Genomic DNA, 52,956 nt, shown 5'->3' with positions numbered 1-52,956 from the left:
TTTTTTGCAATCCGCCTGCCGACGCCCCACACTTCCTCGACCGGCATTAGCGCCATTAAACGGCGCTGGCGCTCAACGTTCGATAAATCGACCACGCCCCCGGTCTGGGGATACTCTTTCGCTGCCCGGTTAGCCAGCTTGGCCAGCGTCTTCGTCTGGGCGATCCCGACGCCGCAGCGCAGGCGTGTGTTGCGCCAGACGGTATCTCGGATCTCCCGCCCGAAATCGCCCAGGTCACGACAGTTGCGCACGCCGGTCAGGTCACAAAAAGCCTCATCGATTGAGTAAACCTCCACGCGCGGGCATATTTCTTCGAGAGTGGTCATCACGCGCTGCGACATATCGCCATAGAGCTCGTAATTACTCGAGAACGCGAGCAACGGCTGCGGGAAAGGCGTCTCGCGCAGCTGGAACCACGGCGTGCCCATTTTTATGCCGAGCTTTTTTGCTTCGGTGGATCGGGCAATGACACAGCCGTCATTGTTGCTCAGAACCACGATGGGCCGCCCGGCCAGATCGGGGCGAAATGCGGTTTCGCAACTCGCATAGAACGAGTTCATATCAACGAGGGCGAACATTGCGGTGCATCGTGTTGATGACAGAAATGACAACGCCGGCGATGTCTAACCCGTCGGCGTCATAAATTGGGATGGGAGGGTATGCCGGATTTTCAGCCAGCAGCTGCGGCACCGGGTGCGTCACCAGTCTTTTGACGGTGAATTCCCCTCCAAGGTTGGCAACGACAATATCGTTATGCTGAGGGGTAAGGCTGAAGTCGACGAGAAGAAATGAGCCATCAAGAATACCGGCGCCGATCATGGAATCACCGGACACGCGCAGCGTGTAGGTTGAGGAAGGGTGCGGAATAAGATGCGACACCAGATCGATGCCGCTCTCGATATAGTCAGCTGCAGGACTGGGGAAGCCTGCGGAAACGAGATCCCCGTACATAGGGATATATACCGGAACATCCGGAAAAATAAGGCGTTGTAGTTGCATAATTACCTCCTTTGTAACTTACTGTGTATATATACAGTAGTTTTAATTCAGAGGCAGATCAATACAGGTTACAACTATCAATTTTCAGCGCTGAGGGTTTCCGTTACCTCCGCCTGCTTTTGATTCCAGATGCTGTTCTGGGGCATCTCCAGGCGAACGTCTATCCAGCTGTTGGTGGGAACATCCATCGGTTCACCTTTGGTTTTCACCATTTCGCCATCTTCAGTCAGCTGGTATTTGCGCCTGAAAAGACGGATCGTCAGGCCGCCGCTTTCCGTTTGTTCTGCCTCAACAACCCCCATCTCACCCATCCCTGCCGGGTCCATCGGCGGCAATAACTGCCACCCCGAAGACGCAAGCCCGGCGGAACCAGTAAGCACGTAAACTCCCACATCGAGACGCGAAATGTTAATACCTTCTGCTTCATCGTTGGCCGCTCCACAGCCGCACCACGCAAAGCCGTCTTCAGTAATGTCAGCTCGCTGAGTTTCATCCCTGCTTTTCACTATGCGCGCCACTGGCGATGCCGCTTTGAGTGTGCCGTCACTGGATTTTGTAGTATTAAGAGTGGTGTAAAACTCTGCCTGAACGGTGCTTGTGTCAGCGCTTCTACGTGCCCGGATGCCGGCTTTACCATCCCTGCTTATTAATAATTCAAGTACCTGAGTGCTCGTTCGTGAAATATAAATTCCTCCGCCCCATACGTTACTGGCCGCAGGATGCCACCATGCCGGGAGCGAAACGTCACCATTTACGGTATAAAAACCGCTACCGTTTAGATTTAGGTAAAGGGGATCGGTGTCACCTCCTCCACCTCCTAATGTTGCCACTCCTAATCCATGGTATCCCATTGTTAATACTGCGCCTGCGGTGGTGTCATTTGGCCCGGAAACAATGTTTTTTGTGGCCGCACTTCCTAAACCGAGGCTTGTGCGAGCGTCCTCTGCCTTTGTAGCACCGGTGCCTCCCTGGTTAACCGGCAGTGCGCCATTGCTTCCTTTCTGCAGTAATTTTCCAATGGCCGGGATTGTTAAGCTAACACCGTTGATGGTTACATTGACATTCTGATTGGCGCTCGTGGTGGCAAAGGCCTCCCAAGCTCCGATATTTTCATCATATTCGTTAATGAGCTGAGAAATACTCTGCGCCAGACCATCAACAGAAATACTATCGGTGACAAGAATGCCGTACTTCTGACCACTGACTGCCGGTGCTGCTGCCGGAGTAACTGTCAGGGATGTGGCGCTGTTGATTGCCGTTATCTGAACGAGCTGCAACGGATTTGATGCCACCAGCAGAGTCTGACCAAGGCGGATCTGACTGGTAGGCGCGGTGAAGTTCGTTCCCGTGCCTGTGACAGAATTACCAATGAAAGAGATTGTACCTGCGTTATAAATCATATTTTCTCCGGGCAATAAAAAACCCGCCGAAGCGGGTTATGAATGCAATGTTATGTAAGACGGATTAAACCAGCCCGAGTGCATAGCGGTAGTACTGGTCATAAATACTGCAGTCTATGTAACCGACATAGCCGCGAATAGCCCATGGCTTTACTGCATCGGCCTCCTGTCCTGAGATTATGCGGCTTGAAAACACATTCGCTATCGTCGCCTGCCACACCCCGTTTTTATATCCGGCGGCAGAACAACTGGAGTTCAGATAGCCGCCGCTTTTTGGCGATGCCGGATCAGCGGGTATAAAGACGACGGATGTCACGCCAGGTGTCACCGCCAGCGGCGTTGCCGATTCGAGATCGCCGGTCATCAGCCCCATATTGAGCGGCAGGCAGTTACTGTGCCAGACCAGCGTCCCGTCCCGGTAAACGAAAAATCCCCAGTCCGGGATGTTCACCAGATAGTTTGAGAAAACGTAAATTCGGCACCCGGTCTGGTTTATTCCGGAGGCATTGAACGAGAATGCATGATACCCACCGGAATTCACCACCGAATAAACGGATGTCGATAACCGCCCGTCGGCGTTCGGCAGCCGGTGAAACGTGACGATTTTATTGCTGACAGGGATCCGTGTCTGAATAAGCTGGCCGCCGGGCGGCACGTCTATGACGTCAACCAGACAGAACGGGACGAAATCCGGAGCCAGCTTTACCGTCTTGTTACCATAGGCGTCATATGAATACAGCGACTGGCCGAAATAGCTGCTGTCGGTACCAGTATTTGGCGTAGCCAGCACGACCAGTCGGACCGGAGTCGCCACGCTCCATGAAACGATATTCCCGGACACGGTTACCTGATACGGGTTACTGGTAGGAAGCGCGGAAACAGCCGTTTCGATTATCAGGCTGGCCTGGTAAGTACACCCGGCCGGGTAAGTTCTGCTTCCCGATCCGGAGATGTCGATAACGTCCATCACATAGTTGACCGCCATCGAGTTGATGGCATCAAAGCTGGTTCCAGCAATAAATGTCTGCATTACACTCTCTGCCCCATAACGGCTGCCAGGCGACCGTACTGGTCATACGAAATGATCCGGTTATTTGTAATAACCAGCCTGCCCTGGCCTGCTACCCCACCGTTTATCTCGATGGTCCCGTTCTTATCTATCCGCCATCCCAGGGTACCGACGACATAGTTTGATGACTGAATGTATGCGCCAATTTTCGCATTGGTGATCGTGCCGTCCTGAATGAAGGTCTCACGGATAAAGGTTTGCCCGTTCTGAATCACGAATGGCAGCGATACAACGGCACCGGCCTGCGTGGTAACAGCAAAACGGTCTGCCAGAAAAATTACCTGCGATTGCATGCCGCCGGGTGTATTTTGTACCCCTATGCCCATACCTGCAGCGTAATACTGGCCGTTAGCGGCAACGCCAACTTTGATGTTGTACATCGCGTTTAGGTTGCCGTTTACATCTGCCACCGCCTGCGCCGTCTGGTTGATGGCAGCAGTCTGCCCGTTCACCGTCACCGTCAGAGAGTTAATCTTCGTGGCGGATGCCTGGGTGAAGTCAGCCAGTGTCTCCGTCAGGTCGGTCGCGTTCGAAACATTCCCACCCGCAGACGCATCAAGCGTGATCAGCGCGCGAGCAACTGCCTGGCTCGCATCCGCAATGGTGGTGTCTATCCGGTCAATTTTTGCGACATTGCCGTTATTGGTGGCAGTCTGGGATCGGCGGGAAGTCACCTGCGCCAGGCTGTTCTGAATCACGGCAATTGATGAGTTTTTGACCCCGCCGGTCATCCCATCCATTGAAAGGCTGATTTCATCGATTTTTACTTCAGCCTTTGAAAGGCCATCGGAGTTTTGCTGGATTTGTAACGCCTGTTGCTCAAGCTGATCGGCGTTTTCCTGAATATCTGTCACCATTCCGGCAATAGTTTCATTGCTGTCTACGGCGTTCTCTATCAGATCCTTAAATACTTCCGATTCTTTCATGTCATTCAGAATGTCATCGGTGATGGCACTGACATCAATAGACGAGGTACCCATAACCCAGTCAGTCCAGTCGCCGACATTCCCGATACGGTCTACGAGTCGCGCCCGGTACCATTGCCGCACTCCTGCAGGCATGGGGCCGTGCTGGTAACTGACTGCCGGGTATGGCACCAGCGCCAGCAGCTCAGGGTTGGCTTTGTCGTCCGTCGTAGCGCGCTGCAGCTCGGTATAGGACGTGTCACCCGATCCATCCGGGAAGGACCACGTTAGATCAATCGCCCACACAACATCATCCGTTGCCAGAAGATTCTGCGGTGTGCCTGGCTTACCGGTTTTGCCGGTCAGATAAGTAGTATCAGCGTAGCCCCATGGAGAAGAAGACTCCTGGGCATTCATGGCGCGAACGCGAACGTCATAGCTACCGGTATAAATGCCCTGAATTGAAAAGCCCTGCGCACTGGTGACGGCGACGTTGATCCAGTCCCCGTTATCCTTGCGCCACTGGGCCATATAGCGAATAGCGCCACCCACCTTGTCCCAGGTGACATTCATCGTCGCAACGTTCAGCCCCTGGGCAACATGATCCACCTCTGTGATGATGATGTTTTTCGGTGCGGGAATTATGCTGATTGGGGTGACGGTGATCGGCGCCGGGTCGATGCGCACACCATCATCGATGTACCGGTATTTGTTCGGGTCGTGCTGTACGGCAGTAATGGTAAAGCCGCCGTTACTGTCATCGTTCGCACTGATGGAGGTCACACGGAAATACTGAATCGCCAGGCTGTCACTGTCGATGGCCCACACCGCACCCGCCGCCGGTGGCTGGCTGAATGCAGTATTCACGGTCACCGTTTTCTTGTCACTGCTGACAGCGCCAATGGTGCGGGTCTGCGCCGAGCCGTCAGGCAGGTTAACCACCAGCCGGTCACCTGCTGCGTAGTCAACGGCCCGGTCAAGGGTAATGTTTCGGCCACTGACCGCGCTGATGCGGCCGCCGTTCTGTTTACCGGCGCGGAACGGGTCAGCCACACCGATGATATCCGCCGGTAACGGAATGTAGCCATCAAGCCCTACCCCGAAAGAAATGGTACCGTCGCGCGCGTTCGAGAGAATAGCCCAGCGGCCCCGGCGGTGCGCCTCACTCTGTGACGTGCAGCCAATCGCCGTAAGCGACATCTGGTTTACGTTGTAACGCTCAACCAGTTTTTCGTCATACACGCCTTCTACGGTGTCGCTGTAATGGTTCTGCGGATCTGACCAGGATACCAGTGCTGATGAATAGCGGTTCTTATAACTGCCGCTGCCGTAGGTGAACAGACCGTCAATCACATTTGAGGCGTGGTAAACAAAATCCACATCGTCCTGCGGTACGTCCGCGCGCACGAATATCTGATCGTTTCCCCAGAAGGTTATTCCCCGGAACACAGCGGCCAGATCGCTCAGTACGGTATAGGCATCCTGCTGGCTCTGGATGAACACATTGCAGGTGAAGCGAGGTTCTGTGCCGCCTGCGCCATTCGACACCTTCTCATCGCAATACTGAGAAATGGCATAAAGTGCCCACTTATCAATCATGCTGGAATCGACGCGGTTACCCATGCCGTAAATTTCATCCAGCACCAGATCATAGAAAATCCAGGCCGGGTTATTGGTGTAGGCCAGCTTAAAACCGCCAGACCACGTTCCGCTATAGGTGCGGGTAACCGGATCGTAAGTGTCCGGAACGCGGATTAATTTACCCTTAGGCCTGCACGTTACTTTCGGCGCGCCGCCGGAAAACTGGCTGCTGTCGACCTCGATATAAAGCAGAGCGCTGTTCGGATAACGAAGTTTGCTGTCGATCACTTCTGCAAAAGAGAAGACCTTGAAGCCGTTCACCAGTTTCGCGGACGTGGAGTCTGCTGTGATGCGGCGCACTCTGATTGACCAGCCTGTTGTTGCCTCCGGGAGATCGATACGATGATCGCGCTGATATTCAGAGGTGGTTTTGCCGTCAAATTTACCGTCTACTACGGTGCGCCATGCTGCGCCATCGGTGGACAGGTCAATGGCGTACTGCGTGACGGTGCCGACCATATCGCCATTGTCTTTATACTTGTACTGTGCGGGCAGGCTGAGTTTGATGCGCACGGCATCAAGGGTCAGGTTGCTGAACTGGCGGGTCCATGGGACGGTGGTGGTCACCGCCACGTTAGCTGACAGCTCATTATCTACTTCAGGCAGTCCCTGAATATAAGGCTGGTCCTGTGTGCCCTTGCGGTATTCCCATTTGACGCCGGTGAAGTTATAGCTGCCGTCGTCGTTCGCCAGGGCCGTATCGTTCAGGTAAATTTTCTGCGCGGTTAGATCGCCCTGAATCTCCCCCTCAGACAGCACAACCAGCATTTTGAGTTTCGCATCCGACAGCAGATCGTCCGGTTGCTCAACCGGCGTATGCTGTTTACCGCCCCCGCCGCCCTTCCTGCCCTGAATGGTTTCGTTTTCCAGTAAACGCATATCTCACCTGTTGTTATTGCTGATCGCTGGAGAAAATTCCCGCACTGATAATGGCACCGCCAATCTCACGCTCACCGAACAGCACCGGGACCGGGTAGCCCATTGCCACGGTGTTCACCGGCGCGCCGAATGCGTAGTTGGGTTTATTGTCCGTGCTGGAAGATGCGCCGACATTGTATTTTGGTTGCGGGGTGAGCAGCTGAACCACGCCGCCAAGCATCATGCTCAGACCAAGGCCGGTTAACGCTGTCGTGGTCGCTGCGGCAGCGGCTGCGCTCATGCCAAGTGCGACAAGACTGCCGCCTGCGGTAAAGAAGGCTGCCACCAGCGCAACCGCACCGATGACAATCTGCAATACGCCGCCGCGCTTTGAACCTTCGGTGATGGCCGTAATCCGGTAGACCTCCGATCCATTGGTCATATCGAATTCATCAAGGCCGATGTTGTGCTTACCGTTGAAGAAGGCGAAGCGAATTCCATGCATATGTCCTTCTGACAGGTAGCGCTTAAAGCCCTGCACCTGGCTGCACATCGCGCGCAGCATTTCTGGCAGATCCGCCACGTCAAATTGATGTACGCGCCCGAATTTCTTCGCCATGCGCCCGTCAAGGATCAACGTTTTCAGCATTGATAATCTCCTTATGACGCACCACCCGAACGGTGCGGTCGCGGTAATATTTTCCGTATGGCACCCGGGCCGAAAGTTGCCCGGTGATATGATGCAGGATGAGGTTTTCGCCGAGGTATACCGCAGCATGATTGGTGACCTGCGCCTGTACGCGCATCATGATCATGTCGCCGGGTTGAATATCCGCCGGGTCAACTTCGAAAAAACCCTCAGCCTGCCAGTTATCGTCGTAGCGGTTTTCGCCCTGTTCCCACCATTCATACGGCACCGAGTAATTGCCCAGGTCAACGCCGTGCTCACGCTGATACCACTCACGGATAAGCGACCAGCAGTCTGCAAAGCCGAGCACCCAGCGCCGCCCGGTATAATCCCTGTCTTCTCTAGGCGAGAGCGTACAAAAATCACCGTCAGGCCATGACATGATCCCCCACTCCACGCCGGACCAGTCGCACTGGATACGATCGTGCTCGGACGGCACCAGTAGCACCACGTCCGGATGCGAGTGAACGATCATGATGATTTCGCCCTGCTCCTGCGCCGCCAGTTTGTCTTCCGGTGCCAGGGTAAATGACTCAGTCGGATTTTCTGCAATGTTGCGACACGGAATGTAGTTCTGCGCCCGTCCGGACTGCACCACGACGCCACACGCTTCATTCGGATATTCCGCTGCCACATGCTCAGCAATGGCTTTCATTAACTTTTTGCGCATGCTTATTTCCCCTGAAGGTTTGCCGCAGGGAATCCGCCAAACGATAACGGATTGCCTTCCCCGAACCTGGCCTCACAGTCAGGCAGCCGACCACCGCAGACGTCCAGCGCCGGATTGTTCGTTGGTGTGCCGTCTTTCAGGAAATACCGGTTTCCGGCGTAATCGCAGCCGTTGCCGGTTCGGTACCAGCCCCGCATGCACCAGGTGCAGACAGGCGTAATTTGCCGGGTGGGTAGTTGCAGGTTCTGAACATCGAAGGGTGAACACAGCTCGAAATCCACCTGCATCCGTGTTTCAGCGGTCTTGGCGTTGACGTAAAACAGCTGCACCCGCTCATCTGCCGGGCTGGCGTTCGGGTTGCCCGCTGCCCAGTTTGCAGCATCGAGGTATTTCGCCAGGGTGGTGTGTATTTTCACCTTTGCTTTGACCATGTCGTCGTATTCCAGACACAGCGCGGTGACGTAGTTGCCGATATTCGACACGGATAGCGTGGGCGTCGGCTGTGCGCCGGTGCTGGACAACTCCATGCCCTTTAGCTGGTACGGGTACGGATCGTACTGCTGGCCCTGCCAGATGATGGCGGGAAGATTATCAGCGGCGAATGCAGCCCAGCCTGCCGGATCAATGTTGTGCGCGTGAAAGCGCAGCACAGTATCCATGCCGAAAGCGGTACCGTCGATTTCAATTAGCCGGATAAGCTGGCCCGGCTCCAGTTGCTGGATGTCACCTGAAAAACTCATATAAGGCCCATAAAAAGGGCCGCATAAGCGGCCTGGTATCGAATGAATCGGGGAATTTACGGCGCGAAGGCCTGCTCAAACACAAACGATATTTCAACGAAACCACCATTCGGGAATGTGGGACTGACAGAATCAGCTTTGACGCGGTAAAGTTTTTTCTCCCCCCATGGATTCACCCACCAGAAAGACTTGATGACATGGCTAAGAAGAAACTCCCGCACCGGCTTCATGGATGCCAATGTCCCGCTACACGTTAAATTCCATGTTTCGGCAGCCGTGTTAATCCCGGCGCTGGCAACCTGTTTATAGCCATCCCCAAACTGTGCCTGCAGCGTGGCAACATTCGTTGAGCCACTTGCATCGGTGCGAACGCACCAGGTAAACGTATCGATTGCCATATGTCTTCCGAAATGAACCGGAATATCACGTCCGGCGATAAAGGATACCGCCTGGCGATATTTCTTTTCGCAGGCGATCAGTCAGGGTCTTCTGCACAATACCTTCAAGCTGTCTGGCGGTGCTGGCTGTGCTTGCGTTATTCACCTCGTTACCCGAATCGCCCTGGGTGATAGAGACAGGGGCATTAATGTTGAACATCGTGCCACCACCACCCACTGCGCCCAGAGCCCGGACGCCGAGCGATCCATCAGATGCACGGGTAAGTGGCATGATAGCCTCCGGCCCGGCCTCGCCCATCAGACCAGCACCTTTGGCGAACGCAAACATGGTCGGGCTGCTTACGATGCTATTACTGAACTTGCTGAGATCTGCTGAGTCATAAACGCCACCTTTAGCATTGAGCTTAATTCCCGCCGCGGCTGAGTTGTATGCTCCTGAGGGAGTCGAGCTGGCAGATGAAGCCCCGAAACTGAACAGGGAGCCAATTGAGCTAACAGCACTGGCTATTGCCATGTTAACCATTACCTGCTCAATCACCTTGAGCACACTGACACCCCAGTCTTTCCAGCTGGCCTTGTTGTCGTTAAGCATGTCGACAATATTGCTGCTGATCCCGGACATAGCGCTTTGCATGGCGCCTGCAGCCAGTGAAGCATAATTTGTGGAGTCATCGACCCAGTTAGCCAGTCCGTCACGCGCGCCGGTTACCCAGTCTGCATTAAGCCGATCAATCTGCTGGTAGTAGCCTTCATATCCTTCCAGCCGCTGTGAAAGCGCCTTTTCAAGCTCGGCGGTATAGCGATCGTATTCTGCCTGGCTTTTAATGTCCCCACTCTGGTAACGCTGCTGAAGCTCGGCCCGCTTTTCGTTGAACTCACGCTCCACATCCAGCCGTTCACGCAGGCGCTCCCGCACTTTGTCGCCCTGCCCAGCTCCGACAATATCCGCATTTAACGAGGCTGCAGAGTTAGCATTTTCTCGCTGAAGATTAGCCACATATTCAGCGACCTTCAGGTTTTCCTCATTGGCCTTCTTCACTCCATTCAGGCGATCAACTTCTGTTGCCAGAAGCTCAAGGCGCTGGCGCTGTGTGTCGTTAAGCCCGGACAGTTTGCCATCGGCGATATCAAACTGAAGCTTCTGCCGCTCGGTCACTTCGGCTGATTTTTTGCCGGTTGTGTCGATCAGCGAAATCTGGCGAAGGTAACTTTGCTCTGTAGTCTTGAAGGCGTTTTCTAGCTTTTTAGCACCAGCATCCGTAGTTTGCTTTCCATTAGTTTCGCCATTACCAAGTGCATAACCACTACTTACTGGAGCCATGAATGTTGCTGGACTAGTCGGTAGTGAAGTCTGGAAATTTTTAATATCACCCAGACGCTCACGTAATTCTTTTAGCTCTTTCTGCTTGGCTTCAGTGTCCATTCCGACGCGGTTTACGCCAGCAAGAAACCCTTGATCGTTAAGGTCTGATTCAAGGTTTTTAATTCGTCTTTCAATTTCACTGCGAGAAGCATTGGCAGCAACACGTTGACCGCCTTGAAAATTCTCCACCAGCCGCCCCAATTCTGAAGCAGCCTTACCCATCCACCCAACTAAAGACGCAATCCCACCGACCATTTCAGCTAAACCCTGCAACACTTTTGGGTCTGTGAACGTTTTCTTTAGGTCATCCAAACCGTTTTGAAGAGGTGATAAATCTACCTTTGCGAGTCCAGCAGCAATTTCCATTTTCAGGCCGCTGGCTTGCGCCTCCATATCTTGAAAAAGATTGTTCACTTTAACAAGATCATCAATTGATTCTGAAGAAGGTGCTACGCCATAATCTTTTGCTAATTGGATAAACTGCTGAAGTTTTTGATTGTTGTTATCAAATAAAGGAAGTAATTTAGAGAGGTCATTGCCAATGCTTTCTAATATTGTTGTTTTTTCAGCATTAGTCCCGATCTTGCTTAGCGCCTCCCCTATTGCTAATAATTGTTTGTCTGGCGTTATTTTTGAAAGCTTTAAAGCGGATAAGCCAAGAGCATTCAAGGCGTCAACCGCCTCTCCTGACTTATTTAAAACCGCGTCACCAATCTTATCTCCAATATCTTTGAAGATATCGGCCATCTGGTCACCTGAAACCCCGGCTTTTTCCGCAGCAAATTGCCAAGCTAATAATTCCTGAGTGGAAAGCTTCAAGGACTTAGCCCAGCGATCGGTCTCAATTACCTGATTGGACATCGTTTTTAAAAGGACAATTCCAGCAGATGCTGTTGCTACAGCTGCGCCAGCGGCAACCGTACCAACTGACAGGATAGCCGAACCCGCCGCCTTAGCATCATTTTCAATCTGCCGTCTCCACTTGGCTGAGGATCTCTCGGCTTTATCCATACCCGCTACGAATCCGCCAACCTTTGCTATTAAATCAATAGTTAGTGTTCCGAGTGATTTTCCAGCCATATAAAGCCCTAAAATGAAAAACCCGCCGGAGCGGGTAGATTTGCATTCGCATGATTAAATTATTAATTCATAGCAAAACAAATTAACATCAATTATTAACTTAGCTCATTTTCGCTATGAAATAGAAAGTAAAAACAACCCCAATCATAACCAACAATATCATCATGCATCCTGAAGGACCTTTTACCCTTAACTTAAAAGGTGCCCCGCATTTAGGGCAAACATCTGCCTTGCTTGATACCGCCTCACCACATTCCTTACATTTAATAAGCGCCATCACTCCTCCTTTCACTGATTTTGAAAGAATAACAGGGAACTGAGCGATGACAAAACTTCAACCTGGCTTATCAATTCCAGGCATTCATAGCATCTTCCAGAGAGAGGGGCGTTTCGGCTATGTGGGGCGCAAAATCACTGATACGAAATGCCGCAACGTCCTTGCCTTTGTTGACGTTAGCTAGCACCGAGGAGATCAGCGCAGCGCCCCACTCCGTCCGCATCATCGGGTTCAGGCTGCCGTATCTTTCCCGGTATTTTGCCCAGAGCTGCGACTCTTTGAAGCTGATCGCTTCCCGCGCTTCGGCGATGGTTCTTCCGCCGATGCCGTTAAGGACGAGTTCGCACCAGAACTCGTCTTCGGCGCTGAGCTGGTACTCTTTCCCAGATCGTTAACCTCCTGGATGGCCACCAGCAGAGCAATAGTCAATGCGCCGTCCAGCGCGCCGCGCTCCGGGTCTGCTTCGCCAGTAATATCCGCCGGTGTGAATACCGGCTTACCTTCTTCGTCACAGATTGATGCAGCGATGCGCCCGGCCACACCATCAAGACGCCCGTTCGCCGCCATCACATCTGTCATAGCGGTGTGGTAACCCAGCGGGCGGATATAAACAGTTGCGGTAAAATCCTGATCGCCCTGCTTCCATGTGATCTCTTTTTCTACCGGGCGGCCGGTAAACGCACCCGCCTGTTTCAGTGAATCAATACTGAGTTTCATATCTTATCCTGTTAAATGTGAAACCTGGCGGGACGCATGCCCGCCGGTTATCAGCTGCCTGCCTGTACTTTCGGGATCCATACGGCCGAGCCGGAGCGCTGGACAGAAGCGGAAGTCGAAACGACGGTATTGGCTGCAAAGTCGAAAGGAAAATCGGCAACGTACCCTTTGAACACGAACCAGGTGCGATCGTCCGGCAGAACCAGACCATCGACCGCCCCGGCGGTGCCGGATGCCGCCGCCGTCGGCGAAGATTCCCCGTCAGACCAGCCGATTGCAAATGTCAGTTCCTGGTCTTCTTCATCATCAGAAATGGACAGGTTGTAGAGCATGATGTGGCTGGCGTTTTTGGGATCGGCATTAAGCGTCAGTGATGCCTGACCCGGGGTGCGCAGTCCGCGCTTGTACGTGCGATCGTTCTTTTCAGAAAGGCAGGTGTCTTCGATCTGATCGGCAGGGTTGCTGCCAGGTGAAAAAGCGGTGATGCATTCGACTTCACTCACGGCGCCTTTAGTAAGCACAAAGAGCTGCGTGCCTTGCGTTAATACAGACATGGGTTATCTCCGGTCATAAAAAAACCGGCTCAAGGCCGGCAGGTTAAAGCGGGAATGGTTATCGCGGAACTATCCAGTCCACGTCGAACGAATAGCGATAGCGTTTTGTTTCGGGGTCTTTCTCCTGTCCGCCCCAGCGCGTGATGTGTGCGTACGGCTCTATGGCATCGCGCAGTGCAGCGGCGATGGCGATCACCTCATCCACCGTGTCGGCATAGGCATCCACCTGGAGCGTGAATGCGTCAGCATCAGGCCGTTGCGCCAGGTAGTTCTCAGGGAAGCCGGTGACGTTCTGCCAGACAGCATAAGGATAAACTGGGGCGTCGTCCTGCATGCGGAATGGATACACACGTAACGGGTCAGCGCCCAACAATGCCCTGACGCGCGGACTGGCAGCGCAAACGGCGAAAACTGGCGCGATCATGGTGGCACTCCTTTTTTCTGCGCGCGCTTGATTGCCCTGTCGAGCGCCTTTTCGTATTCAGTGGCAAAGGTGTTTATCACTTCATTAACGTTGCTTTCAGCTGCCGGGCGCATAAAAGGCTGAGCACGCATCTTTTCGGTACCGAACTCAATCAGTCTCCAATGCGGCGTCGGGGCGTTCTCGCTCAGATCGGGGTGATTTTTAAGTACGGCACCATGCTGCACGCCGATCCTAAAACCTAAATCACCGGTGCGACGGAACAGGCGACCATTCCAGCGCTGCGTCACGTTTGCGGCAATGCTGCGCCCGGTTACCGGATCATCAATACGACTGGCGTTCTCTTTGGCTTTTTCGACAATTACGTTACCTGCGCGCCGCAGCGCCGTCCGGCCACCTTTACGCCGCAGATCATCACTGATTGCATCGAGTTTGCCGAGCAGGGATTCAAGGCCAGTAATGCTGAAATCGACACCATCAGCCATCGTTAACCCCCCGCGAACACGGCAGCGTCAGGTATTCCCGGCCGCTTTTGTCGTCCTCCAGTACGCCATGAATGTTGTAGATACGCCCCCGGTGAACAATGCGGTGTTTATCTGTGACATCCTCCCGCCAGCGAATGGTGATCCGTGTAGTCACCTCACTTTGTGCGGCCTGCGCGGCCACAAAATCGCGGGCAGATAAATCAACAACACTGGCCCACAATTCGGTGACATCAGCCCAGCCACTGGTGACAGCGCCTGTGACGGGACTTTGCGTTTTCACGGGCTTCTGTAACATGACGCGCCTGTTAAGCTTTCCGGCCTGCATGCTTACCCCCTGGATTTATCGCTAAGATAAGTGCGCAGCGGCGAGTCGATCGTGGTCGTTTCAATCTCCCCTACCATTGACTGGTAAATCATCGCCGCCAGGGCCTCGTTTGACTCCGCCAGCCGTGTCATCGCTGCGGTCTGGGCCGCCATCGCTGCCAGCAGGGCGTTTACCTGTTGCTCGTTCATAGGCAATGTCTCTCCATTTTTTCAGCCACGCACGGCGGTGCTCACATCCGGCGCAGCCCATCAATGCCACCGGCGGTGGCGTAACAGCAGCGCTTCAACACCCAGCGGTGTTTCCGCCAGGTTCTGCGCCGCTGCTTCTCGGTTTGCGTACCAGTGACCAATCAGCAAAAGCATTGCCGCCCAGATCCCGGGAGTGAAAAGAACCTCACGAAGAGGTTCTTTTCCTTCCGCGGGAGTAGTCAGCCTTTCCACCAGCGCGCCGTCGCAGAAGTGCTCAACATAATCGACAGCTGCCGACGCATAGGCAGCAATCAGATCATCTTCACCATCACTGTCGACTTTCAGATGCGTCTTTATCTGCGCCATTTGCTCCGCGCTTATTTCCACCTTTGCCCCCGGTTTTGGCTTTTTCAGGCTGTTCAGGATCGGAGGTCTTCGCCTTTTCGGGTTCAACCTCTTCGGCCAGATGTAATTTCACCAGTGCTTCGCCGATTTCTTTCTTCACCACGCGGGTTTCACCCTGGGACACCGTTCGGAGGTGATAATGCGAGAACATACGAAGAGCTTTAATTTTCATGAGTTAAACGCGACCATTGCTGACCGCGCCCTGCTGTTATTCGCCGGAAGAAACCGCAATATCGCCAGTGACGATAGCTGCGGGACGGTAGTGCGCCAGCGCCAGGCGCTCTTCACAAAGGATGGTCAGCATATTTTTCACGAAGTTATCGCGATCCTGGTTGCTGATTTCGATGGTGGCATCCATGCGGTCCCAGACCTGCGAGGCCAAGCCAAATGCACCCACGGTGAATTTACCTGCAGCCTGCGCCGTGGTGGACACTACCGGCAGCCCCCAGAGGACTTTTGACGCAAAGGCCTGCGGACCACCGAGGATGTAATTGCCATTCGCATCCTTCAGCAGCGCAATGCGGTGCCAGTCCGCCGGGTTGAGGACAATGCCATCCGCTTCGAACTCGCTGAGCGACACCTGATAAATAGCGTGTGCCAGCACGTCAGCACCCGTGTCACCGGAGGCGTTCAGCGCCGTTTCGTAGTCGTTGGCGACCACGTTAAGGCCCTGAAGGTTGTCACCGGTACCGTCCCCGTTCAGCATCTGGTTTTCTTCCACCAGCGCCAGGCCATACATCATGCGGGCATTGATATAGGACTCCAGAGCCGGGGCATCGTCCATAATCTGACGGGATGCCTGGATCCAGTGGGCGATAGTCTTCACGTTCGCCATTTCTTTAGTGAAGGTGATGTTACTTTCCGGCTTGAGGTTGCCCTCCGCCACTGGCGCGGCAGCGTTGGTAAACACGTTCTCACGGACATACTCCAGCGCGTTACTGGTAATACGTCCCTGCGCCAGCAGATCACGCACAGTCAGGCGGCGCAGACCCGGCATGAGGATCCCCGGCTGCTGCTGCGGCAGAACCAGCGCACCGGCGGAGTTGGCACCAGACCCGATGGCTTTATCAAAACTGGTTACTTTCGCTTTGGTGCGCGAACCATCCCAGCTTTTCATCAGGTCTTCGGACACGCGTTGAGCAAAAGACTTCTGCGCCGTCTGATCGGGAGAGTTGCCCGCCAGCTTCTGCTCAAGATCGAACAGGCGGCTGCCGGCGGATTTCAGTTCTTCCTGGGCTGTGGTGAGATCGGCCTGGAGTTGCTTATTAATGACGCCGTGTTCATTAATGGATTTGCGCTGCTCTTCGATGAGTTCCTTCACTTCTTTCTGTGAATTCTCAATCGCTTTTTCGAGGGTGGCTAATTCAGACATGTGGTGCTCCGTTATGCGTTCCGCAGATTAGCGGCAAATGAGGTTATGCGCTGTGCAAGCGCGTCAATGTCGCCGCTACCGGACTCGCTCCGGCCTGCGGACTTAACACTGGCGAGAAACGCCTGTGCTTCTGCACGCGACAGCCCTGCTGACTCCCTCAGGAAGGCTTCCGCGTCACGAATGGTTTTGATTGTCTCAATGCTTTTCATGGCGGAGATGCCCGCCAGCTCGTTGGCGGGAAACGTGCAGACGCTTATCTCCCGCAGGTAAGAGATGTTTTTAAAAATCAGGCCCGTTGTACCAACGCTGTAATCGTCTTTCGATACAGAGAAACCGACCGACATACCCTCAACCGTGCCGTGCTGCATTGCGGCTTTCAGATCGGACGAAACACTGAGGCCTGGCGTGAGCTGCCCTTTCACATACAGGCCTTTCTCATCCTCCTGGAGTGTTTCCCATTTGCCGACCGGGATCTCGAAGGTGCGGTGATTAAAGAACATCGCCACTTTGCGGCTCTGCGTGGCAAGCGTGTTCCTGAATGCACCCGGTAAAATGATGTCGCCATCAGAGTCTGTGTTGTTAAACACGGAGGCGTAGCCTTCAAAAATGCCCTGGCTGCCATCGCCTGCGAATTTGATCTCTGCCTGGTTAAAGGACAGGGTTTTCTGGATGTCCGGCATTGAAGCCCCCATAAAAATTAAGCCCCTTCAGTGAGGGGCTTAGTATTGGTTCCAAGATCGGTAATCGGGATGTTCTGCGACTGGCGCGTCGCCACATCGCCACCGGGAAGGGGCGGCAGGTTATCCAGCCGTCGCACTTCATTAACGGTACGGATCCCCGTATTAACCATGATCTGCATAAAGGATGCCCGGCTTGTAGAATCGCCGCGCAACAGCCCGTCGAGATTATGTTCGGCGTGGATACTACCCTGCTCTGTTTCTTTAACCAGCCAGCGCTCAATGCTGTATTCCCAGCGATCGAGATAAGGTTTAAGGGTGTACTGGAGAAAGCCGAGGTTTTGCTGCTCGATACCGGATCCCCATGAGGTGGTTTTATCAACATCACCGACCAGGTGCGGTGGCACGCCGTAGAACCGGGCCAGTTCGGCAACCTGAAATTTGCGCGCAGCCAGAATTTCCGAATCCTGAGGCGAAACCCCAATAGCCTGTGTCGTAAACCCACTCTCTAGGATCCACAGGCGCTTTTTAACCGGGCCGCCAGCAATCTCTTTGAAGTTTTCTTCCAGCTGACCGCGCTGCTCTTTGGTCAGTACCTTGCCGTCAGTCATGAGGATCTGCGGAGACTTCGCGCCGTTCGCGAAAAACTCCCGCTGATTATCCTCCATGGCAATGGCAACACCGGCAGACTTCGCGCTGAACGCCAGCGGGGACAGGCCGGTAAGCCCGTTGAAGCCAAATCCCTTGAGATGGAAGATTTCTTTCTGTGAAAAGTCGGCGTATTCCGTGTCACGGCGGTAGCGGTAGATAATGGATTTACTGTTCTCGCTGAGCCGGACCTCCATATTGGCGCTCATCAGCGGAACCATGCTGATAACGTCGCCAACGCTGTTTCGCTCCACATGTGCGTAGGCGTTGCCGTAGGCGCAAAGCTGCATGGTCATGGCTTCGCGAAACTCCAGCGCAGTCATGAAATTGTTAGGCCGGAATCGCAGCAGCTTTGCGAGAGGGTGAGTACCCGGCACTTTGCTGCGCTGATCATCTTTGGTCTGGTAGACATCAAGGGGTAACGATGCGGTGACGGTGGAGATAAGCCTGATACAGGCCCACACCGTACTGATTTGCATATTACGCTCGTCAGTCACCACAGAGTCACCAACCACACCGTGCGCAGACGTTCCCGCCATCTGTGAGCCTTTATCCGGTGTCACCAGTCGGCCGCCGGTCAGGATGGAAGCCATGCGCGCCCAGAATGGCGATCGCGTTCGCAGGTCAATGCTGTAATCGGTATCAGCCATGTTTACACGCTCAAGAAGTTGTAAATGAAATCGTTAACGTCACCCTGCTCTTCCACCTCGTCGCTGTTCTGTGCCCCGACGGACATTGCCAGCGCAACCATGCCATCTATGCGCCCGCTGGATTTGCCTTTTACGAACTTGCGGTTGCCCGCAGGGTCAGTGATGACGGTCGCGTTTTTGGCGCACATCTCCAGGATCGGATGATTGCCATGCTTCAGCTGCGCGCCGAGCAGTTTGGTTTCCAGCTCACGCAGCGCCGGTGACATAGATACAAAGCCCTGCCCGAACTCCACGAACCGTTCGAGTTCAGCTTCTGTGAATCCGGCGTCAATAAGGTGCGGACGAAGAAAGCGCATGTTGTAACGGTCAAAGGCCAGCGCCCTGACGTTGCAGGTATCGAAGATGTCGCGCAGTTCTTTTGCGATAAAGGCGTACTCAATGGCTTTGCCAGGTGTCGTATTGAGGTAACCCTGCCGCGCCCAGATGTCATAAGGCACTCGATCATTACGGGCCTTATCAGCCAGGCCTTCCTCAGGCAGCCAGAACTTACAGTGCACATCGCCTCTGGCAGAATTCAGCACCAGTGCCGTCAGGTCCGAGACGCTGGACAGGTCAAGCCCGCCCCAGACGGTGGAACCGGCCAGGCTGTCAGGTTCTTCTTTATTCATATGCCAGATGGTCTGACTGACGAACGGGCTTTTCGCCTCAACCCGCCGGTTAAGGACAAGGTTTTCAAACTCAGCCTGACGCGACGGCAGACGTTTGGCGCTGGCGGCCATGTCCAACACTTCCTGCTGATTCATGAACACGTCAAATGCCGGGTTTGCTGCTCTGATCGCCTCAACCGAAAACGGATCAGTATCTTCTGGCGCGGTCTGTAAACGGACCACTGTTCGCGGGTCGGCGCCGGTCAGCCCGTCATCAATTAACAGGCTCAGGAGGTCGCTGGCATCCGGTGCCTGTGTGCTGATAATCACCGAGATCGGGTTTTCCTGCGCGGCGGTTGCTGTCTCCAGCGCCTCATAAAGCGGATCACGCGGGCCACGAACCTGGCCTAACTCATCGTGGGCGACAAAGCGCGGCGAGAATCCGTAAGCGGTGGTCGCTTCGGCGCTCAGCGCCCGGTAATAGGAGCCCAGTTCAGGGCAGTGGATCTCTTTGGCTGAGTCTTTAATCGCCACGTACTGCATCAGCACCGGGTTCATCCGGCACATTTTTGAGGCGAGGTTAAAGAGGATTGCAGCCTGATCGCGGGAACGCGCCGCTGAATAAAGCTGGGAGTTGTGTGCCGCCTCCGGACCCACCAGATAAAGCAGCATCAGCATGGCGGTTTCCACCGTCTTGGCGTTTTTACGCCCCCTGCTAATGATCGCGCGGCGGGTGCCATGCTCGTTATCAAAGATTGCCCTGAAGTCATCCTTCATGAAGTCGGCCATCTTGAGCCGCTGTCCGACAAACTTGCCCTCAGGGATGAGGATGTTCTGCTCACACCACCGGATGTTTCGTTCAGCCCGTGTCAGGGTCTTTTTAACCATCAGCTACTCAGCCTTAATCAATTTCCCAGGGCTTTTTCTCCCGCGCCAGATTGTTATGCGCCCGCCCTACTGTTTTCGGGTCGGTGGTGGCCTGGCGCGTAATCCGCAGGCGGGTAGCCAGTGAAGATGCGGAACGGACTTCACGCTCACGCATAGTCAGCAACCGGTCGTAACGCTTAAGGCCATCTTCACGTGACAGCCATTCCAGCTCGAACGCTTCCAGCTGCGTGGTGATGATCCTGGCCTGAACGACATGGCGGCAGTACATCTCCATCATGTCGCGATGGGTTTCGGTGAACGAGCTGGCCGGATTGTCATTGACCAGACGGATCCAGACATTGATCTCCGGATCGCTGAGATGCAGCGACGGCTGTAATCTGCTTTCAGCCAGCGCCGGCAGCGAGACAGCAGACGTCGCAGCGAGAGACTTTCTGCCTCGCTGTGCCATCACTTTTTCCTTTTTTTCTGGACGTTTTTAATAAAAAGACTGAGGGCGCGGTCTTTAAGATTTTGCCGTCAGAGTTTTACCCCTCCCCCCGCCCTTCCGGCCTGACAAATGAGAATTGCTCTCACTTCTCGATGATGCGCAGGTTTTCACGGGGCTGACAATGCGGCACCAGCCGTTCGCGGGTACCGAGGGGAATGGTCAACGTAACCGTGGGCAGCGTGTCGCCTACCTCATGATGAAAGTTAATCGCAGTTAGTGAGCTGAAGCTGATGCCATCGATGCTCAGTTCAACCAGCTTGCCTTCACGGTATTCAATCTTGAGATCCTGCATTGCATGCTCCTTTTACCAGATAACCCGGCCTTCACTGTCGAACTCTGTCACCGTTCCGCCCTTTTCCATGCGCTGCTTCACTGAGTCGTGACAGCGTTTGCAAAGTGACTGAAGGTTTTCCGGGTCGTGAAAGAGTGTTTCATCACCCTTATGCGGTATGACGTGGTCTACGATGGAGGCTGAAACCACCTGATTACGTTTGAGGTGAAACTCGCATAGTGGCTCCTTCTGAAGCTGGTGATAGCGCAGGCGGTACCAATGCTTGGTGTTGTAGAGGTTATGCCAGGGTGAATTCGAAGCCATATTCACTCCAATAACAAAGCACCAGCAACAGTCAGTGGCTCACGACTGAATAACTCTCTTAGAAGCTCGTACAATGCGCAAAAAAAAGCTCCGCTAGTGCGGGGCTTTGGTGGGGTTATTTAAATCGAATTAAATGGATATCTAGCCTCGTGTTTCAGCATCCAAGAAACCGTGGACTACTGGAGATGTAAGAGATTTGAGGTCAGCTTGGAGGAAGGCTGTCTTTTCCTCTTCATCTTCGATAGTTATATGCACAAAACGAACACCGATATCCCATATTTCTACTCGAAAATGCCCGCCAGGAAAGTATGACTTCCCAATTTCATATAGTTTACTAATTGTCATTTCTTCATTCATGCGTATTTCCTTGCTGTGTTTTGCACAACCAGATTAGCATTGTCACACATTGTTAGTGAATGCCTGTTGTAATGCATTAGCAGTCGTCGTGTGGCTTCGCTACTGAGCGATAGGCAAACATACAGGCTTTCTGGATTTTTGCTTTCGCCATGTAACCCCCAGCGTGGATCACCGCCGTCTCTTTGGCAGTGTCCGGTAGGTTAGAGAAAAAAATCGAAATTTAATTTTAATGTATTGAAACCCAGTAGTTGACAAGGCTATAACTATGGATCTTCTAACACATAAAGGCTAAATATGGCACAACCATCATCTAAATCACAAAAGTCAGGGTTGATTGGAAGTTTTAAACAAGCTGAGGGTCCTTCTTTTTCCTCTCTTATCAAAGATGTTTTCAGTGGTGATTACAGCAAAAGTGTAAATTCTGGCCTGCTTAAAACCCTAGAATCATCACACAAAATGCAAACAGAAACATTCAACTCCGCAGCTCATAACGTAATGGCGATTAGTAAAAACTCTCCTGAGGTTGCAATTGAATCTATCCATGCCATTGAGAGGATGCATGAATCAGCATTGTTAGCGCAACGTCAAGAGAGCAGAGACACACGTAAATTTCTAATGTTTGCTACATTGATGGCTATGGGAGGAACCGCTTGCGGAGTCGCTTTGTATGCGAACAAACAAAAGCAAGTTTTTCAAATTCCTCCATCTTCCAGTGTTTCTTCACGCAAGCTCACTGCACTAAAAATCACAAAAGATTGATTTTATAAATAATTAATAACTTTATACCATTCTTGCCAGCGGTATTTATCCAGCCGCAGCTGGCGCAGGCACTGCATAGTCTCAATGTCCGATTGCAGATCCGCATCGCTGTCTGCGCCAGCATCACTGGCCTTGCACGGGGGCTGCATCAAATCCGCTGAAGGAGTTGGCAGCGTCGATAGCTCGCTGGCGCAACCGCACAGACTCATCATCAAACTTGCAGACAATACGATTCGGATCCTGGACATATTTCACCACGTCGCGAGTTATGGTTTTGTAAATGACCCTGCCTTCTTCGCTGGCCTGTGCCGCTTTCTTCTCGACCGGCTGAATGGCTTTCTCAGCTCTGAGTTTCTTTTCAGCGGCCAGAGCATTGATGTGATCAGCGTGGGCGTTCCAGCCGAAACGCCAGGAAATAATCGCCGTGGAAACCATCATGACCACCAGCGCCAGAAGGACATATCGCAGGTTCATAGCAGCACTTCACGAGCCCGGCTGTAACGCTTCTGCCGGTCATCGATACCGTTCTGCCCGCCGTTGATGATCTGCGTCACCCGCACCACATCACCCGGATAAGCCATGCAACCGCTGGTGGCAAAGAACCATGCCGCTGATCGCGCTGCGTGGCGGTCTTCCGCCAGCAATTCAGGCGTGGTGACAAGGTCGAGCTTTAGCGCCGCGCCACAGCTGCGGTAATTCTCAAGCCCGGTGATCTGAATAAGACCGCGACCACGATACTTCCAGCCGTCCTGCGGACCTTTGTTGCCGTTGCGTTTGTTGTAAGCCAGATTTGCGATAGCGCGCTGGCGCTCCAGCGGAAGAGACTGTTCACCAGCGCGGCGGCCAAGCATATTCGCCTGATCCTGTGTGATACGCCCGGCACGGATGAAACCGGCCAGCCCTGCCACGCTGTAATTGAAGTTTTCTACCAGCGCGGTAAAGCCCTTTGATTCGTGGCCGACCTGCGCAATGAACATGGCCTGTTGCACAGGTTCGGTAATTCCAAATTCACGCATCGCCATATCGATGTGCGAAAACCAGCGCGCGGCTAACCCGGCGCTGAGATTAGCCGCCCGTTGTAATTGTGTCTGGTTCATTCTGGCCTCAGTACCTGGAATAGCTGCGCCACATTACCCCGTGCCCTGAACACGGCGGCGCAGATGATTAAGTTGATAGTGACGGTTGCCCAGTGAGCGTGGAAATAGAAATCGAACAGGAAGCGGAACGGGACGGAGGCGTATGCCAGTATGATCAGGTACGCCAGCCAGGACGCCCACCAGTTATGTTTGCCGCCCGGCTTACGGAACATCATCAGGCGCAGAACAATCGCGGTGCATGTCATTACGTTTGTCAGCACCAGAGGATCACTTATTACCATTGATTCCTCCTCTCCACCTCTGCAGAAGCGTCAACGGGTCCTGCTCACTGAAAAACGTGAGTGTCTTGATAGCAACGGCGGACAGGAGCACCGCGCCCAGTGCATCAAGCGGCTTGTCGTTGTAACTGGTCAGGCTGGCGAGCCAGGAGCCCACCAGCCCTGAACCATATACCCCGGCAAAATAGGAAACGATGAAGTATGCAGATCGGCGGAAAATCGTCAGGTCTGCTGCAGTGGCCACGTAGAAAACGGCACCAGCGAACGCGCCGAACACGACACCATAATCAGTGCCGGTCAGCAGCCCGTAAATGCTGGCACCGGTTAACGCACTCGCAGCTGCAACAGACCCGGATAAAGGTTCGGACATTTAGCCCCCTCGTCATTGCTGTGGATCCTCTCAGTTGAGGGGAAGAAAGAGGCCACCAGCAGGCGACCAAATGCACTCTGTCAAAGGCCGCCGTTAAGCGACCTTTTGCACAGTGTTATTTTTTTGTTTTAAGCAGTGGCAGGAGCAATACAAACACACCGGCCACCAGAACGCCGTCAGCCAGAATCGACATCAACTTGCTGGTAAAGTCGACAGCGATTACCAGGAACAGCAGTACACCAGCGGCAGCCCAACGCAGCTTTGCCATTACAGGTGATTTTCAAGACGCAGGCCGAGGGCGTTGGCGATCTCTTCCAGCACCTTACGCTCTTCCGTCTCTACTTCCCCGTCAGCTTCAGCAATGGCTACCGCCACGTCGAGAACGTCTTCTGCTGCGCGCGGGTCGTGCTTAACATCTTCAATTTCACGTAACGCTGCCCGGCGCCCAATCTTAAAGTTGGTGTCCAGTTGGCCGACGATCGTTGCGCTGATAGCGTTAATTTCAGAGGTGAACGCCGCCAGTGATGGCTGGTTACGCAGCACCTGTTCGATCTTCGCTTACTCTGATGCTTCACATTCACCGTCAGCGTATGCCACCAGGTAAGCAGCGTTTACCACCGCCTGAGCCAGATCGCGTTTTTCGAACTTCTTGATATCGCTAACTGCTTTACGTGCTTTTTTACCGAAACCAAACATAGTGACTTTCCTTTAGTGGTGAGCCTTACGCTCAGAGTGGACAGCCCGCAGATATAGTCACACCGACCACTGCTAAGGCTCACCCTGAAAGACACCGCGGTTTGATACGCCGAGCGTGGCGCACAAACGAAAAAACCCCGCAGGAGCGAGGTTTTAAAAACGTTTTAAGTATGTGGCGTAGAAACCAACCTTAACAGATTACGATAGTTTTTGCGTACGCGTTAGCTTTTTGCTATGTTTTGAGGTGCCTATAAAGCTGTGTATCCATAGGCAAAACTTATCAATGGGGTTGTTTTTTTTAAAACAATCGTGCGGTAGCTATGCCTATACGCAATTAGGCGTCCATTTTACGGACAAAGCATTTATGACCTTCAAACTCATCAAGCACACTATTAATATAGTGTGGATATCTAACATTATAACTCCTTTGATGTTCTCTCCAGAGTGGTTCAAAAGATATGAACTTTTAAGAGAAGAAGATATATCAAATTCTGAAACAACCTATCATGGTGATTCAATAACAACTGACTATGGTTGGGTTGAAATTAATTGCACTCCTACTAAAGCTGTTTTTCAGTTAACTAAAACTGGCCTTGAAAGCGCATTAGCAGATTTAACAGCTTCTATATTATCAATGTTTCAGCATGCTGAGACTCAAGCCATCGGTATTAATACGCTTTTCGACTACCATTTCAATGACGAAACCGAGTGGAATCGGCTAGGTGATGCTTTAGTCCCTAAAAATAATTGGATTGAAAACAACAAGTCTCAAATACTTCAAGATGATGTCGAATATCACTATGGCATGCGGACATTAGTTATTGCCATCGAAAATACTAATAAAAAAAATAACTCTATTTATAAAGAAGCTATTAATGTAACTTACGCTCCTTATAAAGAGTCAAATCCCGAAACACTGGGATTACATGTTCAGTACAACCATGATATTGCTGTAAAATTGAGAGAAAATGCAGTAGATTTTACACAGTTGCTACCTGATGTAATTCAAACACATATCGCCGAAGCTGTTAAAAACGATATTATCAGCCACGAACAAATGTTCAATCGGATTCTATCATGACTGCTATGACATACCCGGAAGACATATCAAACCTTAGCAAGACACTTACTTACAGAAAAAAAGAGAGCAGCTTAGACTCATTTGTGAAGGATAATAAAATTCATAATGAGCCATTAAACAGAACAAACCTCGAAAATTATTCTCAAACTTTAGATATTGAAAAGCACTCGAATATTAATTTTGATGCTCATGGTATTGCATACTCTACTCGTGTCGCCGAAATTTCTACTACTCAACCGCAAAGTACACAACGTAAAAAAACATTGAGTAGTTCTTTTTATAGAAAGCTTAAAGCTAGAGCTAAAGAAAAAATAACTTTTCTTGAAAAAGCATTGGATACATATGGAGTTATAGATGAGGTTGTTTATAAAAAATCTCACAATGAAATACATGCCCGAATTTATGACATAAATTCCCATGAAATTATAGATGAGATTACATTTTCTTCTGAAGAATTCAGTAAAAGTGATCAAAGGCGATTAGTAGAAAATGCAATATTCTATTGGTATGTAGGTGTCGAAAGAACTCTTTTGGGACAAGAAAAAAGAGTATCTGAGTTCCGTTTAAGGCGCATCTTCAATCAAAAATCCTAATAATAATATAAAAATATTATGGTGAATTTAGGTGACCACAGATCAACAATTTAACTGTGAAACAATCATTTTCGGGAAAGGTATTGGAGAATCTATTGCGGTTCGCCTAGGCTTCGAAGAATGGATGATCATTGATTCATGTTTGAATGATGAAAAGAAACCCGCAGCAATAGATTATCTCATTAAGCGTGGAATTAACCCTCAAGAAGTCAAACTGGTGGTTATAAGTCACTTTCACGATGACCATATAAAAGGTATCTATGACATTATTCAGATGTGTACTGCATCAAAAGTTGTTATTAGTGCTGCCTTAAACACCTCTGAATTTAGAAAATACATCCACGCGCTAAGTGCAAATGGAGAAGAAATGGCAAAAACGAAAGAAATTAATCGAGTCATGTCCCTTCTTCCTGCTTTACATGAAGCCGATCGATTGATTCATGCAAAAAAAGACTGCACCCTCTTTAGAAGCAATACTAGTGTGCAAGTCCACTCGCTTTCTCCAAGTGATGTTGATATTACAAACTCAGATTTAGATTTTGCAAACTCAGCTAAGGAGTCTGCCAATTTTAGTGAGATAGCAACATCAGCCAAGTTAATCAACCCAAATCACTATTGTGTTGTTACTAGAGTTTTCTCCCCTACATCAGGCGATAATGAAGTTTTATTAGGCGCTGATTTAGAGGTAAGTAAAAATTCAGGTTGGGACTCAGTATGTAATGCCATTAACCGACCTGAACCTAACCTAACGGGCATTTTTAAATTGCCTCATCACGGCTCTAATACTGGTTACCACGAACAAACTTGGGATAAACTTATTAAAAGTAAACCGATTTCGATTTTAACCACATATGACAAATCGTCGCTACCACGACAAGACATGATTGAGTTATACAAATCAAAATCATCTGCATTATACTGTACTTCAATGCCGAAATGTAATGAGGGTCAAGATAAAAACTCCTCTATAACATCAGAAGCTCTGAAGATATTGAATAAAATGAAAAGTTCAGTATCATTTTCAAATCGCAACAATAAATTTGGAATAGTAGCAGTGAGTAATTGCCTAACTACTACCCCAAAAGTCGAAACTTTTTATGCCGCAGTCTCACTATAGGGGGCAGTTGCCCCTTATTCCTTTAGTATACTGTACACCCCTTCTATAAACCCTAGTGCCTCTTGCATTTCTTTTCTCATCGTACCATCTGAGCATTTACGTTTTTTTGCAATTTTTCTTAATGATAAACCTACTACGAAGTGAGCAATTATAAGTTCATAACTTGGTGGCTTTATTTTTTTTAAACGACTAACACAACCGTCAATAAAAATCCCTTCATCATCTTCGCACTGAAGCCGAGCTTTCTTCCCATGTGGCAGCAACCCTTTAAATCCGGCAGCGATTGGTTGCCAATCCACTCCGCTGTGATCTGAAGCAGCCCAAGCACCCCATAACTCCATTACTTCATACATATCGCGCATCAACTTTCTCCACTAAATTACGCCAGTACGCCGATCGCCAGCGCGCGGTCTAATGTCTTCAGCAGCAGCTCGGGCTGCGTGCCATATTCTTCTTCAAACGCTTTCATGTCAGCGTGTAACTCGTCGTGATGCGCTCTGCACAGCGGTATCACGAATAGGTCATGCGCCTTGGTTCCCATACCGCCCTGACCGTAGCCAATGACGTGATGAGGATCATCTGCCTGGATACCGCAGCACGCACAAGGCTGCTGCTTCGCCCATCGGGTATATGTGCCGTTTTCCCATCGCTTACGCTTCGGGCGTCGCATAAACGACTCAGGCGATTCAGGATCGATGCGCAGCGCCAGAACCTGCTTCGCCTTTTCCTCGATGATGCTGGTGGCCGCCGGCGCCGGTACCAGCTCGCTTTCGCGATACAACGACGGAATGGTTGCCACCGGCAGGCGTAACGCATGGCGCGCCAGCTCTTCGGGAATAACGTCAGCAAGATCGTTACGCACCAGCCACCAGCACAACTCCGGGATCGTCAGCTGGTGGGTATCATCAAAGCCCAGCGCCATCCGCACGAACTCAATGATCCACTGCGCCAGGTTCGTCCGGGCGATGCCCGCCAGTCGCTCAGTAGACTGGCCACGCAGTGTGTTATCGCAGTGCCAGCAGACGCGGATCACGCCGGGCGCATGATGAAATGCCGTCACGTTTTCCATGTGATAAGTACCGTGCGGATACTGACATTCACCGCCACGCATCAGCCAGTTCTCCAGGCCTGACATGCCGCCGGCGCGCGCGATCACCTTCTCGTTTTCAAACACCGGTACCAGCAATGGATCTTCTGCCAGCGGCTGCGCGGCTAGCGGTATTTGCCCGGACGGTAACCCGGCCAGACGTTCCGGTTCGTTCTCCAGCAACATGCGCCCGCGGCTGAAATGCGCCAGCAAGTCAGATCCGGGACGGAACATCACCACACCCAGCTCCCGGACAACGACCGGTTTGAGCAGTGCCCTCATGCCGCTTTTCCTTTCGCCAGATGTTCAGCCCACAGGCCGCCGATCCACTTGATGCCTTTTGCCGTAAAGCGCGCCTGGCTGAATGCGTGATTGGTGGTTGCTGAAGTGCCGGTTTTAACTTCGAACCGACCGAGATCGATATGCTGATGATGAGGTGTCAGCGTGCCCGCCAGCCGGTACATGATGTTGTTATCGATGAGGAACAGGCGGAACTCTGGCTCTTTGGCACCGAGCAATTTCGCCACCTGACGGAACGACATGGATCCGCTGGCAGTACAGTAGCGATCTACAAACTCCACCTTCGGCGCCGCGGCGGCCAGCTCTGCCGTCAGCTTCTGCTTTTGCTCTGCCAGATCCGCAGCGAGGCGAAGCGCATCAGGCAGAGATTGTGGCACAGGGATTTGCTGCGTCTGTTCGAGCTCCTGCCAGCGGTCAACCAGACGCGCGGTAAATTCTGGCGACAGCTGCGCCACAACGACATAACTGTCACGCTTGTTCACCAGATAAACGGATACCGTCTGATTGAGGTGATTTTTAACATCCGCCAGTGGCGGAAGTTGAATAATGCTCCGCTCAGCCAGGCGTTCGATTGATCGCTTAACATCGTCGTGGCGAGACTCAACCAGATCGGCAATTTCACGGCTGGACATCGTCAGCGCGCTGGTTACGTTGATTAACTCGTTCATGATCTTCTCCACTTATTCGGCGACTGCACTCGCCACGGTTTCAAATTTGCTGATCGTGATTTCTACCCTTCCCTTCTTTATCACTGGCCCCCACTCCACCAGCATACGTTTTACCTGGCAGTCGTCCTCCCAGACACCAGCGTGTGTCAGCGCGTCGAATAACGCTTTGTTGTAGTTATCGATGTCCCGGCGGCGGGCGTCCGGCGGATACAGCATGATTTCAACCGCAGCGGCTTCCGCTGACGGCTTAGGTAAGCGGCGCAACTGCTCAATGATCGCAGCGCAGGCATCGCTCTGATATTTGCGCCCGGCGGCGCTGATGAGATGGCGCCCGGCCAGTGGCCCCTTATTCGGGGCGCGCCAGTAGGTGTTTACGCTTGGAGGAAATGGCAGCGTCAGTTTCATTGTTTCATTTCCCCCTTGCCAAAAAGACTAAAAAAGACTAATTTAACTAAATAGACTAAATTTGAGTGAAATTTAACTAATATGAAAATCGATGAAATGTTCACCCAGGCCCGCGGGTTTCTTGAAGCTGCAGCCTTCCAGGTATCTGCTGGTAATGAATTGCCTGAAGCACATCGAAACATTGTTAAGGCCCTGGTTTCTCTGGAGGAGATGGAACGTATGCTTAAATCTGAAAATCCGGCTGTTAATGACGAGTTGCAGGAAGTCTCGAAAGTTTCACGTCGTCTTAAGCTTTGGGCAAAACGTCCGACCCAGATGAATACCCGGATCCTAAAAGCATTTTTATCGCTGTCGTCTGATGAGCAGCTACCTGTCACAGAAGCCCAGTTAAAAGCTGAAGTAGGCGAAGAAAACTTCGACATTAACTTCGTGCAGATGAAGAACATCGCAGAAAAAAACCATGGCAAGGTTTTCGAAGTGACAGGCGATAAAGTAACGATATGGCCACCTGTCACTGCCGCGGTAGACGAATTCAGGCGCACCATTTTTTCAAAATAGGCTTCATCTTTTTTGAAGCCTGACAGTAAACCGATCCCCGCTAAGGATGCATCATACGCGCGCCTCACTGAGCACCTCCCTGATCAAGAAGAAAGGTTCGTGCTTGCTCCATAGCGTGCTCATCCCCATTCACCAGCGAGCGCAGCAGTGATATAGCCTCATCCTCTGCGCTCTGGCTGTTAATTGAGATGCCCCTGCTCACACCCGGCACCAGGGTGATCGCGCCTTTACGCTGGAGTGCGCGCAGCAGTTCGGTTGCCGCATTCGGTGAAGTTGCCCCCATCAGGTTGGCAACTTCTTTTTGCGTTGGTGGGATACCGTGCTCTTTCTGGAAAGCCATGATCAGGGATAAAACTTCCTGCTGGCGGGCGGTCAGATTTTTCACGCTGCATCCTCCTTCAGGGAAGCTTTGCTGCTGAAATCCTTCAGCGTGACCCGAATAGTGCGAATGTTGCAGCGCGCCGCGGGATCCATTTCTTTGATGACATCCAGAAATGTCGGGATCGCCATGCCATATTCGTTCATCGCTTCCATGCCAGCGATATGCAGCCGTTCCTGCATATCAGCTTTAGCCGGGTCATTCTCCGCGTAATTCAGATCCAGCCATTCGCTCACCGCCAGCTGCACACTTTTCTCAGCGATCAGAACTTCTGCCACAGCAATGTCACCTGCGCTTACCATGACAACGGTCGGCTCGGAAACATTGTCGGAAGCCCATACGTGAGCAAATTTTGACTCTTTGAAGGTGTACTCTTCCTTGTCGCCGAACACCGCCCGGACACAGGCCCATGCTTTGATACCGCTCTTCGCAAGAATATCTGCATAACTCAGCGGCAGGATTTCTTCAGAACTGGTTACCGGTGATGGCAGCGCAACTTCATCGGCCTCATCCAGCGCTGATACGCTTTCGGCAGCCTCATCGCTTGCGACAGGAATCACTTCCGGAATATTTTGTTGCTGCATCTGGGGTAACAGGCGCAGCGCTTCGCGGCGGATCTGCGCGATAAAAGCATCGCCGCGGGCTTCCAGATCCTTGCGGTCGATGTAGCTGTTCGCCGGGCCGCGCCAGTTTTTGTCGAATACAGCGATCGCCCCGGCGAAGAACGCTCCTGACGGAACCTGTTTTTCATCTTTCGGAATGAACCACTTCGGCAGATCAAAACCGATTCGCCCGCGGATAAACGATATGTGATCGGCATCTTCCGGCCACCACACTTCGCTGGTGGCTGCCTTGATGAGAAATACATACCGTCCGCCTTTATCGCGCATCGCGCTGGCGTGCTGCATGATGTACCGCATCCCGGTGATGTATTCGCCGTCATGCTGAGATGCACGACTATACGGTGGGTTGCCATAGGCCGCGCCATGGAGTTCTTCGAGCCGGGCGGACCAGTCCTGCGCCAGAGCATTGTCTTCGGCAGTATAGAAATCAGGGCACTTTGTGTTTTCACCGTCGGTAAACAGATCGAGCACCAGCGGACCGAACATGGCGTTGATGCCCCAGAAGATGTTGTCTGGTGTGCACCACTGATCGCCAACGTGTTTGAGCTCATGGGCTGGCTGGCTACGCAGTTCGGCAAGCGCCAGGCAATATTTATTTTGAAGTTCGTTAGTGACGGTCATCCCCGGAAACCCTCTGGAATCTGCGAGTAATCAACATTGTCATAGCTGGCGCGGGCGACCATGGCGTTGACCCATTGTCCGTTTTCACGAACCGGTCGCCCGGCCTTTTCCCAGCTCGTAGCTGCCTGCAGATAAGCCGGGAACTTTGTTGGCTGAAATAGCGTGGCCGGACGAAGGTACTCCGCCATTTTCAGGTCCTCGCCCCACTTCGCCGTGCTGTAGTCAACAACCAGAACCAGTTCTTCACGGGTAAAGCCCTCACCCAGCCGGGCGCGGATGTTCTCCAGCGAGGATTTACAGACCTGGTACCGGGATCCGGTTTTCTGGTTCAGGTGGGTTAAAACCTGTTTGGCCTGATCAGTGATTAAAACCTCACGGTCGGGTTGCCCCGCAACCTGACAAGAGGGTTTTGGTTTTACTTGTGGATCTGTAGTTGATTTTACTGACGGATCCCCGCCAGATTCTGACGGGTCAAAACTGCCGCCAGCGTTGTTTTTTGATGCCTCAAATTTTGAGGGGTCAGATTTTGATGCATCAGATTTTGATGCGTCAGAATTTGACGGTTCAGAATCTGACAGGTGAGAGAATGCAGCGGCCTGAAGCTTTGCCACGTTCAGCTGATAGACGTTCGACGCGTTACGGTTTCCCTGGCGGCGTTGTTTACGCGAAAGCCAGTTGTCTTTTTCCAGCTGCGCAATCGCGGTGCGCACGGTACTTTCGCCCGCGCCAATCTGTCGGGCAATGGTGCCGATGGAAGGCCAGCTGATGCCCTCGTCATTGCTGAAGTCTGCCAGACGGGCCATGATAGCAACGCTGGAAAGCTTCATGCCTGAAGCGGCGCATGCGTCCCAGACGTAGCCGGTTAATCTAGTGCTCATCCTTCCACCCTTCTAAATTTCTCCCGGAACCGGTCAACAGGCTGCATGCACTCGTGCGGGTAACCGCTGCGGATGAAGATGACCTGCCGCTTTTCCCGGTCATAACCAATGACGTGCACTTCAATCCCCCGGTGATCCCGGTACCGCCGGTCAAGTTCTTCCACTCATCACGCCCTTTCTCGTTAAATGCGGAAAATGCGCCTACCAGTTCTTCAGTTGGCTGGTAGTTGTGGCTGCCGTCGGCTGCACGTAATATTTCGTCATAGCCGAACGGGGCATTACCCACCAGCGGACGGCAACGAAATTGCTTAGCTGGCCTGAATCGGTTTAAACTGTTCATGCGTTAGTTCTCCACTTACTGAAATGACGCACCAGACGCCTCGAGCTGCACACTCGGGGCGTCACCTTTTCTGGATGTCACGAACAAATCCACCGCCTGATCTGAAACACCGTATAGCGCCATAAAACCCATGAACCCATGGAACTGGTGCCTGATGGTTTTACGGAATAGCTCAGAGAGCTTTTTCCTCTCGTGACGGTCTATCACCCCATCACCAGCTGCTTCGATCTGCGCCTGCGCCAGCATCCCTTTTGCTGCGTTCGCCTGCATATCGAGAGAATAAAGATCGACGTTATCGATGCTTTCCGGCCTGGGTACATCCACCAGCAATTTTCCGACGCGCGCGGCGGCATACTCCGCCAGCATGGAAATACCAGACAGGTCTTCCATTCGCTCCAGCTCAGCCAGGGTGAAGAATCGGCTTCCGCACTTCTGGTACATGTGGTTGTGAAACGTGTCGATGCTCATACCGAGATCAGCAGCCATGCCCAAGCGTCCGCCCGGGTGGGCTTTGCACATAGCGCTGATTGCTGCCTTTATGCTGTCTACCATGTTCTTTTTCCTTTGGTAGTTACGGTGATACTGCCGATTCGTTAGTCTGAACAGGCGGGAAAACATCATCGATGCTTACGTCTGCTCCAAAACTGTTGAGGGCAGATACGATTGCCCGGCACTGATCAATGTTCATATTTCTTTTACTGTTTTCGTAATGACAAACAGCCCCTTTTGTCACTCCGAGAGCGCTCGCTAAATGACCTTGTGTAATGCCTAGCTTGGTTCTGATTGCTCGAAGGTTGTTCATTCTGGTCTCCTGTAAACAAAGTAAATATACATTTTGTATTCTTAGTGCGCAAGGAGATATACGTTTTGTGACTCGATTAAAAGTATACAACTTGTATTATTTGGGTATGACTATGAAATGGTACGACCTGGCTAAGACCCTGATGAAAATTAGGGGGATTACGCAAGAGCAACTGGCAGAACACCTTGGCATAACCAAAGGTGCAGTTAGCCATTGGCTGAATGCACGCCGTGAACCGAGCCTGGAGGAGATAGCCCGGATCCTTGAATTCCTTGGGAAGCGGAATTTTTCTGTTGGTGCTGGGGGGCTAATAATTGATGAAACACTTAAAGGTGATGTTGAGTACATCGGCCCTTATAAGCCGGGTAAAAAATATCCAGTTCTAAGTAAAGTGCAGGCTGGTGCATGGTCTGAAGCTTGTGAGCCATATGCTCTTAAAGAAATTGACCTGTGGTTAGAATCAGACGCGCATACACAAGGCGAAGCATTCTGGCTTGAAGTAGAAGGCGACTCTATGACCGCTCCAATGGGTCTCAGTATTCCAGAAGGGACGTTCGTGCTCTTTGATACAGGCCGTGAAGCAGTAAACGGTAACCTGGTGATCGCTAAACTGGTCGACGACAATGAGGCAACGTTCAAAAAACTCGTTATTGACGGTAGCCAGAAATTTTTAAAGGGCCTAAATCCTCAGTGGCCAATGATGCCAATCAACGGAAACTGTCGGATAATCGGCGTAGCTGTCGAAACAAAAATGCGGTTGCTATAATTTGATTATCGTTAGTTTTCAATCCACTCTCCCTTTTTAATCCCTTCATTTCGTATACCTTACCCGGCCATCGTCCCGGGTTTGAACTCACATAAAATCCTCCTTTAACGGCCACTTTGCCTACGCAACAGTTAAGGTTTCGAACTTATAAAATCTTTCATGAATACATTATGTTGTCAACTCCCGACCATCTTAGTATACATATCGTATTGACCACAATGAATACATTTTGTATATTCAATTCATAACAGCGAACAGGCAGGACGCCTACGAAGTAGCCGCCGGTGGCGTATGAATGACCGGATGATTCGCAAGTAATAAAAAAGCGCCCTAAAGGACGCTTCGCTCTTTAAAAATCTGGGAAGTCCAAAACCATTCTGTCGGAACAGGCTTCAGGCTGTGCAGGTGATGCCGGTTACCTTTTTAACGAAGGCGCATAACTCCGCTTTACCTTGCTCCAGAGTGTCGAATAGTTCTGAGTGATATACGCCATCTTTACGGGCCGTAAACAGCTTTTGATGCTCGGCTTTTACTGAGGCAGATGTGAAACGCTCCAGGGTATCTATGCTGCAACGAAATTTAAATTTCTTGCCTGAGCGCTGAAGCATATGCACTCCAGTAGAGGAATTACCGTTTTGTTTTAATAACGAAACCATTGCTGGGATCCTTAAAATTCGCGCCGTACTGCATATCACTTCGTGCGAACTCAGTTACTTATTTTGGGACCCCAGATTAAACCAACCTTGATTTTTGGTGAATAGCGAGGCGATGAAAAAGACCGGGGCACAACATGAAAGCGCACTCCCTAACTTATCGGTTATGGGTGACAGGTATGAACGTGCTGGAGTGCGCTTCCAGTTGTGGTGAATGCGCAGGCTGATGCGCAATGGGACGTGGCTGACTCATGAGGATGGCTCTAGCGATTAAGCCAGCTCGATGCCGCCTAAAAAGCGCCTTATGCCGGAGATCAGCACCGGTCACTGCAACCTGAGTTCTAATAATGCCAACGTGTGTAGTTTTTTGACGGCGTCTGATCTTATCCCGTGAGGGCGCCGTACTTTTTTACACAACTGAAAGCGCGCTCCATTCACTCCTCTTAGTGTCTGGTCGTTAATGCAAACTCCGCGCAGCGCGCTTCCGGTTGTGCGGAGAACTAACCAGGCGGTTGCAGCCGCCCGCTTCATTAAGTGCCCTTCCCGGGTGCTTATTAAAGCGAAGCCCTTTTAATCATCGCCTGCTGGCGAGGGTTTCCTGCAACCAAAATTCGACGCGGTGCAGCGCGATATAACACGGAGAACTAACGATGTCCTTTATTCAAACCCTGAGCGGTAAGCATTTTGATTACCTGAACGCGCAAACAGATGATGTCGATATTGAGGACATCGCCACTGCCCTCTCTAATATTTGCCGCTTTGCCGGTCACCTGCCGGAATTTTACAGCGTGGCGCAGCACTCCGTTCTGTGCAGCCAGATCGTCCCGGCGGAATACGCCTTTGAAGCGTTGCTGCACGATGCAGCTGAAGCTTATTGTCTGGACATGCCCGCGCCGTTGAAAGCACTGCTACCGGACTATCGCCGCATCGAAACACAAGTGGATGACCTGATCCGCAGTAAGTTCGGTCTGCCACTTAACCAATCTACCACCGTCAAATATGCCGATCTGGTCATGCTGGTAACCGAGCGCCGAGATCTGGAAATCGACAACGGCACTTACTGGCCGATTCTAGAAGGCATACCGGCATCCGACCTCATCCAGATCAATCCACTCCGCCCGGGTCAGGCTTATGGCCTGTTCTTGAACCGCTTCAATGAACTGAGCGAGGCGCGCCAATGAAAGAGCAACTGGCAAAAATGGCCATCATTGAGCTGGTCAGAACGGCACACAGCTACTCCACCAGCATCAAGCAGACTGGCGTTTATTCTGAGCTGGTACGGGAAATGGCCTCTCGGTTGGAGGCGCTAAATTTGGCGCACATAGGTTCCATGGCGGCGCTGGAAACTACAGCGAAGCGCATCGCCGCGCTTGAGGCGAGAACGCTCATCGCGAAACCAATTGGGTATTTCGCGTATGACACTGATGGTGGCTTTACTAACCACGACACGGCAGAACGAGCACAGAAAGAGGCCCAGGACGCTATCGAATACTTCCGCGAGTCAGCCTGTGATGGCTGGAGTGACGAGGTTGATAGCGTGTGTTGGGGCGCAATTATGCAGCATGCCGAAAAAGTTGATGAAAGGCCAGTAACAAACGAGGACAGATGCGCAAGCCATATTGAGTGCTATTGCGATTACACACTGTTGCCAAGCATCAAATTGAATATCGAGGATGAATCGGTATGTCAAATACAACCATAAAGCTGTATCTGGTCAATACAGCCTCTGTACTGTTAATGATTGAGGAGCACGCAGAATGAGCAAAGTTAAAACCCATACCGGAATCATCATCACCAAAGATGGTGAAAAAACGGTGAAGCTCCGTGAAACAGCCACTACGTGGTGCGTGGGACGTAATGAAACGTATCGCAAAGAAGATGGCCGACGTTGCGGCGCGCCGCTTACATCACGGCGTCTTAAGCTCGCCAGCATCAAACCTATCGAAAGCGGAATAGTATGAGGGAATTTCAAAGCAACGCAGAGTTGGTAAGTTAGTAGCCACTGGCCAGAAATTTGACCGATTGATATCGCACGAAACGGCAGCGTTTAAATCCTGCCGCCAGCGAATAAGGTGAAACGCCCGGGTGCAGCCGGGCTGAGTGGAGAATGAACCATGAGCGTGCATAACCAACGTTTTCTTACTCCGGACGATCTTTATCAACTGACCGGGTACCGCCGCCCCTCACTACAGTGCAAAGCACTTAAAGAGAGCGGCGTGTTCTTCGTTCCACGCAAAGATGGCAGGCCCGGCACAACATGGGCGCATGTCGACAACCCGCTTGGAATGAAGCCTGTTTCGGTTAACCCTGAGGAAGAAGAACCAAACTTTGAGGATATGTAATGTCCAGAGCACGCAAAAATCCAGAGGACAACTGGATGCCGCCCCGCGTTCGCCGGGGCAAATCAGCATATGAGTTCCGCTCAACCGATGGCAGAACTATACGATTATGTAATGCCGATCTCAGCAAAGCACAGGTCTGGGCAGCATATGAGCAGTTCATCAATGAGAGCAAAGCCACAAATACATTCAAGGCTCTTTGCGAAGAGTTTATCAACTCAGGTGACTTTCATGAACTGGCATCAGAGACACGTAAGGACTACCTGAAGTACTTCGGCAAGATAAGCGCTGTCTTTGGAAAAATGAAGCCCGACAATATCAAGCCCGAGCATGTCAGAAAATACATGGATAAACGGGGGGTAAAAAGCAGGGTGCAGGCCAACAGGGAAAAAGCTTTCATGTCCCGCGTCTTTCGATGGGCTTATGAACGAGGCAAAGTGAAGATGAATCCCTGTAAAGGGGTAAAGCAGTTTAAAGAGAGTGCGCGAACTCGCTATATAACGGATCACGAATATGCTTCGTTGTACGAAGTATCGCCTGAGGTGGTAAAAGTGGCGATGGAACTCGCATATCTATGCTGTGCTCGCCAGGGCGATATTCTTGAACTCAAGAAGAGTCAGTTGACTGAACAGGGCATCCTAATTCAGCAAAGCAAGACGGCAGTAACCCAGATTAAGGCCTGGACAGATCGCCTTCACGCAGCTGTGGAGATGGCTAATAAAATGCCGGTCAATCCAGGCATGGTGAGCATTTATTTGTTACATCAAAAATCCGGGGCTCGATATACCCGGGATGCATTTAACGCACAGTGGATGAAAGCCAAAAAATTGGCTGCTGAAAAACATCCTGACCTTGATTTCCAGTTTACGTTTCACGATTTGAAAGCGAAGGGCATATCAGATCTTGAAGGCTCGTTAAACGATAAACAGAAAATATCTGGCCACAAGAACGTGTCACAAACTGCTAAATATGATCGCAAAATTGCTATCGTGCCGGTCGTTGGGGGGCAATAACGCCCCCTCTTTTCCATCACCCAATGGCGAAAGCTAATGGCGAAACAATGGCGAAGCTGAATAGCGTGCATAAAAAAACCACCCGAAGGTGGCTTACACGACACTGCTTATCATTGATTTTATTCGAGGTTTCCCATGGTACCCGGAGCGGGACTTGAACCCGCACAGCCATAAGCCGAGGGATTTTAAATCCCTTGTGTCTACCGATTTCACCATCCGGGCTCGGGAAGAAATTGGAGGCGCGTTCCGGAGTCGAACCGGACTAGACGGATTTGCAATCCGCTACATAACCGCTTTGCTAACGCGCCGAAAATCTTCAGGTCTTGCGACCAGCATCCGCAATATGCCGATACTATAAACTGGAGCGGGAAACGAGACTCGAACTCGCGACCCCGACCTTGGCAAGGTCGTGCTCTACCAACTGAGCTATTCCCGCAATATCTTGTGATTAGCTAATCACTTGATTTTACTATCTTCTGGCAAGCAGTGCCGCCGTCTGATGCGATGCATTCTACTTACCTGACGCACTGAGTCAACGATATTTTTTCAAACTCAGGATCGTTTGCTGAAATTTACGGCGAAACGATCACGGTTCAAGCAAATCGCCGCGCGCGGCGTTTAAATATTGCAGCATAGACCACAGCGTCAGCACCGCAGCCACAAACAGCAGGCCTACGGCCGCGTATTCCATGAGCTGGTTAGGACGCCACAGCAGCCCTACCAGCGCCACCATCTGCGCCGTGGTTTTCACTTTACCGATCCAGGAGACGGCCACGCTGCTACGTTTGCCCATTTCCGCCATCCACTCACGCAGCGCAGAGATGATGATCTCGCGCGCAATCATGGTTGCCGCCGGTAAGGTTACCCACCATACGTGATAGTGCTGGACAACCAGCACCATCGCAATAGCCACCAGCACTTTATCGGCGACCGGATCGAGAAACGCGCCAAAACGCGTGCTCTGATTCCAGCGCCGCGCCAGAAACCCGTCAAACCAGTCAGTGATCGCCGCAAAGCAGAAAATCAGCGCACATGCAAAAGGAGCCCAGACGAACGGCAGATAAAATGCCACCACGAAGAACGGGATCAAAATGACTCGAAAAAGCGTTAGTAACGTCGGGATATTAAATCGCATAGTGACGGGTAACTGTCTGTTGTCAGTAAAAATTAGCTCTATGTTGCTACATAGCCCTTAATGTTTCAACGAGTAGTAGATCTTTTCTGCCAGGCCTTGCGAAATACCCGGCACTTTTGCAATTTCCTCAATAGTGGCATTGAGTAAACCTTGCAATCCGCCCATGTATTTCAACAACATTTGCCGACGTTTTGGCCCTACGCCCTCGATAGTTTCAAGCGTACTGGTATTTTTAACTTTTGCCCGTTTTTTTCGATGTCCGCTGATGGCGTGATCGTGTGACTCGTCGCGAATGTGCTGGATCACATGCAGCGCCGGGGAGTCCGGCGGCAGGTTAAAGCCCTCGCCTTCCGGTTCGAAGAACAGCGTTTCCAGCCCGGCTTTACGATCGGTGCCTTTTGCCACCCCCAGTAATAAGGGATGATGCTTATCCCAGGGAACATCCAGTTCAGCAAACACCGCTTTTGCCTGGCCCAGCTGCCCTTTCCCGCCGTCGATCAGCACCACGTCGGGAACTTTACTCTCCTCGATTGCCTTGCCGTAACGACGGCGCAGCACCTGGTTCATCGCCGCGTAATCATCGCCGGGGGTAATGCCGGTAATATTGTAGCGGCGATACTCGGCGCGCACCGGGCCATTGGCATCAAATACCACGCAGGACGCCACCGTCTGTTCACCCATGGTATGACTGATGTCAAAACACTCCATGCGCTTTACTTCCGGTAGCTTGAGCATAGCGGCGAGCGCCGTCATACGCTGATGAATGGTCGACTGCTGTGACAGCTTAGTGCTCAGCGCCGTCGCGGCATTAGTGCGCGCCAGTTTCAGGTAACGCGCCCGATCGCCGCGCGGTTTGGTCTGCACGTTCACGCGCCGCCCTGCCACCGCCGACAGGGAATCCGCCAGCAGCGTTTTGTCCGTCAGATTAAAGTCCAGCAGGATCTCGGAAGGCAGCGTGCGCATCTGGCTACCTTGTAAGTAGAACTGACCGACGAAAGTTTCCACCACCTCGCCAAGCTCAGTGCCGCCCGGAACTTTCGGGAAATAGCTGCGGCTGCCGAGCACTTTCCCCTGACGAATAAACAGCACATGGACACAGGCCATGCCAGCATCAAAGGAGACGCCAATCACGTCCAGATCGTCGCCAGTATTGGAAACAAACTGTTTTTCCGTGACGCGTCTGACCGCCTGGATCTGATCGCGTATCCGCGCCGCCTGTTCAAAGTCCAGCGCCAGGCTGGCCTTTTCCATACGTTCGATCAGCAGGTTCAACACCTGATCGTCTTTCCCCGCCAGGAACAGCCGGACGTAATCCACCTGCTGCGCGTACTCTTCCTCGCTGACCAGGCCTGCCACACAGGGGCCAAGACAGCGACCAATCTGATATTGCAGGCACGGGCGTGAGCGGTTGCGATAAACGCTGTTTTCGCACTGGCGGATGGGGAAAATCTTCTGCAGCAGCGCCAGGGTTTCGCGCACCGCATAGCCGTTCGGGAAAGGCCCGAAATACTCGCCTTTCGCATGCTTTGCGCCACGGTGCGTGGCCAGTCGCGGATGAGTATCGGCGCTCAGGAAAATGAAAGGATAGGATTTATCATCCCGCAGCAGCACGTTGTAACGTGGCTGATACAGTTTGATGTAGTTATGTTCAAGCAACAGGGCTTCAGTCTCGGTATGGGTAACCGTGACGTCGATTTGCTGGATTTGCGACACCAGCGCCTCGGTTTTCCGTGAGCCGACGTTGGTACGAAAATAGCTGGACAGCCGCTTCTTGAGATCTTTGGCTTTACCGACATAAATGACGGTACCGCCGGCATCGTACATACGGTAGACGCCGGGTTTGCTGGTCACCGTGCTCAGGAAGGCTTTGGGTTCAAAAACTTCACTCACTGACTTGATAACGTCTCCGCATTACACAGACCATGTCGAATGGCCAGATGGGTCAGCTCAACATCGCCGTGAATGTTTAATTTACTGAACATCCGGTAGCGGTAGCTGTTCACCGTCTTCGGGCTGAGATTCAGTTGCTCTGAGATCTCATTCACCTTCTGGCCTTTGGTAATCATCAGCATAATCTGCAACTCGCGTTCCGACAAACTTGCGAACGGCGATGCGGTTTTTTCCGGCTCAATCTGACTGAGCGCCATCTGCTGGGCAATGTCCGAAGCAATATAGCGCTGACCGGCATATACAGAGCGAATGGCGTTAACCATCTCTTTAGGCGCAGCGCCTTTACTCAGATAGCCAGCCGCGCCAGCCTGCATCACTTTCGCCGGCAGCGGGTTTTCAGTATGCACGGTAAGCATAATGACTTTGGTGTCAGCGGTAGAGCGCGCGATTTTACGCGTCGCTTCAAGGCCGCCAATACCGGGCATGTTCATATCCATCAACACGACGTCGACAGGATTAGCGCGACACCATTTAACAGCATCTTCGCCACAGCAAACCTCGCCGGAAACTTTTATACCCTTAATATCTTCCAGAATGCGTCGTATCCCTGCGCGCACCAGTTCGTGGTCATCAACAAGAAGGACGTTGATCAAAGGAAATCTCCAGAATAGGGATAACGCTACTTTCAGTTAATTCTGCACATATTACCGTTTTTTAGCGCAAGATAAAAATCCAAAAATGCGCAGGGTACGTTTTCGGTCAGGCAGGTGGAAACAGGACTGTACAATTTCCGGAAAGAAAAAGTGCTAAATGACGTCTAAAGTGGCCGATTTAAGCAGCGTTTATTCAAAGATTTAAATATCACCGGATAAACGAAGCGGTAATTAATGACTGTCATTTAACAATATTTAACCAGCGGGATACCGGCTATAAACATATATTGTGTAACAGATAATTATACTGGTTATCATTTATGGGATTAATTTGTTAAACGGCATCAATAACGATCAAAAAACAAGCACTGCTATTTTTTGCCGGCCTTGTGGTATACTCCGCCGCCTTCACATTCACTGGCGCATTCAGGCGCTGTTACATACCGAGGACGTTACATGAACACACCCGATTTCACTACTGCCGAAAATGGCCCTGAACTGGCTCAGGAAGTCTCCTGCATGAAAGCGCTGGTAACCCTGATGTTACAGGCGATGGGCCAGGCAGACGCAGGCCGGGTGATCCTGAAGCTGGAAAAGCAGATTGCCCAGATGGAAGATACGGCGCAGGCTGACGTCTTTGCTGCCACTGTTAAGCAGATTAAACAGGCTTACCGTCAGTAATAAAAAACCGGCTGACAGTGTGTTGCCCTGTCAGCCGGTGTAACGTTCGACACGCGAAACGTATCGTCTTTCAGATAAACCCTGTCGCCGCCGCATAGCAGGCTATCTGCGTTTTATTAGGCGCATTGAATTTTTTCTGCATATTTTTCTGGTGGAAGTTCACCGTATTCTCCGAGATGGACAGGATCATCGCAATCTCCGCCGAGGTCTTCCCTTCCGCTGTCCACTTCAGGATCTCGCGCTCGCGTTTGCTGAATTTCATCTCCGGCGCGGCCACCGTATCATCATTCAGCTTGCTCAGCGTCAGCAGGCTCATCTGCACCAGAAATTGCAGGCGTAACTCTATCTCATCGTCAGAGCGCGTTTTACCGCGTACATCGGTGCGGGATACAGAAAGAAAGCCCATCGCCCGGTTGGGCAGCATCAGGCACTGGGTGACGCCTTTACGCAGACCATGATCGCGCGCGCCATCCCATAAAGGCTGGGCTTCGCTAAATAAGCGATCGCTCCACGGCAGGTGTCCCTGAATAAAATTCTCAGGCCTCAGCACCGGATCGATGGCGAAATAGTTTTCCGCCTGATAATGCGAGGTCCATGCGTGAGGGTAAGTGGTCTCCAGGGATAATTTGGGCCGCGTGAAAGGCACAGGATGCCGCACACAAAGTGAGAAATAATCAAATTCCAGCTGCTGCGTCTGACGCTGTAGCTCGTTATAAACCTCTGCCGCTGATGTCATCCCCTGAAAAAGATGCAGCAACTCCCGTCGCCAGGTGAAAAAGTCTGTCTCCTGCATATATACCGGTAAAACCCCTGCTTGTTATCATCATTATTATGAATGTATAAAACTAACACATAAAACTTATTTATAAATACAAAATAACGACCTGGTATGGAATAACCCGCATCTTATTGTCGATTCATTGTACTAGTCAGCATTAATAGCGGCATTTCAAATACCGCTTTAGAAATATTTAGAATAATTCAGACCGAAAGGAAATAATGAAGTTGCCGGATAAAAAACTTAACTTAAGATAAATTAAAGCAGGATCGCCTGAGGCGATCCGCCTTTGTTATTGCATGAGGAATTTTTCGAGGAACTGTTGGGTGCGCGGCTGTTGCGGCTTAGCAAACAGATCTTTTGCCGGGCCCTGTTCGACAATGCGCCCCTGATCCATAAATATGGCACGATCGGCGACATCGCGGGCGAAGCTCATCTCATGGGTAACGATCACCATGGTGCGCTTTTCCTGCGCCAGTTGACGAATGGTGCTCAGCACCTCGCCCACCAGTTCCGGATCGAGCGCGGAGGTCGGCTCATCAAAAAGAATGACATCCGGACGCATTGCCAGCGCACGGGCAATGGCCACGCGCTGTTGCTGCCCGCCGGATAAACGCTTCGGATAGCTGGTTTCCTTGCCGCTCAGTCCCACTTTCGCCAGCAGTTCCCTGGCGCGGGTGGCCGCCTCGGTTTTTGCTTCGCCTTTGACGATGACCGGCCCCTCAATAATGTTCTCCAGCACCGTGCGGTGCGGGAACAGATTAAAACTCTGAAAGACAAAGCCCACGCGCTGACGCAGTTCACGGATAGCCGCTTTTTGCGAGCTGAGCGACCGTCCGGCATCGATGGCAATCTTACCTACCCGAATGGTGCCGCTTTCCGGCTGTTCCAGCAGATTGATGCTGCGCAGCAGCGTGGTTTTACCGGATCCGCTTGGCCCGATAATCGCCACCACTTCGCCCTCTTCCACTTCGAGGTTAATACCGTGCAGCACCGTCTGACCGTGAAACTTCTTCACCAGGTCTTTTACTTCAATTGCACTCATTTTGGATCACGCTCCTGGCGGTTCAGCTGATTTTCAAAATAGTTTTGCAGCGCCGACAGCACCGTCGCCATCACCCAGTAAATCAGGGACGCGGCCAGATACATGGTGAACACTTCCAGCGTGCGGGAGGTGATCAGCTGAGCCTGACGGAACAGCTCCGGCACCTGAATGGTGGCCGCCAGCGAGGTGTCTTTCACCAGACTGATAAAACTGTTGCTGAGCGGCGGTAGCGCCACCCGCGCCGCCTGCGGCAAAATCGCCCGGCGCAGCGTCTGCCACGGCGTCATACCGATACTGGCCGCCGCTTCCCACTGGCCTTTGTCGATGGAAGAGATGGCCGCGCGCAGCGTTTCTGAAGTATAGGCCGCGGTGTTGAGCGACAGGCCAATCATCGCCGCCGGAAGCGGATCCAGTTCGATCCCGAACTGCGGTAGCCCGTAGTAAATCATAAACAGCTGCGCGATCAGCGGCGTGCCGCGGAAGACAGAGATATAAAAGCGCGCCAGCCAGCGGATCGGCAGCAGCGGCGACATGCGCATCAGCGCCAGAATAAAGCCCAGCAGCAGGCCAAAAAACATGCCGCCGATACTGAGCTGTAGCGTAAATACCGCCCCGCGAAGCAGGAAGGGCGCGGAGTCGATCACCAGTTGTATACTTTCTTGCATTATCGTTCTTCTGTTCGCAAATCAGACATGGGGGTGGTAGGCGAAAAGCGCCGGTGCGCCACCTGTGTGTATAAACAGAACCGGTCCCTGATCCTTAAAGCGATTCTGACTGATACCGTCAATCAAGCCCGCCATGGCTTTGCCGGTGTACACCGGATCGAGCAAAATGCCTTCCAGACGCGCCAGCAGTTTAACCGCTTCCAGCCCTTCCGGATTCGGCGTGCCGTAGGATGGCGCAAAATAGTCGTCCCACAACACAATGTCCGCGCGGGTCTGTACGTCCAGCAGGGTATCCAGCTCCTTAACCAGCGTGGCCACTTTCGGCTGCTGATCCGCCACGCTGCGCGATACCGTGACGCCAATCAGCTCCGCCTGCGGCATTAACTGCCCGAGGCCCACCGCCAGTCCGGCATGCGTCCCGGCGCTGCCGGAGGCCACCACCACCGAGGATATGTCCACCGTATCTTCGCACTGGCGGGTGATTTCCAGCGCGCTTTCCACATAGCCAAGCGCCCCCAGCGCGTTGGATCCGCCCACCGGGATCACATACGGACGAAAACCCTGGGCTTCAACGCGCGTCGCCAGTTCATCCAGCTGGCGAACCGGATCGGTCAGCGCGTCGCACATCTCTATTTGCGCGCTGAACAGATCCAGCAGCAGGCGGTTGCCATTAGTGAGGTAGTTTTCGGCGCGGGTGCCGATGGGATTTTCCAGCAGCGCCACGCAGTTCAGCCCCAGCTTCGCCGCCACCGCCGCCGTCTGACGTACGTGGTTGGACTGGATGGCGCCTGCGGTCACCAGCGTATCGGCCCCTTCGCGCAGCGCATCGGCGGCGAGGAACTCCAGCTTACGCAGCTTGTTGCCGCCCATGGCAATCGGCGTCACATCATCGCGCTTGATGAAGATCTCGCGGCCCAGATAATCGGAAAAACGCGGCAGGTACTCCAGCGGCGTGGGCGCGCCGATAAATTCGAGGCGGGGAAAACGGGTTAAATTATGCAGGGACATGAAATCTCCGGTGCTGTGTAACGAATCATTCACTGATTATGCACGGTACGGCGCAATAAATAAAAAAGGCGCTCTAATCAGCGCCTTTTTCGTTAACTGCCGATGATTATTTCGTCACGTCAGCGCCAAACCACTTCTCAGACAGCGCCTTCAGGGTGCCGTCTTTCTGCATATCCGCAATGGCGGCATCGATAGCTTTCAGCAGATCGTCATCGCCTTTACGCACGGCCACGCCCGCTTCCTGACGGGAGAACGCATCGCCTGCTACCGCCAGCGTGTCTTTGGTTTTCTTCACCAGATCCAGCGCCGCCAGGCGATCCACCAGAATGGCGTCGATACGGCCTACGCGCAGATCCTGATATTTGGTCGGGTCATCGTCATAGGTACGAATGTCCACGCCCTGTACATTCTGGCGCAGCCACTCTTCATAGTTGGTGCCGAGGCCCACGCCGACTTTTTTGCCTTTCAGATCGGCTGCGGTTTTGATGCCGCTTTCGTTACCTTTTTTCACCAGCGCCTGGATACCGGAGATGGTGTACGGCGTGGAGAAATCATATTTTTTCTTACGCTCATCGGAGATTGTGACCTGGTTAATCACCACATCAATGCGTTTGGAGTCCAGCGACGCCAGCATGCCGTCCCACTTGGTAGGCTTAAGATCGGCTTTCACGCCAAGATGTTTTGCCAGCTCCTGCGCAAACTCCACTTCGAAGCCAGTCAGTTTGCCGTCATCTCCCTGGAAGCTGAAGGGCGGATAAGTGCCTTCCAGCCCAACCAGTAAGGTTCCGCGTTCTTTAACTTTATTAAGCACATTATCTGCCGCGAACGTCGTCGCGCTCATACCTGCTACCAGCGCAACAGCCATAACGCCCATCAGCGCCTGACGACCTAACTGAACAAGTTTCATAGTCACCCCGAATAAGAAAATTTTCACGATAGTGCATGGTGTATGGCCTGTTGGTCAAACACCACTACGCTACATGTTATTCATTTTTAATATATATCAGAAGTTGCCTGAGGCGCGATTTTCTGCGCGGCGATAAAGTGGGATTGTGACCTGAACTGGGCGTACTTGCGCAGCGCAATCCGGTAGTTATTGGTGCTGGTCAACGGCAGCCAGGGTTCCAGGACTTCATCAAGGAAGCCATCAGCCAGCTGATCGTGAGAAACATTATTTTCCGTAAGATGGTTGCCAAGACGGCGCAGGCGGACAACATACTCACGCACCGTGCCGTGGCTCATTTCGGTTTGCTCAAACAGATACTGTTTAAAACCGATAATATCGAAGAAATCGCTCTGCTCTTTGCAGTGCAAATCGCCGCAAAAACGACATAGCGCGACCCACTCTTGCTGTTCCTGTTGCCAGGCGGCTTCGTCCAGCAGGGTGTCGAGGCGCGAAATCGCGATCTTGTTAACGATCTCACCGCGACGCACCAGCGTGATGCGATCGAGCAGTTTGTGGCAATGCGCACAATGCGTCTGGCTGTGTTTAAAGTCTTTCAGGTAGCGGCTTAAGGGCCGTCTTTTAGCGTGCTGCACCGTCATGATAACTCCTGGTTGTCAATACGTTGTGCGGCATTCTTCAGGCGATAAACACGTGCCTATAACTTACCCAGCTTGGTACGTAAGCGCTTAATGGCCTGGCTATGGAGCTGGCTCACCCGCGACTCGCCGACTTCCAGCACCGCGCCAATCTCTTTGAGATTAAGCTCTTCCTGGTAGTACAGCGTCAGGACCAGTTGCTCACGTTCCGGCAAGGCTTCGATAGCCTCCATCACGCGATGGCGCAAATTGCTCTCCAGCAACTGGTGTAACGGGTTCTCCTGCTGGTGATCGTCAGTCACCAGCTCGATGCTATCGCCATGCTCTTCCCGCCACTCGTCATAAGAGAAGAGCTGGCTGTTATTGGTATCGAGCAACATCTGACGATATTCTTCGACAGGAATACTCAGCCGCTGCGCGACCTCGGTTTCCGTCGCGTTGCGTCCCAGTTCCTGCTCCAGCTGTCCCATCGCCTGTGCCACTTCGCGGGCATTACGCCGGACGCTGCGCGGCACCCAATCACGGCTGCGCAGTTCATCCAGCATCGCCCCACGAATACGCTGCACTGCGTAAGTGGTAAATGCCGTTCCTTGCAGAGCGTCGTACCGGTCAACTGCATTCAGTAAACCGATGCCGCCCGCTTGTAGCAGATCGTCCAGTTCCACACTCGCCGGCAGACGCACCTGCAGGCGCAATGCTTCATGACGCACAAGTGGTACATAACGCTGCCACAGCGAGTGTTTATCCATTACACCTTCAGCGGTATACATTGAATTCACGATAAACAGCCCTGCGTTAATGAGTTATCGGCATGATTATCCGATTCTGGAGGGGTTTTAATCGGATGAATAGTGGGTGAAATGGGCGGCTATTTGAGGTAATAAATGAGATGCACTACCCGAAGATGCCTGTCAGGAGCAGATAATGTTAATATTTAAGGTGTTTATTTTCGCGCCATTCAAAACATACCCTGATGTTCATCTGAAAACCAGGCTATTTTGCCACCTGCTTTTTAATTTGCAGGCCTCTGGTTTTAACCGCGTCACATTTTTTTGCGGGGAAATGTTCCCTTTTTTCTATCGGGTAATTAACACCAAAAAATGACGTTTATTCGCCCCCTGACCCGCCTGTCTGCTGATTTACATTAGGTTATTAACATCAATTTATTTTACACCGCTGTGCAGAAATGGCGTGCTGAAGTTGAGGACAAGATGAAACTGGCAATCTATGGCGCAGGCGGGCTCGGTAGAGAAGTGCTGGAACTTGCACAACAGATAAACGCCTCGGGATCGCGCTGGGATGATCTGTGTTTTATTGATGATATTCACCCAGATCGGAAGCTGAAAGGCTTCCCGGTTGTCTCCCTGAATGCCCTCACGCCTGACCAGTATGAAATTGTGATCGCCGTCGGTGAACCTTCGCTGCGCCGCACACTCGCGCAGAAAGTGAGAGAGCACGGCCTTACGCTGGCCACGCTTGTACATCCTGATGCCCAGTTAAGCCCGACCAGTCCCCCGGGCGAAGGCTGCGTGATTTGCAGCGGCGTATTTATCTCCTGTGACACTGTGCTTGGCCACAACGTTCACCTACAGCCCAATGCCAGCCTGGGACATGACTGCCAGATTGGCCATAACTGTGTCATCTCGTCTTATGCCAATCTGGCAGGCAACTGCCTGATCGGTGAACGCGTTTTTATTGGCATGAACGCGGTTATCCGCGAATCCACCACTATTGGTGATGACGCCATCATCAGCATGGGCGCAGCCGTGTTCAATGACATCGCCCCCGCCATGATCGTGATGGGTAATCCGGCGCGGGCAATCCGCCCAAACATGGACAAAAAAGTATTTAAGTAAGCCGCGGTTATTCACGCACCAAATAACGTTCCATTTTGCCTGCATGCGCGTCGCTGAATGGATTTGAAAATGACTTAAATTTCCACGCTACTCTGGAGAAAAATGATGTCCAATCTGGAAACTTACAACCGCGTCTTCACCGAAACTTTCGAAGTTTCAGAAGATATTTTACCTGGCTACAAATATCAGGATACGCCATCCTGGGATTCGGTGGGTCATATGACGATGATCGCCTCGCTGGAAGATGCGTTCGATATCATGATGGACACTGATGACATCATCGAATTCGCGTCCTGGGAAAAGGGTAAAGAAATCCTGAAAAAATATGACGTTGAACTTCAGGATTGAGTGATGATGCTGCACGCAAAAACGGCGGTTATCACAGGGTGTTTACAGGGGATCGGCAAGGCAACGCTTGAAACGTTTGCCCGCGCCGGTGCGACCGTATTTGCCTGCTGCCAGACACCCGATCCGGCTTTTACCGATTTTATCGCTGAACTTAGCGAGAAATATCACGCGGAAATCATTCCGGTATATTTCGATTTGCAGGATAACGACGCCATAAAACAGGCGGCGATGACTATTCAGAAAACCAAAAAGCCGGTTGATATTCTGGTCAATATTGCTGGCGCTAATTTCGACGCCAATTTTCAGATGGTCACTCTCGATCAACTGCAAAAAACGTTCACCATCAATTTCTTCTCGCAAATAGCCTTCACGCAATATATTGCCCGCATTATGCTACGGCAGAAAAAAGGCAGCATCATCAATATTTCCAGTATTTCTGCCCTTGATGGTAATCCGGGGCAGCTGGCGTATGCCAGCGCGAAAGCTGCGTGGCTTGCGGCCACCAAAACCCTGTCCGCAGAACTGGGGCCACAGGGCGTGCGCGTCAATGCCGTCGCGCCGGGTGTTATCAGCACCGCAATGACGGCTGCACTTTCAGAAGATGTAATGGCGCGTCAGATGGCGCGGTGTGAGTTAGGTCGTCCTGGCTTGCCTGAAGAAGTGGCGAATACGTTGCTGTGGTTGGCGTCCGATGCGTCCAGTTATACCACCGGACAGATTATTCGCGTTGATGGCGGCATGGGTTGAGGTAAACAGATATGTTGATGCAAGGTAAAACCGTTTTAATTACCGGCTGCCGACGCGGTATGGGCCTCGCGATGGTCGAGGTCTTCGCAGCCAATGGCGCGAACATTTACGCCCATGCGCGTGAAGCTGATAACGCCTTTATCGAACAGATGGCCGCCATTGCTGACCGCCATCAGGTGGCGATCTGGCCTATCGGTTTTGATATGACAGATTACGATGCCATGAAGCTGGCAATCAAAAAAATCATGTCTGACAAGCGCCCGCTGGACGCGGTGGTCAACAATGCGGGGATCACCTTAAACAGTCTGTTCCAGATGACCAGTGAAGCGCAGTTGCGTGCTCAGTTTGAGGTGAATTTTTTCGCGGTTTATCTGTTTAGCCAGTACATCGCAAAACTGATGGTTCGCAACCAGCGTGGCAGCATTATTAATATTGCCTCAACCGCAGGTGAAGACGGTAACCCGGGCAAATCCGCTTACGGCGCATCGAAAGCGGCGCTGATCGCGATGACAAAATCCATCGCCGCAGAACTGGGTGAAAAAGGTATTCGTGCCAATTGCATCGCACCGGGCATTACCGATACCGATATGCTGCTGACCATGCCAGATCACGTTGTGCAAGAGGCTAAAAACAACGCCGATCTGCGCCGGGCAGGCACGCCCGCGGAAATCGCCGAAGCGGCACTGTTTCTGGCAAGCGATCTCTCAGGCTACATCACCGGCCAGACTATCCGGGTTGATGGTGGTTTAAAATGACAAAAACACGCGCAGAAACAGAAAGCGCGGCGCTGCGCATCCGTCGCCGCATTTTAAGCGTTGCCCATCACGCCCCGAGCGATGGCGTTCATGTCTCGCCCGCCCTGTCGATGGTGGATATTCTCAGCGTTCTGTACGGTTCGGTGATGCGTTATGACGCAAAAGCGATTACTGACGTACAACGTGATGTCTTTATCCTCAGTAAAGGACATGCGGCACTGGGGCTGTACGCCGCGCTGTGCGAGTTTGGCATCATGACCCCTGAACAGCTTGATACTTTCGAGCTGAACGGCTCTGTTCTGCAAGTGCATCCCACTAAACACCCGGAATACGGTATTGATTTTTCTGGCGGCAGTCTGGCTCAGGGGCTTTCCTTTGCTACCGGACTGGCGCTGGGACGCCGCCTCAGGGGCGAGGCCTGGCAGACCTATGCGCTGGTAGGCGATGGCGAATGCAATGAAGGTGCGATCTGGGAATGCGCCTTTATGGCGGCGCACCACAAGGTGGATAATCTGACGCTGATTGTCGATCGCAACGGTTTGCAATCTGATGGCCACACCGATGACGTGATGCGTATGGATCTTGAAGCGCTCTGGCGTGCCTGTCACTGGGAAACCCTTGTCTGTGATGGACACAATCAGGAGGCATTAATGAACGCTTTCGCTGCACCGCATCACGGTAAACCGAAAGTTATCATCGCCGATACCGTCAAAGGTAAAGGCGTCTCCTTTATGGAAAACAATAAAGAATTCCACCGCAATCGCCTCTCTGCGCAACAGCTCAGCGATGCGCTGAATGAACTTAACGGGGGGCCGTATGCCTGAGTTTAAACCCGCAACGATTCGTTCCTGGTCCATGCTCGGCTCACGCGGCACCTTCGGCATGACGCTGCTGGAAATGGCGCACGAGCACGAAAGCATCGTGGC

The 52,956-nt window shown here is 52.0% G+C and carries 72 protein-coding genes, 3 tRNA genes and 1 pseudogene (2 of these 76 cut by a window edge); 19 read left to right on the top strand and 57 right to left on the bottom strand.

Annotated features, from left to right (window positions below):
- The 27 genes from ACQUTD_RS04515 to ACQUTD_RS04385 form a co-directional block, all read right to left on the bottom strand.
- Positions 1-578 carry the 5' end (the start) of a translesion error-prone DNA polymerase V subunit UmuC gene (locus tag ACQUTD_RS04515; protein WP_473273880.1) on the bottom strand. Its footprint begins 691 nt before the window's first position, so only the first 578 of its 1,269 coding nucleotides appear in the window; it begins with the start codon at positions 576-578; the stop codon falls past the left edge of the window.
- A complete protein-coding gene (gene umuD / locus ACQUTD_RS04510; RefSeq protein ID WP_318380440.1) occupies positions 562-999 on the bottom strand; it encodes a translesion error-prone DNA polymerase V autoproteolytic subunit in 438 nt (145 codons plus the stop codon). The genes ACQUTD_RS04515 and umuD overlap by 17 nt, the downstream gene beginning before the upstream one ends.
- Before the next feature lie 77 nt (positions 1,000-1,076).
- Positions 1,077-2,399, bottom strand: coding sequence for a phage tail fiber protein (locus tag ACQUTD_RS04505; protein ID WP_473273879.1), 1,323 nt, complete (start codon positions 2,397-2,399; stop codon positions 1,077-1,079).
- Positions 2,400-2,463: 64 nt separating this feature from the next.
- Complete coding sequence (locus tag ACQUTD_RS04500) at positions 2,464-3,429, bottom strand: hypothetical protein (protein WP_473273878.1); 966 nt, start codon at positions 3,427-3,429, stop codon at positions 2,464-2,466.
- The gene (locus ACQUTD_RS04495; protein ID WP_473273877.1) at positions 3,429-6,893 is read right to left on the bottom strand and encodes a phage tail tip fiber protein; all 3,465 of its coding nucleotides are present in this window, start codon (positions 6,891-6,893) and stop codon (positions 3,429-3,431) included. The genes ACQUTD_RS04500 and ACQUTD_RS04495 overlap by 1 nt, the downstream gene beginning before the upstream one ends.
- Positions 6,894-6,906: 13 nt before the next feature.
- Positions 6,907-7,521 carry a tail assembly protein gene (locus ACQUTD_RS04490; protein ID WP_473273876.1) on the bottom strand — a complete coding sequence of 205 codons (615 nt, stop codon included), beginning with the start codon at positions 7,519-7,521 and terminating at the stop codon, positions 6,907-6,909.
- On the bottom strand, positions 7,499-8,230 hold the full coding sequence (locus ACQUTD_RS04485) for a Mov34/MPN/PAD-1 family protein (protein ID WP_473273875.1): 732 nt from the start codon (positions 8,228-8,230) through the stop codon (positions 7,499-7,501). Before ACQUTD_RS04485 ends, ACQUTD_RS04490 begins: the two co-directional genes overlap by 23 nt.
- A gap of 2 nt (positions 8,231-8,232) precedes the next feature.
- Positions 8,233-8,970: a phage minor tail protein L gene (locus ACQUTD_RS04480; protein ID WP_473273874.1), complete on the bottom strand. Its 738-nt coding sequence runs from the start codon at positions 8,968-8,970 to the stop codon at positions 8,233-8,235.
- Positions 8,971-9,026: 56 nt separating this feature from the next.
- Entirely contained in the window at positions 9,027-9,368 is a 342-nt protein-coding gene (locus ACQUTD_RS04475; RefSeq protein WP_473273873.1) for a phage tail protein, read from the bottom strand.
- Between the two features lie 25 nt (positions 9,369-9,393).
- Positions 9,394-11,811: a phage tail tape measure protein gene (locus ACQUTD_RS04470; RefSeq protein WP_473273872.1), complete on the bottom strand. Its 2,418-nt coding sequence runs from the start codon at positions 11,809-11,811 to the stop codon at positions 9,394-9,396.
- Positions 11,812-12,158: 347 nt separating this feature from the next.
- Positions 12,159-12,314: a phage tail assembly protein T gene (locus ACQUTD_RS04465; RefSeq protein ID WP_473273871.1), complete on the bottom strand. Its 156-nt coding sequence runs from the start codon at positions 12,312-12,314 to the stop codon at positions 12,159-12,161.
- Between the two features lie 5 nt (positions 12,315-12,319).
- Positions 12,320-12,805, bottom strand: coding sequence for a phage tail assembly chaperone family protein, TAC (locus ACQUTD_RS04460; RefSeq protein WP_473273870.1), 486 nt, complete (start codon positions 12,803-12,805; stop codon positions 12,320-12,322).
- Positions 12,806-12,855: 50 nt separating this feature from the next.
- On the bottom strand, positions 12,856-13,359 hold the full coding sequence (locus tag ACQUTD_RS04455; RefSeq protein WP_473273869.1) for a phage tail tube protein: 504 nt from the start codon (positions 13,357-13,359) through the stop codon (positions 12,856-12,858).
- Positions 13,360-13,417: 58 nt separating this feature from the next.
- A complete protein-coding gene (gene gp17, locus ACQUTD_RS04450; protein ID WP_473273868.1) occupies positions 13,418-13,783 on the bottom strand; it encodes a tail completion protein gp17 in 366 nt (121 codons plus the stop codon).
- Positions 13,780-14,265, bottom strand: coding sequence for an HK97-gp10 family putative phage morphogenesis protein (locus ACQUTD_RS04445; protein ID WP_473273867.1), 486 nt, complete (start codon positions 14,263-14,265; stop codon positions 13,780-13,782). The genes gp17 and ACQUTD_RS04445 overlap by 4 nt, the downstream gene beginning before the upstream one ends.
- Positions 14,258-14,590: a phage head closure protein gene (locus tag ACQUTD_RS04440; protein WP_473273866.1), complete on the bottom strand. Its 333-nt coding sequence runs from the start codon at positions 14,588-14,590 to the stop codon at positions 14,258-14,260. Before ACQUTD_RS04440 ends, ACQUTD_RS04445 begins: the two co-directional genes overlap by 8 nt.
- Before the next feature lie 2 nt (positions 14,591-14,592).
- On the bottom strand, positions 14,593-14,778 hold the full coding sequence (locus ACQUTD_RS04435) for a hypothetical protein (protein WP_473273953.1): 186 nt from the start codon (positions 14,776-14,778) through the stop codon (positions 14,593-14,595).
- A gap of 60 nt (positions 14,779-14,838) precedes the next feature.
- Positions 14,839-15,144, bottom strand: coding sequence for a head-tail connector protein (locus ACQUTD_RS04430; protein ID WP_473273865.1), 306 nt, complete (start codon positions 15,142-15,144; stop codon positions 14,839-14,841).
- On the bottom strand, positions 15,107-15,355 hold the full coding sequence (locus tag ACQUTD_RS04425) for a hypothetical protein (protein ID WP_473273864.1): 249 nt from the start codon (positions 15,353-15,355) through the stop codon (positions 15,107-15,109). Before ACQUTD_RS04425 ends, ACQUTD_RS04430 begins: the two co-directional genes overlap by 38 nt.
- A gap of 36 nt (positions 15,356-15,391) precedes the next feature.
- On the bottom strand, positions 15,392-16,555 hold the full coding sequence (locus tag ACQUTD_RS04420) for a phage major capsid protein (RefSeq protein ID WP_473273863.1): 1,164 nt from the start codon (positions 16,553-16,555) through the stop codon (positions 15,392-15,394).
- Between the two features lie 11 nt (positions 16,556-16,566).
- The gene (locus ACQUTD_RS04415) at positions 16,567-17,235 is read right to left on the bottom strand and encodes an HK97 family phage prohead protease (protein WP_218335908.1); all 669 of its coding nucleotides are present in this window, start codon (positions 17,233-17,235) and stop codon (positions 16,567-16,569) included.
- Between the two features lie 17 nt (positions 17,236-17,252).
- Positions 17,253-18,530 carry a phage portal protein gene (locus tag ACQUTD_RS04410; protein ID WP_218335756.1) on the bottom strand — a complete coding sequence of 426 codons (1,278 nt, stop codon included), beginning with the start codon at positions 18,528-18,530 and terminating at the stop codon, positions 17,253-17,255.
- Positions 18,531-18,532: 2 nt separating this feature from the next.
- On the bottom strand, positions 18,533-20,065 hold the full coding sequence (locus tag ACQUTD_RS04405; RefSeq protein ID WP_473273862.1) for a terminase TerL endonuclease subunit: 1,533 nt from the start codon (positions 20,063-20,065) through the stop codon (positions 18,533-18,535).
- Between the two features lie 13 nt (positions 20,066-20,078).
- Positions 20,079-20,513, bottom strand: coding sequence for a hypothetical protein (locus tag ACQUTD_RS04400; protein ID WP_218335754.1), 435 nt, complete (start codon positions 20,511-20,513; stop codon positions 20,079-20,081).
- Between the two features lie 121 nt (positions 20,514-20,634).
- Positions 20,635-20,844: a serine acetyltransferase gene (locus ACQUTD_RS04395; protein ID WP_473273861.1), complete on the bottom strand. Its 210-nt coding sequence runs from the start codon at positions 20,842-20,844 to the stop codon at positions 20,635-20,637.
- 12 nt (positions 20,845-20,856) lie between these two features.
- Positions 20,857-21,147: an HNH endonuclease gene (locus ACQUTD_RS04390; protein WP_473273860.1), complete on the bottom strand. Its 291-nt coding sequence runs from the start codon at positions 21,145-21,147 to the stop codon at positions 20,857-20,859.
- 141 nt (positions 21,148-21,288) lie between these two features.
- Complete coding sequence (locus ACQUTD_RS04385) at positions 21,289-21,504, bottom strand: hypothetical protein (protein ID WP_473273859.1); 216 nt, start codon at positions 21,502-21,504, stop codon at positions 21,289-21,291.
- A gap of 294 nt (positions 21,505-21,798) precedes the next feature.
- On the opposite strand from ACQUTD_RS04385, the gene ACQUTD_RS04380 reads away from it, so the two are divergent.
- On the top strand, positions 21,799-22,263 hold the full coding sequence (locus ACQUTD_RS04380) for a hypothetical protein (protein WP_473273858.1): 465 nt from the start codon (positions 21,799-21,801) through the stop codon (positions 22,261-22,263).
- A gap of 123 nt (positions 22,264-22,386) precedes the next feature.
- Here ACQUTD_RS04380 and ACQUTD_RS04375 read toward each other — a convergent pair whose 3' ends face one another.
- The 6 genes and pseudogenes from ACQUTD_RS04375 to ACQUTD_RS04350 all read right to left on the bottom strand — a co-directional run bounded on the left by ACQUTD_RS04375 (position 22,387) and on the right by ACQUTD_RS04350 (position 24,704).
- The gene (locus tag ACQUTD_RS04375; RefSeq protein ID WP_473273857.1) at positions 22,387-22,737 is read right to left on the bottom strand and encodes a hypothetical protein; all 351 of its coding nucleotides are present in this window, start codon (positions 22,735-22,737) and stop codon (positions 22,387-22,389) included.
- Positions 22,734-23,360, bottom strand: a complete 627-nt coding sequence (locus ACQUTD_RS04370) for a glycoside hydrolase family 19 protein (protein WP_473273856.1) — start codon at positions 23,358-23,360, stop codon at positions 22,734-22,736. Before ACQUTD_RS04370 ends, ACQUTD_RS04375 begins: the two co-directional genes overlap by 4 nt.
- Positions 23,357-23,641, bottom strand: coding sequence for a phage holin family protein (locus tag ACQUTD_RS04365; RefSeq protein WP_072568830.1), 285 nt, complete (start codon positions 23,639-23,641; stop codon positions 23,357-23,359). The genes ACQUTD_RS04370 and ACQUTD_RS04365 overlap by 4 nt, the downstream gene beginning before the upstream one ends.
- Entirely contained in the window at positions 23,628-24,008 is a 381-nt protein-coding gene (locus ACQUTD_RS04360; protein WP_473273855.1) for a putative holin, read from the bottom strand. Before ACQUTD_RS04360 ends, ACQUTD_RS04365 begins: the two co-directional genes overlap by 14 nt.
- Positions 24,009-24,123: 115 nt before the next feature.
- Positions 24,124-24,276, bottom strand: coding sequence for a DUF3927 family protein (locus ACQUTD_RS04355; RefSeq protein ID WP_473273854.1), 153 nt, complete (start codon positions 24,274-24,276; stop codon positions 24,124-24,126).
- Positions 24,276-24,704, bottom strand: a pseudogene (locus ACQUTD_RS04350) (tellurite resistance TerB family protein). Before ACQUTD_RS04350 ends, ACQUTD_RS04355 begins: the two are co-directional and overlap by 1 nt.
- Before the next feature lie 364 nt (positions 24,705-25,068).
- Here ACQUTD_RS04350 and ACQUTD_RS04345 point away from each other — a divergent pair.
- The 3 genes from ACQUTD_RS04345 to ACQUTD_RS04335 are packed head-to-tail and all read left to right on the top strand — an operon-like array spanning position 25,069 to position 27,495.
- Positions 25,069-25,785 carry a hypothetical protein gene (locus tag ACQUTD_RS04345; RefSeq protein WP_473273853.1) on the top strand — a complete coding sequence of 239 codons (717 nt, stop codon included), beginning with the start codon at positions 25,069-25,071 and terminating at the stop codon, positions 25,783-25,785.
- Positions 25,782-26,378 carry a hypothetical protein gene (locus ACQUTD_RS04340; protein ID WP_473273852.1) on the top strand — a complete coding sequence of 199 codons (597 nt, stop codon included), beginning with the start codon at positions 25,782-25,784 and terminating at the stop codon, positions 26,376-26,378. Before ACQUTD_RS04345 ends, ACQUTD_RS04340 begins: the two co-directional genes overlap by 4 nt.
- A gap of 31 nt (positions 26,379-26,409) precedes the next feature.
- Positions 26,410-27,495: an MBL fold metallo-hydrolase gene (locus tag ACQUTD_RS04335; protein ID WP_473273851.1), complete on the top strand. Its 1,086-nt coding sequence runs from the start codon at positions 26,410-26,412 to the stop codon at positions 27,493-27,495.
- Between the two features lie 14 nt (positions 27,496-27,509).
- On the opposite strand, the gene ACQUTD_RS04330 is transcribed toward ACQUTD_RS04335, so the two are convergent.
- From ACQUTD_RS04330 to ACQUTD_RS04315, 4 genes are read right to left on the bottom strand one after another with little or no spacing between them, the layout of a single operon-like run.
- Positions 27,510-27,857 (bottom strand): antiterminator Q family protein, encoded by a 348-nt coding sequence (locus ACQUTD_RS04330; RefSeq protein WP_473273850.1) that lies wholly within the window; start codon positions 27,855-27,857, stop codon positions 27,510-27,512.
- A 17-nt stretch (positions 27,858-27,874) separates the two neighbouring features.
- Positions 27,875-28,864: a DUF968 domain-containing protein gene (locus ACQUTD_RS04325; protein WP_473273849.1), complete on the bottom strand. Its 990-nt coding sequence runs from the start codon at positions 28,862-28,864 to the stop codon at positions 27,875-27,877.
- A complete protein-coding gene (locus ACQUTD_RS04320; RefSeq protein WP_473273848.1) occupies positions 28,861-29,550 on the bottom strand; it encodes a phage antirepressor KilAC domain-containing protein in 690 nt (229 codons plus the stop codon). Before ACQUTD_RS04320 ends, ACQUTD_RS04325 begins: the two co-directional genes overlap by 4 nt.
- Before the next feature lie 12 nt (positions 29,551-29,562).
- Positions 29,563-29,955 carry a RusA family crossover junction endodeoxyribonuclease gene (locus ACQUTD_RS04315; protein WP_473273847.1) on the bottom strand — a complete coding sequence of 131 codons (393 nt, stop codon included), beginning with the start codon at positions 29,953-29,955 and terminating at the stop codon, positions 29,563-29,565.
- An 81-nt stretch (positions 29,956-30,036) separates the two neighbouring features.
- On the opposite strand from ACQUTD_RS04315, the gene ACQUTD_RS04310 reads away from it, so the two are divergent.
- Positions 30,037-30,513, top strand: a complete 477-nt coding sequence (locus ACQUTD_RS04310) for a hypothetical protein (protein ID WP_473273846.1) — start codon at positions 30,037-30,039, stop codon at positions 30,511-30,513.
- Between the two features lie 64 nt (positions 30,514-30,577).
- Here the strand turns inward: ACQUTD_RS04310 and ACQUTD_RS04305 are convergent, their stop codons facing one another.
- The 6 genes from ACQUTD_RS04305 to ACQUTD_RS04280 form a co-directional block, all read right to left on the bottom strand.
- Positions 30,578-30,898, bottom strand: coding sequence for a LexA family protein (locus tag ACQUTD_RS04305; protein ID WP_473273845.1), 321 nt, complete (start codon positions 30,896-30,898; stop codon positions 30,578-30,580).
- Complete coding sequence (locus ACQUTD_RS04300; protein WP_473273844.1) at positions 30,895-32,136, bottom strand: phage N-6-adenine-methyltransferase; 1,242 nt, start codon at positions 32,134-32,136, stop codon at positions 30,895-30,897. The genes ACQUTD_RS04305 and ACQUTD_RS04300 overlap by 4 nt, the downstream gene beginning before the upstream one ends.
- Positions 32,133-33,014: a conserved phage C-terminal domain-containing protein gene (locus ACQUTD_RS04295; protein ID WP_473273843.1), complete on the bottom strand. Its 882-nt coding sequence runs from the start codon at positions 33,012-33,014 to the stop codon at positions 32,133-32,135. Before ACQUTD_RS04295 ends, ACQUTD_RS04300 begins: the two co-directional genes overlap by 4 nt.
- The gene (locus ACQUTD_RS04290) at positions 33,011-33,133 is read right to left on the bottom strand and encodes a DUF4222 domain-containing protein (protein WP_473273951.1); all 123 of its coding nucleotides are present in this window, start codon (positions 33,131-33,133) and stop codon (positions 33,011-33,013) included. Before ACQUTD_RS04290 ends, ACQUTD_RS04295 begins: the two co-directional genes overlap by 4 nt.
- Before the next feature lie 236 nt (positions 33,134-33,369).
- Complete coding sequence (locus ACQUTD_RS04285; RefSeq protein WP_473273842.1) at positions 33,370-33,906, bottom strand: YmfL family putative regulatory protein; 537 nt, start codon at positions 33,904-33,906, stop codon at positions 33,370-33,372.
- A 19-nt stretch (positions 33,907-33,925) separates the two neighbouring features.
- Entirely contained in the window at positions 33,926-34,156 is a 231-nt protein-coding gene (locus ACQUTD_RS04280; protein WP_473273841.1) for a helix-turn-helix domain-containing protein, read from the bottom strand.
- A 106-nt stretch (positions 34,157-34,262) separates the two neighbouring features.
- Between ACQUTD_RS04280 and ACQUTD_RS04275 the strand changes: the two genes are divergently transcribed.
- Entirely contained in the window at positions 34,263-34,922 is a 660-nt protein-coding gene (locus tag ACQUTD_RS04275) for a S24 family peptidase (RefSeq protein WP_473273950.1), read from the top strand.
- A gap of 392 nt (positions 34,923-35,314) precedes the next feature.
- Here the strand turns inward: ACQUTD_RS04275 and ACQUTD_RS04270 are convergent, their stop codons facing one another.
- Entirely contained in the window at positions 35,315-35,578 is a 264-nt protein-coding gene (locus ACQUTD_RS04270) for a hypothetical protein (protein WP_473273840.1), read from the bottom strand.
- Between the two features lie 647 nt (positions 35,579-36,225).
- Between ACQUTD_RS04270 and ACQUTD_RS04265 the strand changes: the two genes are divergently transcribed.
- The 5 genes from ACQUTD_RS04265 to ACQUTD_RS04245 all read left to right on the top strand — a co-directional run bounded on the left by ACQUTD_RS04265 (position 36,226) and on the right by ACQUTD_RS04245 (position 38,927).
- Complete coding sequence (locus ACQUTD_RS04265) at positions 36,226-36,756, top strand: HD family hydrolase (RefSeq protein WP_473273839.1); 531 nt, start codon at positions 36,226-36,228, stop codon at positions 36,754-36,756.
- On the top strand, positions 36,753-37,277 hold the full coding sequence (locus tag ACQUTD_RS04260; protein ID WP_473273838.1) for a hypothetical protein: 525 nt from the start codon (positions 36,753-36,755) through the stop codon (positions 37,275-37,277). The genes ACQUTD_RS04265 and ACQUTD_RS04260 overlap by 4 nt, the downstream gene beginning before the upstream one ends.
- 55 nt (positions 37,278-37,332) lie before the next feature.
- Complete coding sequence (locus ACQUTD_RS04255; protein ID WP_473273837.1) at positions 37,333-37,536, top strand: hypothetical protein; 204 nt, start codon at positions 37,333-37,335, stop codon at positions 37,534-37,536.
- 153 nt (positions 37,537-37,689) lie between these two features.
- A complete protein-coding gene (locus ACQUTD_RS04250; protein WP_473273836.1) occupies positions 37,690-37,917 on the top strand; it encodes a DUF4224 domain-containing protein in 228 nt (75 codons plus the stop codon).
- On the top strand, positions 37,917-38,927 hold the full coding sequence (locus ACQUTD_RS04245) for a tyrosine-type recombinase/integrase (RefSeq protein WP_473273835.1): 1,011 nt from the start codon (positions 37,917-37,919) through the stop codon (positions 38,925-38,927). The genes ACQUTD_RS04250 and ACQUTD_RS04245 overlap by 1 nt, the downstream gene beginning before the upstream one ends.
- A 136-nt stretch (positions 38,928-39,063) precedes the next feature.
- On the opposite strand, the gene ACQUTD_RS04240 is transcribed toward ACQUTD_RS04245, so the two are convergent.
- The 6 genes from ACQUTD_RS04240 to uvrY form a co-directional block, all read right to left on the bottom strand.
- Positions 39,064-39,149: transfer RNA gene (locus ACQUTD_RS04240), tRNA-Leu, on the bottom strand.
- A 12-nt stretch (positions 39,150-39,161) separates the two neighbouring features.
- A tRNA-Cys gene (locus ACQUTD_RS04235) sits at positions 39,162-39,235 on the bottom strand.
- 52 nt (positions 39,236-39,287) lie between these two features.
- Positions 39,288-39,363 (bottom strand) — tRNA-Gly (locus ACQUTD_RS04230).
- Between the two features lie 150 nt (positions 39,364-39,513).
- The gene (gene pgsA, locus ACQUTD_RS04225) at positions 39,514-40,062 is read right to left on the bottom strand and encodes a CDP-diacylglycerol--glycerol-3-phosphate 3-phosphatidyltransferase (RefSeq protein WP_473273834.1); all 549 of its coding nucleotides are present in this window, start codon (positions 40,060-40,062) and stop codon (positions 39,514-39,516) included.
- Between the two features lie 57 nt (positions 40,063-40,119).
- Positions 40,120-41,952 carry an excinuclease ABC subunit UvrC gene (gene uvrC / locus ACQUTD_RS04220; protein WP_072568895.1) on the bottom strand — a complete coding sequence of 611 codons (1,833 nt, stop codon included), beginning with the start codon at positions 41,950-41,952 and terminating at the stop codon, positions 40,120-40,122.
- A complete protein-coding gene (gene uvrY / locus ACQUTD_RS04215) occupies positions 41,949-42,605 on the bottom strand; it encodes a UvrY/SirA/GacA family response regulator transcription factor (protein ID WP_072568896.1) in 657 nt (218 codons plus the stop codon). Before uvrY ends, uvrC begins: the two co-directional genes overlap by 4 nt.
- A 389-nt stretch (positions 42,606-42,994) precedes the next feature.
- On the opposite strand from uvrY, the gene ACQUTD_RS04210 reads away from it, so the two are divergent.
- Positions 42,995-43,102 carry a hypothetical protein gene (locus ACQUTD_RS04210; protein ID WP_442778367.1) on the top strand — a complete coding sequence of 36 codons (108 nt, stop codon included), beginning with the start codon at positions 42,995-42,997 and terminating at the stop codon, positions 43,100-43,102.
- Complete coding sequence (locus ACQUTD_RS04205) at positions 43,062-43,286, top strand: DUF2594 family protein (RefSeq protein WP_072568897.1); 225 nt, start codon at positions 43,062-43,064, stop codon at positions 43,284-43,286. The genes ACQUTD_RS04210 and ACQUTD_RS04205 overlap by 41 nt, the downstream gene beginning before the upstream one ends.
- Before the next feature lie 70 nt (positions 43,287-43,356).
- On the opposite strand, the gene sdiA is transcribed toward ACQUTD_RS04205, so the two are convergent.
- The 7 genes from sdiA to ACQUTD_RS04170 all read right to left on the bottom strand — a co-directional run bounded on the left by sdiA (position 43,357) and on the right by ACQUTD_RS04170 (position 49,103).
- On the bottom strand, positions 43,357-44,079 hold the full coding sequence (sdiA, locus tag ACQUTD_RS04200; RefSeq protein WP_318364683.1) for a quorum-sensing transcriptional regulator SdiA: 723 nt from the start codon (positions 44,077-44,079) through the stop codon (positions 43,357-43,359).
- 277 nt (positions 44,080-44,356) lie between these two features.
- Entirely contained in the window at positions 44,357-45,109 is a 753-nt protein-coding gene (tcyN, locus tag ACQUTD_RS04195) for an L-cystine ABC transporter ATP-binding protein TcyN (protein WP_473273833.1), read from the bottom strand.
- Positions 45,106-45,774: a cystine ABC transporter permease gene (gene tcyL, locus ACQUTD_RS04190; protein ID WP_072568900.1), complete on the bottom strand. Its 669-nt coding sequence runs from the start codon at positions 45,772-45,774 to the stop codon at positions 45,106-45,108. Before tcyL ends, tcyN begins: the two co-directional genes overlap by 4 nt.
- A gap of 21 nt (positions 45,775-45,795) precedes the next feature.
- Entirely contained in the window at positions 45,796-46,782 is a 987-nt protein-coding gene (gene dcyD, locus ACQUTD_RS04185; protein WP_072568901.1) for a D-cysteine desulfhydrase, read from the bottom strand.
- A 106-nt stretch (positions 46,783-46,888) separates the two neighbouring features.
- Positions 46,889-47,689 carry a cystine ABC transporter substrate-binding protein gene (tcyJ, locus tag ACQUTD_RS04180; RefSeq protein WP_072569473.1) on the bottom strand — a complete coding sequence of 267 codons (801 nt, stop codon included), beginning with the start codon at positions 47,687-47,689 and terminating at the stop codon, positions 46,889-46,891.
- An 86-nt stretch (positions 47,690-47,775) separates the two neighbouring features.
- Positions 47,776-48,327 (bottom strand): flagella biosynthesis regulatory protein FliZ, encoded by a 552-nt coding sequence (fliZ, locus tag ACQUTD_RS04175; protein WP_318377573.1) that lies wholly within the window; start codon positions 48,325-48,327, stop codon positions 47,776-47,778.
- A gap of 56 nt (positions 48,328-48,383) precedes the next feature.
- Entirely contained in the window at positions 48,384-49,103 is a 720-nt protein-coding gene (locus ACQUTD_RS04170) for an RNA polymerase sigma factor FliA (protein ID WP_072568903.1), read from the bottom strand.
- A 432-nt stretch (positions 49,104-49,535) separates the two neighbouring features.
- Here ACQUTD_RS04170 and ACQUTD_RS04165 point away from each other — a divergent pair, with 432 nt between their 5' ends.
- The 6 genes from ACQUTD_RS04165 to ACQUTD_RS04140 all read left to right on the top strand — a co-directional run.
- A complete protein-coding gene (locus ACQUTD_RS04165) occupies positions 49,536-50,180 on the top strand; it encodes a NeuD/PglB/VioB family sugar acetyltransferase (protein WP_473273832.1) in 645 nt (214 codons plus the stop codon).
- A gap of 105 nt (positions 50,181-50,285) precedes the next feature.
- The gene (locus ACQUTD_RS04160) at positions 50,286-50,528 is read left to right on the top strand and encodes an acyl carrier protein (protein WP_473273949.1); all 243 of its coding nucleotides are present in this window, start codon (positions 50,286-50,288) and stop codon (positions 50,526-50,528) included.
- A 3-nt stretch (positions 50,529-50,531) separates the two neighbouring features.
- The gene (locus ACQUTD_RS04155) at positions 50,532-51,275 is read left to right on the top strand and encodes an SDR family oxidoreductase (protein WP_473273831.1); all 744 of its coding nucleotides are present in this window, start codon (positions 50,532-50,534) and stop codon (positions 51,273-51,275) included.
- A gap of 11 nt (positions 51,276-51,286) precedes the next feature.
- Positions 51,287-52,030 (top strand): SDR family oxidoreductase, encoded by a 744-nt coding sequence (locus ACQUTD_RS04150; RefSeq protein WP_473273829.1) that lies wholly within the window; start codon positions 51,287-51,289, stop codon positions 52,028-52,030.
- Complete coding sequence (locus ACQUTD_RS04145; RefSeq protein ID WP_473273827.1) at positions 52,027-52,854, top strand: 1-deoxy-D-xylulose-5-phosphate synthase N-terminal domain-containing protein; 828 nt, start codon at positions 52,027-52,029, stop codon at positions 52,852-52,854. The genes ACQUTD_RS04150 and ACQUTD_RS04145 overlap by 4 nt, the downstream gene beginning before the upstream one ends.
- Positions 52,847-52,956: the beginning of a transketolase C-terminal domain-containing protein gene (locus ACQUTD_RS04140; RefSeq protein ID WP_473273825.1), read on the top strand. 853 nt of this gene lie beyond the right edge of the window; the window shows 110 of its 963 coding nt (coding positions 1-110); the start codon lies at positions 52,847-52,849; its stop codon lies beyond the right edge, outside the window. The genes ACQUTD_RS04145 and ACQUTD_RS04140 overlap by 8 nt, the downstream gene beginning before the upstream one ends.

This window comes from Enterobacter sp. K510 (assembly GCF_055804875.1).
This window is presented reverse-complemented; position numbering and strand designations above follow the sequence as displayed.

Bases quoted from the DNA above. Each gene is read 5' to 3' on its own strand.
- umuD (WP_318380440.1), bottom strand. From the start codon at position 999: ATGCAACTACAACGCCTTATTTTTCCGGATGTTCCGGTATATATCCCT.
- ACQUTD_RS04505 (WP_473273879.1), bottom strand. From the start codon at position 2,399: ATGATTTATAACGCAGGTACAATCTCTTTCATTGGTAATTCTGTCACA.
- ACQUTD_RS04500 (WP_473273878.1), bottom strand. From the start codon at position 3,429: ATGCAGACATTTATTGCTGGAACCAGCTTTGATGCCATCAACTCGATG.
- ACQUTD_RS04495 (WP_473273877.1), bottom strand. From the start codon at position 6,893: ATGCGTTTACTGGAAAACGAAACCATTCAGGGCAGGAAGGGCGGCGGG.
- ACQUTD_RS04490 (WP_473273876.1), bottom strand. From the start codon at position 7,521: ATGCTGAAAACGTTGATCCTTGACGGGCGCATGGCGAAGAAATTCGGG.
- ACQUTD_RS04485 (WP_473273875.1), bottom strand. From the start codon at position 8,230: ATGCGCAAAAAGTTAATGAAAGCCATTGCTGAGCATGTGGCAGCGGAA.
- ACQUTD_RS04480 (WP_473273874.1), bottom strand. From the start codon at position 8,970: ATGAGTTTTTCAGGTGACATCCAGCAACTGGAGCCGGGCCAGCTTATC.
- ACQUTD_RS04475 (WP_473273873.1), bottom strand. From the start codon at position 9,368: ATGGCAATCGATACGTTTACCTGGTGCGTTCGCACCGATGCAAGTGGC.
- ACQUTD_RS04470 (WP_473273872.1), bottom strand. From the start codon at position 11,811: ATGGCTGGAAAATCACTCGGAACACTAACTATTGATTTAATAGCAAAG.
- ACQUTD_RS04465 (WP_473273871.1), bottom strand. From the start codon at position 12,314: ATGATGCGGACGGAGTGGGGCGCTGCGCTGATCTCCTCGGTGCTAGCT.
- ACQUTD_RS04460 (WP_473273870.1), bottom strand. From the start codon at position 12,805: ATGAAACTCAGTATTGATTCACTGAAACAGGCGGGTGCGTTTACCGGC.
- ACQUTD_RS04455 (WP_473273869.1), bottom strand. From the start codon at position 13,359: ATGTCTGTATTAACGCAAGGCACGCAGCTCTTTGTGCTTACTAAAGGC.
- gp17 (WP_473273868.1), bottom strand. From the start codon at position 13,783: ATGATCGCGCCAGTTTTCGCCGTTTGCGCTGCCAGTCCGCGCGTCAGG.
- ACQUTD_RS04445 (WP_473273867.1), bottom strand. From the start codon at position 14,265: ATGGCTGATGGTGTCGATTTCAGCATTACTGGCCTTGAATCCCTGCTC.
- ACQUTD_RS04440 (WP_473273866.1), bottom strand. From the start codon at position 14,590: ATGCAGGCCGGAAAGCTTAACAGGCGCGTCATGTTACAGAAGCCCGTG.
- ACQUTD_RS04435 (WP_473273953.1), bottom strand. From the start codon at position 14,778: ATGAACGAGCAACAGGTAAACGCCCTGCTGGCAGCGATGGCGGCCCAG.
- ACQUTD_RS04430 (WP_473273865.1), bottom strand. From the start codon at position 15,144: ATGGCGCAGATAAAGACGCATCTGAAAGTCGACAGTGATGGTGAAGAT.
- ACQUTD_RS04425 (WP_473273864.1), bottom strand. From the start codon at position 15,355: ATGAAAATTAAAGCTCTTCGTATGTTCTCGCATTATCACCTCCGAACG.
- ACQUTD_RS04420 (WP_473273863.1), bottom strand. From the start codon at position 16,555: ATGTCTGAATTAGCCACCCTCGAAAAAGCGATTGAGAATTCACAGAAA.
- ACQUTD_RS04415 (WP_218335908.1), bottom strand. From the start codon at position 17,235: ATGCCGGACATCCAGAAAACCCTGTCCTTTAACCAGGCAGAGATCAAA.
- ACQUTD_RS04410 (WP_218335756.1), bottom strand. From the start codon at position 18,530: ATGGCTGATACCGATTACAGCATTGACCTGCGAACGCGATCGCCATTC.
- ACQUTD_RS04405 (WP_473273862.1), bottom strand. From the start codon at position 20,065: ATGGTTAAAAAGACCCTGACACGGGCTGAACGAAACATCCGGTGGTGT.
- ACQUTD_RS04400 (WP_218335754.1), bottom strand. From the start codon at position 20,513: ATGGCACAGCGAGGCAGAAAGTCTCTCGCTGCGACGTCTGCTGTCTCG.
- ACQUTD_RS04395 (WP_473273861.1), bottom strand. From the start codon at position 20,844: ATGCAGGATCTCAAGATTGAATACCGTGAAGGCAAGCTGGTTGAACTG.
- ACQUTD_RS04390 (WP_473273860.1), bottom strand. From the start codon at position 21,147: ATGGCTTCGAATTCACCCTGGCATAACCTCTACAACACCAAGCATTGG.
- ACQUTD_RS04385 (WP_473273859.1), bottom strand. From the start codon at position 21,504: ATGAATGAAGAAATGACAATTAGTAAACTATATGAAATTGGGAAGTCA.
- ACQUTD_RS04380 (WP_473273858.1), top strand. From the start codon at position 21,799: ATGGCACAACCATCATCTAAATCACAAAAGTCAGGGTTGATTGGAAGT.
- ACQUTD_RS04375 (WP_473273857.1), bottom strand. From the start codon at position 22,737: ATGAACCTGCGATATGTCCTTCTGGCGCTGGTGGTCATGATGGTTTCC.
- ACQUTD_RS04370 (WP_473273856.1), bottom strand. From the start codon at position 23,360: ATGAACCAGACACAATTACAACGGGCGGCTAATCTCAGCGCCGGGTTA.
- ACQUTD_RS04365 (WP_072568830.1), bottom strand. From the start codon at position 23,641: ATGGTAATAAGTGATCCTCTGGTGCTGACAAACGTAATGACATGCACC.
- ACQUTD_RS04360 (WP_473273855.1), bottom strand. From the start codon at position 24,008: ATGTCCGAACCTTTATCCGGGTCTGTTGCAGCTGCGAGTGCGTTAACC.
- ACQUTD_RS04355 (WP_473273854.1), bottom strand. From the start codon at position 24,276: ATGGCAAAGCTGCGTTGGGCTGCCGCTGGTGTACTGCTGTTCCTGGTA.
- ACQUTD_RS04345 (WP_473273853.1), top strand. From the start codon at position 25,069: ATGACCTTCAAACTCATCAAGCACACTATTAATATAGTGTGGATATCT.
- ACQUTD_RS04340 (WP_473273852.1), top strand. From the start codon at position 25,782: ATGACTGCTATGACATACCCGGAAGACATATCAAACCTTAGCAAGACA.
- ACQUTD_RS04330 (WP_473273850.1), bottom strand. From the start codon at position 27,857: ATGCGCGATATGTATGAAGTAATGGAGTTATGGGGTGCTTGGGCTGCT.
- ACQUTD_RS04325 (WP_473273849.1), bottom strand. From the start codon at position 28,864: ATGAGGGCACTGCTCAAACCGGTCGTTGTCCGGGAGCTGGGTGTGGTG.
- ACQUTD_RS04320 (WP_473273848.1), bottom strand. From the start codon at position 29,550: ATGAACGAGTTAATCAACGTAACCAGCGCGCTGACGATGTCCAGCCGT.
- ACQUTD_RS04315 (WP_473273847.1), bottom strand. From the start codon at position 29,955: ATGAAACTGACGCTGCCATTTCCTCCAAGCGTAAACACCTACTGGCGC.
- ACQUTD_RS04310 (WP_473273846.1), top strand. From the start codon at position 30,037: ATGAAAATCGATGAAATGTTCACCCAGGCCCGCGGGTTTCTTGAAGCT.
- ACQUTD_RS04300 (WP_473273844.1), bottom strand. From the start codon at position 32,136: ATGACCGTCACTAACGAACTTCAAAATAAATATTGCCTGGCGCTTGCC.
- ACQUTD_RS04295 (WP_473273843.1), bottom strand. From the start codon at position 33,014: ATGAGCACTAGATTAACCGGCTACGTCTGGGACGCATGCGCCGCTTCA.
- ACQUTD_RS04285 (WP_473273842.1), bottom strand. From the start codon at position 33,906: ATGGTAGACAGCATAAAGGCAGCAATCAGCGCTATGTGCAAAGCCCAC.
- ACQUTD_RS04280 (WP_473273841.1), bottom strand. From the start codon at position 34,156: ATGAACAACCTTCGAGCAATCAGAACCAAGCTAGGCATTACACAAGGT.
- ACQUTD_RS04275 (WP_473273950.1), top strand. From the start codon at position 34,263: ATGACTATGAAATGGTACGACCTGGCTAAGACCCTGATGAAAATTAGG.
- ACQUTD_RS04270 (WP_473273840.1), bottom strand. From the start codon at position 35,578: ATGGTTTCGTTATTAAAACAAAACGGTAATTCCTCTACTGGAGTGCAT.
- ACQUTD_RS04265 (WP_473273839.1), top strand. From the start codon at position 36,226: ATGTCCTTTATTCAAACCCTGAGCGGTAAGCATTTTGATTACCTGAAC.
- ACQUTD_RS04260 (WP_473273838.1), top strand. From the start codon at position 36,753: ATGAAAGAGCAACTGGCAAAAATGGCCATCATTGAGCTGGTCAGAACG.
- ACQUTD_RS04255 (WP_473273837.1), top strand. From the start codon at position 37,333: ATGAGCAAAGTTAAAACCCATACCGGAATCATCATCACCAAAGATGGT.
- ACQUTD_RS04250 (WP_473273836.1), top strand. From the start codon at position 37,690: ATGAGCGTGCATAACCAACGTTTTCTTACTCCGGACGATCTTTATCAA.
- ACQUTD_RS04245 (WP_473273835.1), top strand. From the start codon at position 37,917: ATGTCCAGAGCACGCAAAAATCCAGAGGACAACTGGATGCCGCCCCGC.
- pgsA (WP_473273834.1), bottom strand. From the start codon at position 40,062: ATGCGATTTAATATCCCGACGTTACTAACGCTTTTTCGAGTCATTTTG.
- ACQUTD_RS04205 (WP_072568897.1), top strand. From the start codon at position 43,062: ATGAACACACCCGATTTCACTACTGCCGAAAATGGCCCTGAACTGGCT.
- sdiA (WP_318364683.1), bottom strand. From the start codon at position 44,079: ATGCAGGAGACAGACTTTTTCACCTGGCGACGGGAGTTGCTGCATCTT.
- tcyN (WP_473273833.1), bottom strand. From the start codon at position 45,109: ATGAGTGCAATTGAAGTAAAAGACCTGGTGAAGAAGTTTCACGGTCAG.
- tcyL (WP_072568900.1), bottom strand. From the start codon at position 45,774: ATGCAAGAAAGTATACAACTGGTGATCGACTCCGCGCCCTTCCTGCTT.
- dcyD (WP_072568901.1), bottom strand. From the start codon at position 46,782: ATGTCCCTGCATAATTTAACCCGTTTTCCCCGCCTCGAATTTATCGGC.
- tcyJ (WP_072569473.1), bottom strand. From the start codon at position 47,689: ATGAAACTTGTTCAGTTAGGTCGTCAGGCGCTGATGGGCGTTATGGCT.
- fliZ (WP_318377573.1), bottom strand. From the start codon at position 48,327: ATGACGGTGCAGCACGCTAAAAGACGGCCCTTAAGCCGCTACCTGAAA.
- ACQUTD_RS04165 (WP_473273832.1), top strand. From the start codon at position 49,536: ATGAAACTGGCAATCTATGGCGCAGGCGGGCTCGGTAGAGAAGTGCTG.
- ACQUTD_RS04160 (WP_473273949.1), top strand. From the start codon at position 50,286: ATGTCCAATCTGGAAACTTACAACCGCGTCTTCACCGAAACTTTCGAA.
- ACQUTD_RS04155 (WP_473273831.1), top strand. From the start codon at position 50,532: ATGATGCTGCACGCAAAAACGGCGGTTATCACAGGGTGTTTACAGGGG.
- ACQUTD_RS04150 (WP_473273829.1), top strand. From the start codon at position 51,287: ATGTTGATGCAAGGTAAAACCGTTTTAATTACCGGCTGCCGACGCGGT.
- ACQUTD_RS04145 (WP_473273827.1), top strand. From the start codon at position 52,027: ATGACAAAAACACGCGCAGAAACAGAAAGCGCGGCGCTGCGCATCCGT.